The 51,186-nt window shown below is 60.3% G+C and carries 53 protein-coding genes and 1 pseudogene; 24 read left to right on the plus strand and 30 right to left on the minus strand.

Annotated features, from left to right (window positions below; all coding sequences use genetic code 11):
- The 5 genes from VJV58_RS00140 to VJV58_RS00160 all read right to left on the minus strand — a co-directional run.
- On the minus strand, positions 1 to 560 hold a 560-nt coding region (locus VJV58_RS00140), incomplete at its 3' end, for an ABC transporter ATP-binding protein (protein WP_324135276.1).
- Positions 560 to 1,282 carry an ABC transporter ATP-binding protein gene (locus tag VJV58_RS00145; RefSeq protein ID WP_324135277.1) on the minus strand — a complete coding sequence of 241 codons (723 nt, stop codon included), beginning with the start codon at positions 1,280 to 1,282 and terminating at the stop codon, positions 560 to 562. The genes VJV58_RS00145 and VJV58_RS00140, both read right to left, overlap by 1 nt.
- Complete coding sequence (locus tag VJV58_RS00150) at positions 1,279 to 2,280, minus strand: branched-chain amino acid ABC transporter permease (RefSeq protein ID WP_324135278.1); 1,002 nt, start codon at positions 2,278 to 2,280, stop codon at positions 1,279 to 1,281. The genes VJV58_RS00145 and VJV58_RS00150 overlap by 4 nt, the downstream gene beginning before the upstream one ends.
- A complete protein-coding gene (locus VJV58_RS00155; protein ID WP_324135279.1) occupies positions 2,277 to 3,143 on the minus strand; it encodes a branched-chain amino acid ABC transporter permease in 867 nt (288 codons plus the stop codon). The genes VJV58_RS00150 and VJV58_RS00155 overlap by 4 nt, the downstream gene beginning before the upstream one ends.
- A gap of 91 nt (positions 3,144 to 3,234) precedes the next feature.
- Complete coding sequence (locus VJV58_RS00160) at positions 3,235 to 4,473, minus strand: ABC transporter substrate-binding protein (protein ID WP_324135280.1); 1,239 nt, start codon at positions 4,471 to 4,473, stop codon at positions 3,235 to 3,237.
- A 319-nt stretch (positions 4,474 to 4,792) separates the two neighbouring features.
- Between VJV58_RS00160 and VJV58_RS00165 the strand changes: the two genes are divergently transcribed.
- Entirely contained in the window at positions 4,793 to 6,379 is a 1,587-nt protein-coding gene (locus VJV58_RS00165) for an FAD-dependent oxidoreductase (protein WP_324135281.1), read from the plus strand.
- A 155-nt stretch (positions 6,380 to 6,534) separates the two neighbouring features.
- Here VJV58_RS00165 and VJV58_RS00170 read toward each other — a convergent pair whose 3' ends face one another.
- Positions 6,535 to 6,750, minus strand: a complete 216-nt coding sequence (locus VJV58_RS00170) for a hypothetical protein (protein ID WP_324135282.1) — start codon at positions 6,748 to 6,750, stop codon at positions 6,535 to 6,537.
- Between the two features lie 248 nt (positions 6,751 to 6,998).
- Positions 6,999 to 7,724 (minus strand): DUF72 domain-containing protein, encoded by a 726-nt coding sequence (locus tag VJV58_RS00175; RefSeq protein WP_324135283.1) that lies wholly within the window; start codon positions 7,722 to 7,724, stop codon positions 6,999 to 7,001.
- A gap of 174 nt (positions 7,725 to 7,898) precedes the next feature.
- Here VJV58_RS00175 and VJV58_RS00180 point away from each other — a divergent pair, with 174 nt between their 5' ends.
- Positions 7,899 to 8,690, plus strand: a complete 792-nt coding sequence (locus tag VJV58_RS00180; protein ID WP_324135284.1) for an SDR family NAD(P)-dependent oxidoreductase — start codon at positions 7,899 to 7,901, stop codon at positions 8,688 to 8,690.
- Between the two features lie 61 nt (positions 8,691 to 8,751).
- Here the strand turns inward: VJV58_RS00180 and VJV58_RS00185 are convergent, their stop codons facing one another.
- The 13 genes and pseudogenes from VJV58_RS00185 to VJV58_RS00245 form a co-directional block, all read right to left on the minus strand.
- A complete protein-coding gene (locus VJV58_RS00185) occupies positions 8,752 to 9,075 on the minus strand; it encodes a cytochrome C oxidase subunit IV family protein (protein ID WP_324135285.1) in 324 nt (107 codons plus the stop codon).
- Positions 9,072 to 9,716, minus strand: a complete 645-nt coding sequence (locus tag VJV58_RS00190) for a cytochrome c oxidase subunit 3 (RefSeq protein WP_324135286.1) — start codon at positions 9,714 to 9,716, stop codon at positions 9,072 to 9,074. Before VJV58_RS00190 ends, VJV58_RS00185 begins: the two co-directional genes overlap by 4 nt.
- Entirely contained in the window at positions 9,713 to 11,386 is a 1,674-nt protein-coding gene (locus VJV58_RS00195; protein ID WP_324135287.1) for a cytochrome c oxidase subunit I, read from the minus strand. Before VJV58_RS00195 ends, VJV58_RS00190 begins: the two co-directional genes overlap by 4 nt.
- Positions 11,379 to 12,341, minus strand: a complete 963-nt coding sequence (gene coxB, locus VJV58_RS00200; RefSeq protein ID WP_324135288.1) for a cytochrome c oxidase subunit II — start codon at positions 12,339 to 12,341, stop codon at positions 11,379 to 11,381. Before coxB ends, VJV58_RS00195 begins: the two co-directional genes overlap by 8 nt.
- The gene (locus VJV58_RS00205; protein ID WP_324135289.1) at positions 12,338 to 13,111 is read right to left on the minus strand and encodes an SCO family protein; all 774 of its coding nucleotides are present in this window, start codon (positions 13,109 to 13,111) and stop codon (positions 12,338 to 12,340) included. The genes coxB and VJV58_RS00205 overlap by 4 nt, the downstream gene beginning before the upstream one ends.
- Positions 13,108 to 13,518: a hypothetical protein gene (locus VJV58_RS00210; RefSeq protein WP_324135290.1), complete on the minus strand. Its 411-nt coding sequence runs from the start codon at positions 13,516 to 13,518 to the stop codon at positions 13,108 to 13,110. The genes VJV58_RS00205 and VJV58_RS00210 overlap by 4 nt, the downstream gene beginning before the upstream one ends.
- A complete protein-coding gene (locus VJV58_RS00215) occupies positions 13,508 to 14,581 on the minus strand; it encodes a hypothetical protein (protein ID WP_324135291.1) in 1,074 nt (357 codons plus the stop codon). The genes VJV58_RS00210 and VJV58_RS00215 overlap by 11 nt, the downstream gene beginning before the upstream one ends.
- Entirely contained in the window at positions 14,578 to 15,102 is a 525-nt protein-coding gene (locus VJV58_RS00220; protein WP_324135292.1) for a cytochrome c, read from the minus strand. The genes VJV58_RS00215 and VJV58_RS00220 overlap by 4 nt, the downstream gene beginning before the upstream one ends.
- Positions 15,099 to 15,626: a DUF3341 domain-containing protein gene (locus VJV58_RS00225; RefSeq protein WP_324135293.1), complete on the minus strand. Its 528-nt coding sequence runs from the start codon at positions 15,624 to 15,626 to the stop codon at positions 15,099 to 15,101. Before VJV58_RS00225 ends, VJV58_RS00220 begins: the two co-directional genes overlap by 4 nt.
- Positions 15,623 to 16,990 (minus strand): NrfD/PsrC family molybdoenzyme membrane anchor subunit, encoded by a 1,368-nt coding sequence (gene nrfD / locus VJV58_RS00230; protein ID WP_324135294.1) that lies wholly within the window; start codon positions 16,988 to 16,990, stop codon positions 15,623 to 15,625. Before nrfD ends, VJV58_RS00225 begins: the two co-directional genes overlap by 4 nt.
- Positions 16,987 to 19,851 (minus strand): 4Fe-4S dicluster domain-containing protein, encoded by a 2,865-nt coding sequence (locus VJV58_RS00235; RefSeq protein WP_324135295.1) that lies wholly within the window; start codon positions 19,849 to 19,851, stop codon positions 16,987 to 16,989. The genes nrfD and VJV58_RS00235 overlap by 4 nt, the downstream gene beginning before the upstream one ends.
- On the minus strand, positions 19,839 to 20,492 hold the full coding sequence (locus VJV58_RS00240; protein ID WP_324135296.1) for a cytochrome c3 family protein: 654 nt from the start codon (positions 20,490 to 20,492) through the stop codon (positions 19,839 to 19,841). The genes VJV58_RS00235 and VJV58_RS00240 overlap by 13 nt, the downstream gene beginning before the upstream one ends.
- A 154-nt stretch (positions 20,493 to 20,646) precedes the next feature.
- A pseudogene (locus VJV58_RS00245) lies at positions 20,647 to 21,078 on the minus strand (formate dehydrogenase); the annotation flags it as partial.
- A 491-nt stretch (positions 21,079 to 21,569) separates the two neighbouring features.
- Between VJV58_RS00245 and VJV58_RS00250 the strand changes: the two are divergent.
- Together VJV58_RS00250 and VJV58_RS00255 are read left to right on the plus strand one after the other, a co-directional pair.
- Complete coding sequence (locus VJV58_RS00250) at positions 21,570 to 22,385, plus strand: MBL fold metallo-hydrolase (protein ID WP_349254726.1); 816 nt, start codon at positions 21,570 to 21,572, stop codon at positions 22,383 to 22,385.
- 94 nt (positions 22,386 to 22,479) lie between these two features.
- Positions 22,480 to 22,677: a hypothetical protein gene (locus tag VJV58_RS00255; RefSeq protein ID WP_324135298.1), complete on the plus strand. Its 198-nt coding sequence runs from the start codon at positions 22,480 to 22,482 to the stop codon at positions 22,675 to 22,677.
- 7 nt (positions 22,678 to 22,684) lie between these two features.
- On the opposite strand, the gene VJV58_RS00260 is transcribed toward VJV58_RS00255, so the two are convergent.
- Positions 22,685 to 22,903 carry a hypothetical protein gene (locus tag VJV58_RS00260; protein ID WP_324135299.1) on the minus strand — a complete coding sequence of 73 codons (219 nt, stop codon included), beginning with the start codon at positions 22,901 to 22,903 and terminating at the stop codon, positions 22,685 to 22,687.
- Between the two features lie 218 nt (positions 22,904 to 23,121).
- Between VJV58_RS00260 and VJV58_RS00265 the strand changes: the two genes are divergently transcribed.
- From VJV58_RS00265 to VJV58_RS00290, 6 genes are all read left to right on the plus strand, one after another.
- The gene (locus VJV58_RS00265; RefSeq protein ID WP_324135300.1) at positions 23,122 to 25,242 is read left to right on the plus strand and encodes a hybrid sensor histidine kinase/response regulator; all 2,121 of its coding nucleotides are present in this window, start codon (positions 23,122 to 23,124) and stop codon (positions 25,240 to 25,242) included.
- A gap of 392 nt (positions 25,243 to 25,634) precedes the next feature.
- The gene (ccmI, locus tag VJV58_RS00270) at positions 25,635 to 26,849 is read left to right on the plus strand and encodes a c-type cytochrome biogenesis protein CcmI (protein ID WP_324135301.1); all 1,215 of its coding nucleotides are present in this window, start codon (positions 25,635 to 25,637) and stop codon (positions 26,847 to 26,849) included.
- Positions 26,849 to 27,322, plus strand: coding sequence for a cytochrome c maturation protein CcmE (gene ccmE, locus VJV58_RS00275; protein WP_324135302.1), 474 nt, complete (start codon positions 26,849 to 26,851; stop codon positions 27,320 to 27,322). Before ccmI ends, ccmE begins: the two co-directional genes overlap by 1 nt.
- A gap of 16 nt (positions 27,323 to 27,338) precedes the next feature.
- Positions 27,339 to 29,321: a heme lyase CcmF/NrfE family subunit gene (locus tag VJV58_RS00280; protein ID WP_324135303.1), complete on the plus strand. Its 1,983-nt coding sequence runs from the start codon at positions 27,339 to 27,341 to the stop codon at positions 29,319 to 29,321.
- Positions 29,322 to 29,364: 43 nt separating this feature from the next.
- Positions 29,365 to 29,874: a cytochrome c-type biogenesis protein gene (locus VJV58_RS00285; protein WP_324135304.1), complete on the plus strand. Its 510-nt coding sequence runs from the start codon at positions 29,365 to 29,367 to the stop codon at positions 29,872 to 29,874.
- A 60-nt stretch (positions 29,875 to 29,934) separates the two neighbouring features.
- Positions 29,935 to 31,083, plus strand: a complete 1,149-nt coding sequence (locus tag VJV58_RS00290) for a DUF3095 domain-containing protein (RefSeq protein WP_324135326.1) — start codon at positions 29,935 to 29,937, stop codon at positions 31,081 to 31,083.
- 56 nt (positions 31,084 to 31,139) lie between these two features.
- Here VJV58_RS00290 and VJV58_RS00295 read toward each other — a convergent pair whose 3' ends face one another.
- Entirely contained in the window at positions 31,140 to 32,513 is a 1,374-nt protein-coding gene (locus tag VJV58_RS00295; RefSeq protein ID WP_324135305.1) for an MATE family efflux transporter, read from the minus strand.
- Between the two features lie 100 nt (positions 32,514 to 32,613).
- A complete protein-coding gene (locus tag VJV58_RS00300; protein WP_324135306.1) occupies positions 32,614 to 33,141 on the minus strand; it encodes a GNAT family N-acetyltransferase in 528 nt (175 codons plus the stop codon).
- Positions 33,142 to 33,282: 141 nt separating this feature from the next.
- Between VJV58_RS00300 and VJV58_RS00305 the strand changes: the two genes are divergently transcribed.
- The 9 genes from VJV58_RS00305 to VJV58_RS00345 all read left to right on the plus strand — a co-directional run bounded on the left by VJV58_RS00305 (position 33,283) and on the right by VJV58_RS00345 (position 39,709).
- The gene (locus VJV58_RS00305; protein ID WP_324135307.1) at positions 33,283 to 33,879 is read left to right on the plus strand and encodes a superoxide dismutase; all 597 of its coding nucleotides are present in this window, start codon (positions 33,283 to 33,285) and stop codon (positions 33,877 to 33,879) included.
- Positions 33,880 to 34,009: 130 nt separating this feature from the next.
- Entirely contained in the window at positions 34,010 to 34,384 is a 375-nt protein-coding gene (gene crcB / locus VJV58_RS00310) for a fluoride efflux transporter CrcB (protein ID WP_324135308.1), read from the plus strand.
- Positions 34,385 to 34,449: 65 nt separating this feature from the next.
- Positions 34,450 to 34,650, plus strand: coding sequence for a hypothetical protein (locus VJV58_RS00315; protein ID WP_324135309.1), 201 nt, complete (start codon positions 34,450 to 34,452; stop codon positions 34,648 to 34,650).
- Positions 34,651 to 34,652: 2 nt separating this feature from the next.
- Complete coding sequence (locus VJV58_RS00320; RefSeq protein WP_324135310.1) at positions 34,653 to 35,411, plus strand: ABC transporter ATP-binding protein; 759 nt, start codon at positions 34,653 to 34,655, stop codon at positions 35,409 to 35,411.
- A gap of 4 nt (positions 35,412 to 35,415) precedes the next feature.
- Complete coding sequence (locus VJV58_RS00325) at positions 35,416 to 36,300, plus strand: metal ABC transporter permease (RefSeq protein WP_324135311.1); 885 nt, start codon at positions 35,416 to 35,418, stop codon at positions 36,298 to 36,300.
- Between the two features lie 12 nt (positions 36,301 to 36,312).
- Complete coding sequence (locus VJV58_RS00330) at positions 36,313 to 37,185, plus strand: metal ABC transporter substrate-binding protein (RefSeq protein WP_324135312.1); 873 nt, start codon at positions 36,313 to 36,315, stop codon at positions 37,183 to 37,185.
- A gap of 54 nt (positions 37,186 to 37,239) precedes the next feature.
- On the plus strand, positions 37,240 to 38,286 hold the full coding sequence (locus VJV58_RS00335) for a GTP-binding protein (RefSeq protein ID WP_324135313.1): 1,047 nt from the start codon (positions 37,240 to 37,242) through the stop codon (positions 38,284 to 38,286).
- Positions 38,286 to 39,305, plus strand: a complete 1,020-nt coding sequence (locus VJV58_RS00340) for a WD40 repeat domain-containing protein (protein WP_324135327.1) — start codon at positions 38,286 to 38,288, stop codon at positions 39,303 to 39,305. Before VJV58_RS00335 ends, VJV58_RS00340 begins: the two co-directional genes overlap by 1 nt.
- Before the next feature lie 74 nt (positions 39,306 to 39,379).
- Entirely contained in the window at positions 39,380 to 39,709 is a 330-nt protein-coding gene (locus tag VJV58_RS00345; protein ID WP_324135314.1) for a hypothetical protein, read from the plus strand.
- A gap of 38 nt (positions 39,710 to 39,747) precedes the next feature.
- On the opposite strand, the gene VJV58_RS00350 is transcribed toward VJV58_RS00345, so the two are convergent.
- From VJV58_RS00350 to VJV58_RS00370, 5 genes are all read right to left on the minus strand, one after another.
- A complete protein-coding gene (locus VJV58_RS00350; RefSeq protein WP_324135315.1) occupies positions 39,748 to 41,181 on the minus strand; it encodes a homospermidine synthase in 1,434 nt (477 codons plus the stop codon).
- Positions 41,182 to 41,219: 38 nt separating this feature from the next.
- Positions 41,220 to 41,606: a RidA family protein gene (locus tag VJV58_RS00355; protein WP_324135316.1), complete on the minus strand. Its 387-nt coding sequence runs from the start codon at positions 41,604 to 41,606 to the stop codon at positions 41,220 to 41,222.
- 152 nt (positions 41,607 to 41,758) lie between these two features.
- Positions 41,759 to 42,361, minus strand: a complete 603-nt coding sequence (locus VJV58_RS00360) for an N-acetyltransferase (RefSeq protein ID WP_324135317.1) — start codon at positions 42,359 to 42,361, stop codon at positions 41,759 to 41,761.
- A 115-nt stretch (positions 42,362 to 42,476) separates the two neighbouring features.
- Entirely contained in the window at positions 42,477 to 43,619 is a 1,143-nt protein-coding gene (locus tag VJV58_RS00365) for a type III PLP-dependent enzyme (protein ID WP_324135318.1), read from the minus strand.
- 657 nt (positions 43,620 to 44,276) lie between these two features.
- Entirely contained in the window at positions 44,277 to 44,537 is a 261-nt protein-coding gene (locus VJV58_RS00370) for a hypothetical protein (protein ID WP_324135319.1), read from the minus strand.
- A gap of 126 nt (positions 44,538 to 44,663) precedes the next feature.
- Here VJV58_RS00370 and VJV58_RS00375 point away from each other — a divergent pair, with 126 nt between their 5' ends.
- From VJV58_RS00375 to VJV58_RS00385, 3 genes are all read left to right on the plus strand, one after another.
- Positions 44,664 to 46,754, plus strand: coding sequence for a M3 family metallopeptidase (locus VJV58_RS00375; RefSeq protein ID WP_324135320.1), 2,091 nt, complete (start codon positions 44,664 to 44,666; stop codon positions 46,752 to 46,754).
- A 64-nt stretch (positions 46,755 to 46,818) separates the two neighbouring features.
- On the plus strand, positions 46,819 to 47,403 hold the full coding sequence (locus VJV58_RS00380; RefSeq protein WP_324135328.1) for a DUF1007 family protein: 585 nt from the start codon (positions 46,819 to 46,821) through the stop codon (positions 47,401 to 47,403).
- Positions 47,394 to 48,458: a nickel/cobalt transporter gene (locus tag VJV58_RS00385; RefSeq protein ID WP_324135321.1), complete on the plus strand. Its 1,065-nt coding sequence runs from the start codon at positions 47,394 to 47,396 to the stop codon at positions 48,456 to 48,458. Before VJV58_RS00380 ends, VJV58_RS00385 begins: the two co-directional genes overlap by 10 nt.
- 27 nt (positions 48,459 to 48,485) lie before the next feature.
- On the opposite strand, the gene VJV58_RS00390 is transcribed toward VJV58_RS00385, so the two are convergent.
- Entirely contained in the window at positions 48,486 to 48,884 is a 399-nt protein-coding gene (locus VJV58_RS00390; protein ID WP_324135322.1) for an MAPEG family protein, read from the minus strand.
- Between the two features lie 104 nt (positions 48,885 to 48,988).
- Here VJV58_RS00390 and hemH point away from each other — a divergent pair, with 104 nt between their 5' ends.
- Entirely contained in the window at positions 48,989 to 50,026 is a 1,038-nt protein-coding gene (gene hemH / locus VJV58_RS00395) for a ferrochelatase (protein WP_324135323.1), read from the plus strand.
- Positions 50,027 to 50,073: 47 nt separating this feature from the next.
- Here hemH and VJV58_RS00400 read toward each other — a convergent pair whose 3' ends face one another.
- Complete coding sequence (locus VJV58_RS00400; protein ID WP_414641361.1) at positions 50,074 to 50,412, minus strand: winged helix-turn-helix transcriptional regulator; 339 nt, start codon at positions 50,410 to 50,412, stop codon at positions 50,074 to 50,076.
- 73 nt (positions 50,413 to 50,485) lie between these two features.
- Between VJV58_RS00400 and VJV58_RS00405 the strand changes: the two genes are divergently transcribed.
- A complete protein-coding gene (locus tag VJV58_RS00405) occupies positions 50,486 to 51,037 on the plus strand; it encodes a carboxymuconolactone decarboxylase family protein (RefSeq protein ID WP_324135325.1) in 552 nt (183 codons plus the stop codon).
- Positions 51,038 to 51,186 lie beyond the last annotated feature (149 nt).

Genomic DNA, 51,186 nt, shown 5'->3' on the forward strand with positions numbered 1-51,186 from the left:
CAGGTCATTCCGGCGGTGTTGAGATCGCGAATGACCTTGAGCACGTCGTGCACAACGGTCGGCGCGAGTCCAAGCGACGGCTCGTCGAACATGATGAGTTCCGGCTCGCCCATCAGGCAGCGTGCAATGGCAAGCATCTGCTGCTCACCTCCGGAAAGCGTTCCGGCGGCTTGGCTTAGTCGCTCCGATAGTTTCGGGAACATGGCGAGAACCCGCTGGCGATTACGGTTGCGGCTCTGTTGGGCCCGCGGGAGCATGGCACCAAGGTCCAGATTTTCCGCCACTGTGAGAGACGGAAAGATTTGCCGACCCTCTGCGACCTGGCCAATGCCGAGGTTGCATACGCGATGGCTGGACAGGCCGGCAATATCAATCCCTCGGAACATGATCCGACCCGTGCTTGGCCGAAGCATTCCCGCGATCGTCCGGATCAGCGAGGTCTTCCCCGCGCCATTCGCACCCACGATCGCCACGATCGCGCCCTGTTCGACCGTGAGCGATACGTTCTCAAGGGCCTGGGCATCGCCGTAGAATACGCTGAGGCTTTCGATCTTGAGCACTAAAGCGCCTCCGCACCGAGATAGGATTCAATCACGGCTGGATTGCGGAGCACATTGTCCGGTGTTCCCTCAGCAATTGCAGCCCCGTGGTGCAGGACCAATATTCGCGATGCCAGCGCGGCTACTGCCCTCATGACATGTTCGATCAGCAGGATGGTGAGGCCCGCACGATTGAGGTCGCGCAGAATGGCAACAATGCGATCGGTCTCGGTCGGCCGCAGGCCCGCCATGACCTCATCAAGCAGCAGAAGTTTCGGCCGACCCGCCAGAGCACGCGCGACTTCCAGGCGCTTGCGGTCCGGAAGCGTGAGGCTTGACGCGATTTGCGCGCGCTTGCTGAGCAGGTCGAGCTGCGACATGACTTCGTGCGCGATGCTGCGGGCGCCTTCCAGCGAGTTCGTCTGCATGAGCGCGCCGACCACGACATTGTCCTCGACCGAAAGCGACGGAAACGGCCTTACCAATTGAAAGGTCCGGCCGATGCCACGTTGTGCGATCTGGTCCGAGCGCAATCCGTGGATCTTCTCGCCCGCGAATGTGATCGAGCCGCCGTCGGGCGCCATCGCTCCGGCGATCATATTGAACAACGTCGTTTTGCCGGCGCCGTTCGGCCCAATTACCGCGAACATCTCGCCGGGCTGAACATCGAAACTGACGCGGCTGACGGCGGTAAGTCCGCGAAAGCGCTTGCTGACGTCGGTGACTGACAGCAGGCCTGTCATTTGCGCGGCCTATCGAGACGCAGATGGCGAGCCAACCAGGGCCAAACACCATTGGGCTGGAGGGAAATAATCACCATCAGTGTCAAGCCGTAGAAGATTGCCTTTACGCCTGGTGCGTTCAGGCCGAGGCTCTGCATGATTCCGGTCAGGCCTTCTCCGAGAGGCGTGAGAATAATCGCACCGACTATCGGCCCGAAAATCGTGCCCAACCCGCCGATGATGGGAGCGAGAATAAGTTCGATCGAGCGGCCGATGTCGAACACCTGCGAGGGGAACAGGTTGCGGTAGTAAAATCCGTAAAAGACCCCGCCGACAGCCGTCATGCTGGAGGAGATCAGCATCGCCAGCATCCGGGCGCGGAACACGTCGATACCCACCGCTTGGGCCGCTTGCGGATCCTCGCGCACCGCGAGCCAGCGGTAGCCAAGCGGAGATTGCCGCAGCCGGGCCACCAATATCGTGGCTGCGATCGCCAGGCCCAGCGACAGATAGTAATACAGCAACGGTCCGCCGCCGAGATTCCACCACTTGCCAGCGGCATCGCCATTCACCGGCAGGAATAGTCCCCCGGCGGCGCCTGTAACCTGCAGATGGTCGAAACCGATACGTGTGAACTCGGCAAAAGCGATCGTGAGCAACGCGAAGTACACGCCCTCGATGGCGAACCGCCACCCGAGCCAGCCGATAAATAGGCCTGCCGCCGCGGCAATCGGGATCGCAATGAACACGCCGATCCAAGGGCCGATTCCGAACAGCACCCAAAGCGCCGTCGCCGTATAGGCGCCAAGCCCGAGATAGAGTGCATGGCCGAGGGATAATTGCCCGGCAAATCCCATCAGCAGATTCCAGGCGTGACCAAGATAGGTGAAGTAGAAAACCAGTATCAGGACCGATAGCAGATAGCGGTCGGCTACAATCGGGGCTGCCGCGAATATCAATAGCAGCAACAGGCTAAGTGCCTTTCCGCGCAAAGGCGTCTGAAACCAGATTGTATTCACAAGCGACGTCCCATCAGCCCCTGCGGACGTAACACCAGCACGATGATCAGCAGCGCAAAGGAGAACATGCTCTTCATCGACGGCTGAATGTAGAATCCTGCCAGCGCCTCCGAGATACCAATCAGGACACCACCGATCAGCGCTCCTACCATCGATCCGAGCCCCCCGATGATGACGATCGTGAACGCAAGCAGCGTATAGGCCTGAGCCAGTCCTGGCGCTGCGTCGGCAATGGTTGCCATGAGAGTACCGGCCGCTCCAACGCAGGCGAGCCCCAGTCCAAATGTCACGGCATAGAGCCGCTTGACATCGAGCCCGACGACGGCTGCTCCCGTCAAATTATCGGCACATGCGCGAATGGCAGTCCCGGTGCGGGTATATCGGAAGAACAGGAACAGCGCCGCCGCCACCGTGATTGCCGCGACCGCCGCAAAGACCCTGATCTTGTCGAGAAACATCGGCCCGACTGCGTAGCTATCGAAGCTGTAGGGCAGGTTAATGGGCCGGGCATCCGGGCCGAATATCAGCAGCAGCCCGTTGACGAGAACCGTTGCCAGGCCGACCAGCAAAATAAACTGCTCGTGCTCGGCGCGGCCGATAAAAGGATTGATCAGGGTCCGTTGCAGCACATAGCCGATGCCGAAAAATGCCGCAGCGATGGGCAGCAACACCAGGAGCGGATCGACATGCAGCGTCTCAAACAATACGAAGGCTGCGTACATCCCGACCACGGTGAACTCGCCATGCGCGAAGTTGACGACGCGCATCACGCCGAAGATTACGGACAGGCCGAGTGCCATAAGTCCATAGACGAGCCCGGTGAGCAGTCCTTGAACGATGACATTCAAGGTTATCGACGCCATTAGAACTCCAGCCCGCGCCGCCGCGATTAATTTGAGGAGGAGACATCACGCTTGGGCGCGATGTCTCCCGACCATGCCATCATTGTCAGGATCAGGTCCGGCCCTGCCACGGCGGCTCCGGCAGCACCGGCGTCATGGTTGCCACATCTGCGGGTAGCACAACCGTCGGCGTCTGAGCGCGGTTCTGGACGCAGCTGGAGGGAATGTCGACGTTTTGTCCCTTTTCGTCGAATTTGACTGGCGGGCCGATCATCGCGTGATCGGTGAGATTGGTGGCCTTTAGCGCCTTCATAAGCTCCGGTCCGGTTGCCGTGCCTGCGCGTTTGAACGCATCCGCCGCGATCAGCAGGGCCTCGAAAGTGAAGCCGACATTGAAGCACTCTACCGCAAAACGATAGTTCGGTTGCTGCTTTTTGAACGCACCTTCCAGCGCCTGAGTGATCTTTGATTTTGGATTGGCCCATGGAATGGCGTCGATGTGGTAGTCGGCCAGTGGGCCGAGCGCTTTGTAAAATTCCTCGTCGTAAAGGCCGGGTGCGCCGGGCGAAATAATGCCCATGGGCTGGAATTTCTGACGAACGATATCGCGCACCAGCTTGATGGCGTCGGCGGCGCGCGTCACCACCAGCAGCAAATCCGGATTGAGGCCGCGAATCCGCGTCACCTCGACCGAGAGATCCTGCGCCTTGGGATCGTAGGCGATCGATTCAAGAAGTTGGAACGGAAGCCCCGCCGTCGGGAATACCTTGTCCATTCCTTGCCGTTGCGCCATTCCGAAGTTGTCATTGGCGTGCAGGAACACCGCTGTCTTCGGCGCGATCTTGGTTGCGTCGATGAGGGCCTTGATCTGCTTCAGGCCGTTGTTAACGAGCATTCCCCCCGTCGGAAAATTGCGGACCAGGAATTTGTAGCCTTGCTCCGTCAACTGAGGCGCGGCGCCGATGTTGACGATCAGCGGCACCTGACGCTGTTCGCAGACCTGTGCAATGGCCAGCGTACCAGCCGAGTCGAAGGCGCCGACCACGCATTGCGCCCCCTCGTTTATCGCTCGTTCCGTTTGCGTCCGCGCGACATCCGGATTGGACTCCATATCGATATGCACGAGTTCGACCTTGTGGCCCATATCGGCCAGCACGGATGACGACACCAGCGCACCGCGGTGACAACTCTGTCCGGCCTGGGCGAGGTATCCCGACTGCGGCAGCACTACCGCAATCTTCAATGATTGCGATTGCGCCCGTAAGATCGAGGGCGCCGCGATGAAGGCGGCACCAGCAGCGGTGCCCGCAAGAAGGCCGCGGCGGGTGAGTTTGCGAAAATCGCTCGGCATGAAAAATCCTCCTTGGCTTGCCGGCCGTTTTAGCCGGCCGTGGCGTGCTTTGTTTTATGGATAACCGATCTGGATGTTGGCCTCAGTCTGAATTGCGCCGTTATTCGTTTATTATCGCGTTGACCTCGGATCGCCACAAGAGATTACGGACCAGATCGGATAATTCTTTAGCTGGAAGACCCTTTGAGCCCTCATAGACTTACTTATCCTGCGGTGCGCCGATCAGCAATGCGAGCAACAAGCCGACTTGTGTACTCCCGATCGCCAGTTCAATGTGCAGCTGGATTATGGCGTCGGGCTTCCAATTCAGCTTTAGACCATGAGTGTCTCTTTGGGTCCTGAGAGCGACGTTCTCATCATCGGCGCGGGCCCGACGGGGTTGGTTCTGGCGCTGTGGTTGGCAAAGCTGGGCGTGCGCGTCCGAATTATCGACAAGACGGAGGGGCCGGGCACGACTTCGCGCGCGCTTGCCGTGCAGGCACGCACGCTCGAGTTGTACAGCCAGATCGGTCTCGCGGATGCAGTTGTTGCTCAGGGACGGCGAGTTATCGCGGCGAATCTTTGGGTCGCAGGCAAAAAGGTGGCGCGGGGCGTGTTCGGCGACATGGGTGCGGGCCTTAGCCCGTTTCCGTTCGCCTTGATCTATCCACAGGACGAGCACGAGCGTTTGTTGGTCGCTCGCCTTTCGCAAGCCGGAGTTGAGATCGAGCGCCGGACCGAGCTGCTGAAGTTTGAGAATTCCACCGATCGTGTGCGCGCATCTTTAAAACGCTCCGATGGAGAGCTGGAGACCTGCGAAGCGGCCTATATTGCTGGCTGCGATGGCGCGCATTCCGCCGTGCGCGAAGGATTGGGGATCGGCTTTCCCGGTGGGACCTATGCTCATCTCTTTTATGTGGCGGATGTCGAGGCAAGCGGAGCGGCAACGGACGGCGATCTGCACGTAGGCCTGGACGCAACCGATTTTCTCGCGGTCTTTCCGTTGCGGGGCGAAGGCCGCGTGCGCCTCGTCGGAACGGTGCGTGATCAAGCCGAAGATGTGGACGAGAAGCTGTCTTGGGATGATGTGAGCCAGCGTGTGATCGAATGGATGCACATCGCGGTCACGCGTGTGAGCTGGTTCTCGACCTACCGTGTGCACCATCGGGTCGCCAACCATTTCCGGAAGGGAAGGGCGTTCCTGCTGGGCGATGCCGCCCACATCCATAGTCCCGTCGGTGGGCAGGGCATGAACACCGGCATTGGCGACGCGGTGAACTTGGCCTGGAAACTCGCTGCCGTCCTGCACGGACGCGCGAAGCTCTCGATGCTCGACAGCTATGAGCCGGAGCGGATCGCTTTTGCGCGGCGGTTGGTCGCCACGACGGATCAGGCCTTCACGGGCGTCACGAGCTCGGGCCCAATCGCGAGGTTGCTGCGGCTGCATGTCGTCCCGGCATTGATCCCCACGCTGTTCTCACTCAAGGTGGTGCGACGGTTCATGTTCCGCACGGTCTCGCAGTCGGTGGTGAATTACCGCGGCAGCAGCTTAAGCGAGGGGACGGCAGGCACTGTTCAAGGTGGCGATCGTCTCCCTTGGGTCAAAACCGTGAGGAGCGGTTTAGACGCGGACAATTTCGCGCCGCTCAGATCGCTGGACTGGCAAGTCCATGTGTATGGCGAGGCAAGCTCCGAAATCCGGGCGGCGTGCGAGGCCAGAAAAATATCACTGCACGTATTTCCATGGCAGGCCGAGACGGCTCACGTGGGCCTGCGGCGCAATGCGGTTTATCTGGTTCGACCTGACGGCTATATCGCGCTGGCGGATGCACAAGGCAGCGCCGCGGCTATCGAATCCTATTTCGACACGCGCAACCTTACCTCGATGAGGATTCCGGCCCCGGCGACCGTGCGCCAAGTCGAGTAGTAAGACGGCGCGCACTACCCAACCGAGCCCGCAAAAATAGCCGCGTGCGCGGCTCGCAACCAGGCGCCGGGAGATTCCGCCGTGCTTGCACCGACGGCATCTCTCGACGCTCAGCGACCGTCCAATTACTCAAATTCCACAGCGCTGTTTCGCCGTTATTGTTGCTTCGTTCCCGGACCCGCGTTGCCCTGACTTGAGGGATTGGCCGCAGACCCTTTGTTCGATTTCATATTTGCGCCGGTGGTCGTCTTGGACGAACTCATGGACGAGTGATGCTTCATATGTTTATGCGATTTCGCCTCTGCCGCGAGGGGAGAGCTGGCCAGCCCGGCAATAGCTAACGCGCCAATCGCCAATTTAAGCTTCATCATGATCCTCAACTCCTTGGTGAACTCTGGGGATTGGAAAACCTTTGTTCCGGTCAGGAGTTCCCGGACCGAGTTTGCATCTTTGATCTTTAGTTGCGGCTGGCCTCTGGTTGAGAGACCAAGCGCGGCTGTGCTCGAAAGGAAGTCTTTGAAAAGTGCAATGATAACAGGGGCCCGGACACTGACAGTGGGCCAGGGCGCAAAGTCCCAGCTTTGAAAAGGGCATCGCAAGCGATTGCGAGCGGTGGCATCTAGTCCAGTAGCTGCCGCAATTTCAGGGCGTCTGCCGGCGCGGCGCTTTTCTGATCGTTATCGAAGTAAACAAAGACGTCGCAGCCCTGCTTCTTCCAGGACCTGATGCGCTTGGCCCAGCCGGCTAACGTCTCCGGCCGATAATGCCCTTTGTAGCGTCCCTGAGGTCCGTGTCCCCTTACATAGACAAAATTTGCCGTACGCCTCCAGGGCGCCGGCGCGTCGTGGTGATCGGAGATGCAAAGCGCGATGTTTTGGTCCGATAGCTGCCGCAGAATGGCCGGCGCATACCAACTCGGGTGGCGAAATTCGAAACTGTAGCGGCGCTTCTTCGATAGCAGTTTGAAAAACGAGGTCAGTCGGTCGGCATTGGCCTCGAAATTTGGCGGCAATTGAAACAGGATCGGACCTGCCTTCGGCCCTAACAGCGATAATCGATCTTCCAGCAGCTCGAGGCTGTTCACCGATTTCTCCGAGAGCCGCTTCCAGTGCGTGATGAATTTGGATGCTTTCCAGGCGAAGATAAAATTCTTACCGGTTTGCTCGCGCCAGGCTTTCACCGCATCCGGTGTTGGCGTGCGATAGAACACGCCATTGAGTTCGGTGGTTGGGAGCTGGCTGGAATAATACTGGAGTTGGTTCTTCAGCGGCAGACCTTTGGGAAAAAACGGCCCGCGCCAGGACTGATAGTGCCAGCCCGACGTACCGATCAGAACTCGCGCCATGGCCGTGTCATGTTTTCGAACTCAGCCCTCTCGCATTCAGCACAAAGTTGTCGCGGGGTAAGAAGCTCTGGGACCGGTGAGTGGTTCCATCCAGCGTAGGAGCAGGGTCCGGAACGCATCACACAGGCGACCGTTAGCAGCCAAATCGCTGTCGCAAGAATCAAGGAGACTGCTATGTCAGCCAACAGACAATTTGCGATTGTCACCGGCGCTTCTACCGGGATTGGTTTGGAACTGGCGAAATGCTGCGCGCGTGAGAACTTTGATCTGTTGATCGCGGCCGATGAGCCGGACATCGAAACGGCAGCAACGGAAATGCGGGCGATGGGTGCAGCGGTCGAAACTGTACAAGCCGATCTCTCGACCATTGAAGGCGTCGACACGTTGTATGAAGCCTCAAAGCGGATCGGCCGCCCGGTCGATGCATTGCTGGCCAATGCTGGTCGAGGTCTCGGACATGCGTTCCTCGATCAAGATTTCAATCAGGCACGACGGGTGATCGATACCAACATCACCGGAACGGTATATTTGATTCACAAGGTCGGAAACGATATGCGCCGCCGAAACGCGGGTCGCATCCTGATCACCGGCTCAATCGCGGGATTTACGCCGGGAAGTTTCCAAGCAGTTTATAACGGCAGCAAAGCTTTCCTGGACTCCTTCTCGTTCGCCATTCGTGAAGAGTTGCGCGACACAAACCTTACAGTGACTTGTCTGATGCCCGGCGCCACCGAAACCAAATTTTTTGAACGTGCAGGCATGATGGATACCGCGATCGGTACCTCTAAAAAGGACGACGCGGCCGAAGTCGCAAAGACCGGTTTTGACGCGATGATGCGCGGTGATGGTGATGTTGTCACCGGACTGAAAAACAAGATTCAGTCGAGTGTCGCAAGCGTCCTGCCGGCGGGTGTGCTGGCAAGGCAGCATCGTCAACACGCCGAACCTGGCTCGGCAAAGTCCTGAGCGCAGCGGCAGCTCCCAGCCGCGGTATGCCATGGAAGTTGGCGGAAGCAACGGCGTCTCATTAGCCGCCAACTCTTGCCAACACATCGGCCAGTGTCAGCGCAAACAGGGTGGCCACAAAAATCACCCCCGCCAGCGCTGCGAGCTTGATCAATGCCTTCGAACCCGCAAGCTCCATGAAAAGCAAGACGACGAGACTGGCTTTGATGCAGGCGATCACAATGCCCACGGTCGGCGTGAAGAGGCCCATTGGCACATAAGCAAGAGTGAGACTTAGAAAAAGCAGGCACAACAGGGCCGCCCAGATCACGCCGTTGCGACGCCACAGCGTCCAGGCGGTCGTCGGACGCTCGATGCTCGCACTCGCGCCGTTCTGGTTGGTCATGAGACTCGCCCCGGCAGATAGATCAGGGGATAAAGGAAAATCCAGATGATATCGACGAGGTGCCAGTACAACGCGGTGACCTCGATCTCCGGATTTTCGTCGAGTTGCAGCTTCTTCAGGTGCCCGAGCAGCGCCAGCCGGCCCACCAACGTGATGCCGATCGTTAGGTGAATGGCGTGCACTCCCGTGACCAGCCAGTACAAGCCATAGAACAATTGAGCACCCGGCTCGTGCAGTGAGAATTGCGCGCCCGGCCAGAGGTGCTTGTCGAGATCCTCCTTGTACTCAAATCCCTTCACCACCAGGAAAGCGAGGCCGAGAGCCGCGGTTAATGTCAGGCAAGCCACCACCAGCCGTCGAAGGTGCTGGCCGGCCGCTGCCGCCTGGGATGCAACCGCCATCGTGAGACTGCTCGTGAGAAGAATCGCGGTGTTGGTCGTGCCATACCAGATGTTGGTTTCTCGCCCCGCTGCCGCAAAGGCGTCCATATGTTCGATCCGGCACACCGTATAAGTCAGGATCAGCGCGCCGAAGAAAAGCATCTCGCTCGCCAGAAACACCCAGATGCCGAACTTGCCCGCTCCGCGCTGGCGCTCGAAATGCTCCCAGGGCTCTCTGAGCAGGCCGGTTACTTCGCTCATCGGACTTCTCCCGCGTTCTGGAGTTCGGGAGCGCCGGTGCCCGCCGATTGCCCTTCGGCGTGATAGTCATATGGTCCGCGATCGACGCGAGGCTGGCGGTCGAAGTTCTTTGGCGGCGGCGGGGATGATGTTGTCCATTCCAGTCCCGTCGCGTTCCAAGGATTGTTGCCGGCGCGAGCGCCGTAGAAAAGCGAATATGCCAAATAGCCGAGCGGCAGGAGGTATGCTGCCGCCAGCACCGCCGCACCGGCCGATGACATCACGTTGTAGACCTGAAACTCCGGTGGGTAGGTGTGATAACGGCGAGGCATGCCGAGGTAGCCGGCAACGAATTGCGGAAAAAACGTGAAGTTGAATCCGAAATACATCAGGAGGGCGGCAAACTTCGCCCACCATTCGGAATACAACTTGCCGGTGATCTTCGGCCACCAGAAGTGCAAGCCGCCGAAGAATGCCGATACCGATCCTCCGACCATGATGTAATGGAAATGCGCTACTACGAAATAAGTGTCGGTGACGTGGATGTCGACAGGGATCGACGCCAGGAACAGCCCAGACAGCCCGCCGGTCGTGAATAATCCGACGAAACCGAGCGCGTAAAGCATCGGTGCTTCGAAAGTGATCTGACCTCGGTAGAGCGAGGCCGTCCAGTTGAAAACCTTGATCGCCGAAGGCACGGCGATGATAAAGGACAGGAACGAAAAGATCAGGCTGGCGTAGGGGGACTGACCGGAGACAAACATGTGATGTCCCCACACGAAGAATCCGATCCCGGCAATCGCAATCATCGCATAGACCATGAAGTCGTAGCCGAATATCCGCCGACGCGCGAAGCAGGGAATAATTTCGGAAACCACGCCCATCGCGGGTAACACCATGATGTAGACGGCGGGATGCGAGTAGAACCAGAACAGGTGCTGGAACAGAATCGGATCGCCGCCATGGGCAGGATCGAAGATCGGCAGACCGAGCCAGCGCTCAGCCATCACCAGCATCAGTGAGATCGCCAACACCGGGGTTGCCAGCACCATCACGATCGACGTCGCGTATATTGCCCACACAAACAGAGGAAGCCGGAACCAGGTCATGCCCGGCGCGCGCAGCATGTGCGTGGTGGCGATGAAGTTCACGCCGGTAGCGATGCTTGCGAACCCCGCAATGAAAACCCCCGCCGCGGCGGCAAACACATGGCTGTTCGAAAACATCGTCGAATAGGGCGTATAGAACGTCCAGCCGGTATCAACGCCTCCGGCAAGGAGCGCATAGACTGTGAAAGCGCCTCCCGCGATAGTCAGGTACCAGCTTGTCAAATTGAGGCGCGGAAATGCCACGTCAGGCGCGCCGATCATCAGCGGCAGAAGAAAGTTGCCGAGTGTGTTCGGGATCGACGGCACCAGGAAGAACCACACCATCACGATGCCGTGGAACGAGAATAGCTTATTATAGGTATCCGAAGTGAACAGGCCCCCATCCGGCACGAACAGTTCAAGCCGTACTGCCGTGATGGCTGCGCCTCCCAAAAAGAAGAATATCGTAATGGTGACGGCGTACAGGATTGCGATTCGTTTGTGATCTGTCGTGGTCAGCCACGAGATGACCGAGGTGCCGTGCTGGAGGTAGTCAGGACGGGACGGCAGCGGCAGGTCGCCGGCCAGCAAAGCATCAGTCATTTTGCTGCTCCGTTACCGCTCCCGCCTTTTCCGATCCCAGCGAGCGCACGTACGCCGTCAGACTCTGGATTTCCCCATCATCGAGTAAACCGGCAAAGCTCGGCATGATTGGTTCGTAACCGGCGACGATGTCGCGCTTCGGCTGCAAGATTGAGTCCCGGATGTACTGGTCATCGGCTTTGACCTGACGGCCGTCCGAGAGCTGGACGGTTCGTCCATAGAGTCCGGTGAGTTTCGGCGCGTGCACGCTCGAGCTTTCGGCGTGACACCCCGAGCAGCCTTGGGCCACAAACAGCTTGGCGCCAACGTGTGCGAGGTCGTCGCCCTCCGGCTGTTTGGTCAGCCAATTGGCATAGTCTTCTTGCCGCATCACCACGATGCGGCCACGCATGGCCGAATGATTGGTGCCGCAATATTCAGCGCACAGCAGCGGGAATACGCCTGTTCTGGTGGCCTGAAACCAAATCGAGGTGTCTTGCCCCGGCAGTACATCTTGCTTGACGCGGAAAGCCGGAACGAAGAAGGAGTGAATGGCGTCCTGAGACGTCATCACCAGCCGGACCGGCTGATCGACGGGAACGTGCAGCGCATTTATCTCGCGCGCGCCATTGGAGTGTTGGGTCTTCCACATCCATTGCTTGGCGAGGACGTGCACTTCCAGCGCGTTCGCCGGCGCCGCGATACCCTTGATGTCGGCAGAAGACGCCCACCAGAATAAAAATCCGAACAGGAACAGGGTTGCCGAGGTCCAGCCGATCTCGAATTCACGGTTGACGATCTCGGGGAGCGGCCCACGCTTCGCATTGGATCCGCGCCGGTAACGGGCCGCAAAGATAATAAGAAGCGCGAACACCAGCAGCATGGTCGATCCGGACAGGATCAGCAGTCCGTAGAAAATTTGGTCTACCCGAACCGCATGCGTGGTGGCCTCGGGCAGGCTGAAGATCGCGTTCATACCGAAGCTCCGCGTCTTCGGTTCCGCCACAGCATCAAACCGATTGCCCCCGTGAGGATCATCACCGTCGATCCCCCGGCAATTCGGAGCAGCATCGCGATCTGTCGCGTGTAGATGCCATGGACCGCGTCGAAGCCGTAGCAGAGCAAGCTGATCCGGCCCGCGAGGCCGCCAATCTTGCCGTCACTCGCTTCGATCAATGCCAGTCGCAGATCGTTCGATTGCAAGGCGAGGCTCGACAGGGCGCGCGATACTCTCCCGTCGCCCGTCAGCGTGACGAAAGCCGCTGGATGCGCGATTGCGGCGTTCCCCTTGTCGCGTTGGAAGTGATAGCCAATTCCGGCTAACAGTGTGCGGATCGCTTCGCCGTTGCCGCTGAGCACGGATACACCGGGGCCGCCGACTTGGCCTGTCGCAAAACGCCCTGCGTCCTCGAGGCTATCGCGCGAATCGATCCCGAACACCACGACGCTATAGTCGCGACCGGCCTTAAGCCCGGTCTGGCGCAAGGCATTCGCTGTGATCGATAGCGCCGGTCCGCAGATCTGGGAACAGGTGAAATCGGCCGGCAGAAGCAATGTGGGACGTCCGCCAATTGCATGGCCAAGCGTCACGTCGCGGCCGTCAAGATCCTTCAAAACGAGGGACATCGGCACGCGCGCCCCGGGCGGCGGCGACAGCGCGACTTCTCCGATCTGCGCTTCAGTCAGTCCAGCGCAGGCCGCCGCCGGCCAAAGCGCAAGCACCAGAATGAACAGCGCGCGTTTCACGGGCGAACTCCCTCCGGCTTGGCAGGGTCCGACGGGGTCGTCGAGGGCTCGAGCGCGTCATAGGCGTGATCGCCCTTTGCCGCGACGATCCGCATGGCCTCGTCAATCGGAATTCGCGCGAGACCTTTGGAGCGATCGATCCACGCATAGCCCGACAGCCCGGTGCGCTGCTCGAACTCGACCCGCGCGAGGTCCTCCTTCGGGCTGGTCTGAAGCGCCGGCTTTGGAAAATCGTGTTGGGTCGGCTGCCTGAGGGCGGTTGGCGCGCCGACTTTGAGATAGAAAAAGAGAGCAATCATCGCCACTGCGACCAGGCTCAAGAACCCCGCCACTGAGAGAATTACGGTTCCGGTCGCCACGTCAGGCGGCTGCGGAATCGCCCGGCTACCCATTTCCTCATTCGGCATGGCTTGCCTCCAGGACGCGCTGCAGTGCCGATCCAATCAGAAGCGAGGCGAGCACCAGAATCGCGAGCACCGCGCAAGCGACCGCGACGATGGCGCCTTGAGCCTCGAACGCCGGCACGAGCAGCCAGGCGATATGCAGCGTCGTGCCGAACAGGATGAGCGATCCTGCTATCCGCAGTCCGCGCTGACTGTCGCGGATCGACTTGATCAGCAGCATGCTGAATGGCAAAACAGCGCCGAACAGGATCGCGACAATGAGAACGGCGACCCAACCGGAATCCGCTCGCTTGATAAACCAAGCTGATTTGTCCGGCAGATCGCCGTACCAGGCGACGATGAACGTCATCAGCTCGAGATAGACGACACCGAGCAGGGTTGCGATCAACAGCCCTCCCAGATCTCCCGCCACTTTGCCGTCGATCGTTGGCCCGCTGATAAGGACCGCAAACGCCAATGCGGCGAGCAGTTGCTGAACCGCGATCATCGCGGCGAACGCGGTCGCCACGTAGTGCGGTTCGAGCGAGAGATACCAGTCGACCGCGACGAGGCTGATCGTCAAACCGAAAAAAGCCAATCCCAGTCCAGCCAACAGTTGGGTACCGGGACCCGCGGCGAAGATGACCGCCAGCAACGACCAGCCAGCGAGCGCCATCGAGGCGCGGATCACAAACGCAACTTCGTTGAGATACCACCGCCCGACATCGGTGGGGATGGTCGACGGATCAGCCGCCCACGGATAGACATCTCGAAGCCCGAGCAGCACGGGCAGCAATGCAAGCGCAACCAGTGGTGTCAGCATCGCGGCGGGACGCAGCACCGGTGCCACGGCTTGTCCCCATTCTCCGCCCGTCAACCGATGAATCAGCAGCAGGGTCATGCTGCCGATCGGAATGCAGCTCCAGACGGCAAATGCAGCCAACCAGCCGCGCAGCAGGAGCCTGATCGGCATCAACAATCCCAAAACCGGCAACAGTGCTTCCGCTAGGATGAGTACCGCCAAACCAATCAGCAGCGGCGGATGCGCTATTCTCGTCGCTGCGAGCCTTGCGACCGCGGTTCTCATGGCAGCTTGCCCCCCAACTCGGGAACGTCGGCGACTTTGGCGTTCTGCGACTCCTGCAACGCGCGGATGTAAGCCACGATCGCCCAGCGATCGCGCGGCTCTACGCGCGCCGCATACGAGTACATGATCCCGTAGCCGTTGGTGATGACGTCGAAGAAGTGCTGTGCTGGTGCAGCCCGCAGCCGCGGGATGTGATAGGAGGGCGGTGCCGGGAAACCGCGGTGCACGATCATGCCGTCTCCCTTTCCGGACAGCCCGTGACAGGGAGAGCAAAAGATATCGTACCGCTCACGGCCGCGCACCAGCAGCTGCGGATCGGCTCGCGGAGGTTTGGTGGACTCGATCGCGCGAGCCAGATCGCCTTGCGCCACAACACCGACCGGCAAGGGCTGCGCTTCGGTGCCGTCCCCAAACAGGGCGGCGGCCGAATAGGTGCTATAGCGATTTTGCTTCGTCATCGAGTGGTCGCATCCGCCCAGCACCAGAGCGGCCGCAAGAAAAAGCGGAATGCGGTTCGTCATGGCTGGCGAACCTCCGTTACGACCACGGCGCCCGAGCGCTCCAAGACCTCGCGCAGGTGGCGTGCCGCATGGTCGTTTTGTTCGGCCGACGCCAGAAGAAAAAAGCGATCCTGCGTCGCCCGCTCGAAGCCGGGAACTTCGAACAGCGAATGATGCAGGCGCGGCAAGCCACACGACCACAGGAAGGCAATGGCGCCGCAAAGGGCCGCGGCGAACACGCCGACCTCGAAGGGGACCAGCAGGAACACTTGCCATGAGTTGAGCGGGCGTCCGCCAGCGTTCAGCGGATAATCGATGACGGCGCTATACCATTGCAAGCCGAAGGCGAGCGCGGCAACGATCAGGCCACCGACCAGCATGGCAAAACGAATGCCAGAAGGAGCGACTGCAAGTTGCTCGTCAAGCCCGTGGACCGGGTAGGGCGTGAATGCATCGAGCGGCAGGTGCCGAGCTTCCTTCACCCGCCTCAGCGCCTGCCGAAGCGTTTCAGGATCGCGAAATTCCGCGACAAGAGGGCCGCTCATGCTGCGCGTTCCTGATGTGCAAGCTCACGCATATCGAACATCGATACCGCGGGCACCAGCCGAACAAAAACCAGGAATAGAAATGCAAAAAAGCCGAGCGGCGCGATCAGGAATGACCAGTCCCAGAAAGTGAAGTGGAATGACCGCCATAGCGTCGGCATGTAATCGTGCGACAGCGTATTCCAGATGATCAGGATCCGCTCCAGCCACATCCCGATGTTGATTGCGATCGCAATCGCGAACAGCGCCGGCAGCGATCGCCGCACGCGTGGGAACCACAGCGTCTGCGGAAGCACGACATTGCAGGCTAGCAAGGCCCAGAACAGCGGCGCATAGGTACCCGTGAATTCGAAAGCGACGAGGCTGCGATCGCTTTGCTTTCCGCCGTACCATCCCATGAACCATTCGGTTGCGTAGGAGTAGCCCATGACGATCGAGGCCATCAGCAGGATTCTGCCCATCACCTCAAAATGCTTGCGGGTGATGATTGCCTGCAAATTGAGGCCCCAGCGAAAGCCGAGAGCGAGTACGATCACCATTGCAAAGCCGGAGTACATCGCGCCCACAACGAAATAGGGTGGGAAGATGCTTTCCTGCCATCCCGGCATCAAGCTCGCGGCGAAGTCGAGCCCGACGATCGAGTGCACCGAACAGACCAGGGGAACGCCGAGCGCGGCCATCGTGGTGTGCCAAGTCTTCAGCCTTCGCCAATGCACAGCCGAACCGCGCCATCCCAGCGCAAACGCGCCATACAGGAATTGACCAGCGCGCGTGGTCGTTCGATCCCGCATGGTCGCCAAATCCGGGATCAAACTGACGTACCAGAACAGAATCGAAAACAGCAGATAACTCACGATTGCCCAGAAATCCCAAACCAGCGCGCTGCGCCATTGCGGCCAAAGCGCCATCGTGTTTGGGTAGGGCGCGAGCCAGTAGACATAAAGCGGCCTACCAACATGCACGATCGGCATGATTCCGGCGATGGTGACAGCGAACAGCGTCATCGCTTCGGCAAAGCGATTGATAGATCCGCGCCACTTCTGCCTGGTCAGTAGCAGCATCGCCGAGATCAGCGTGCCGGCGTTGCCAATGCCGATCCACCAGACGTAGTTCGCAATGGCAACGCCCCACACCACGGTGGAGTTGACGCCCCAGATTCCAATGCCCTTGTAGAACAGCCAACCGATCGATCCTGCGAACCACAACACAAACAACAGGCTTACAAGCATGCATATCCACCACGCTGCTCCGGCGCGTGCAAACAATGGTTCGGCTACCGCTTGCGTGATCTCGAGGTCACTCGCACGCGATGCTGCGATCCAGCGATGGCGCGACGGCGAGGCTTGCTCGAGTACCACCGTCATGTCCCGTCCTCACGGAAGCTCGGCGCGGGATTGCGAACATCCGCCAAATAGGTGGTACGCGGGCGGGTGCCGAGATGGCCGAGCAGTTCGTAGTGATGGGGCTCGCGTTTCAGCCGGCCGACCGCAGAATCTTTCTGCTGAAGATCGCCAAACGTGATCGCGTTAGTGGGGCAGGCGCTCTGGCACGCCGTCTTGACTTCATCGAGCCCGATCGGGCGGCCCTCGCGCTCCGCGGCGCGGCGAGCAGCGCTGATGCGTTGAACGCAATAGGTGCACTTCTCCATGACGCCGCGCGCGCGTACCGTTACCTCGGGATTTTTTTGCCCGCGATAGGATTCAAGGCCGAGATTGGCGTATTCCTCGCCGTTGCTGTATCCGAAGAAGTTGAAGCGACGCACTTTGTACGGGCAGTTCGCTTCGCAGAAGCGAGTGCCGATGCATCGGTTGTAGACCTGCACGTTGAGGCCTTCGCCATCGTGCACGGAGGCCGCAACCGGACAGACAGGCTCACATGGCGCGTGCTCGCAATGCATGCAGGGCACCGGCTGGAAACCGAGTTTCGGGTCAGTGGACGAGCCATGGTCGTACACGTCCACCCGGAGCCAATGCATGTCGCGTCCGCGTGCCACCTCCTCCGGACCGACGACCGGCACGTTGTTTTCCGCCTGACAAGCGACCACGCAGCCGTTGCAGCCAATGCATGCGGACGCGTCGATCACCATGGCCCAGGAGTGACCGCCCTCCGGGCGGGCGCGCTCCGGCATCAGGCTGGGTTTCGGTCCGCCCGTCGAACCGTTTTGCAGCGCCCCGAGTTGCGCCAACTTATGCAGAGGATACAGGTCGCCCATGTGGTCTGCGTTGCGAACGACATTCTGGGTGGTCAGGATCTCTTCGCGTTTGGCAGTTTTGGCTATCGCCACTTCGGGAATGATCCAGAGAGCCTGGGTCGTGCGGAGCGCGTAGGCATTGACGCCGACGCCGTTTCCGATTGCGCCTGCCTTGCTACGGCCGAAACCGAGCGTCAGGCTCAAGACACCATCGGCCACGCCGGGCTCGACGACGACCGGGGCTTCGATCATTCGGTTAGCCGCAGAAATTGCAAGGACGTCTCCAGAGGAGACAGCTAGACGTGAGGCTTGCTGCGGATTGAGCGCTAGCGCATTGCCCCATACCTGCTTCGTCAGCGGTTTTGGACATTCCTGCAGCCACGCGTTGTTGGCAAATCTGCCGTCCCACACGCAAGGATCAGGACGCAGAACGAGTGTAAGTTCGCTGCCGGACGTCGCCGCCGGCGAAAGTTGCGGCAGCTTGGGTGCTCCAACGGATGCCGCCACGCCGGCGCTGCCGCCAATCACCCCATCGTGCAAAGCACGCGTCCACCATTCCTCGAATTCGCCGGGCGCCTGTGACCGCCACGTTTCGCGGACGAGGTCGTAAGGCGACGCATCTGGTCGCCCGATCAGTAGCGCGAGCAACTCGTGTTCGGTCCAGCTCCGGAAAAGCGGCCGGATCAACGGCTGCACCAGACTTGCCGTGCCATCGCTCGATCGCAAGTCCGACCATGCTTCAAGTTCGTGCGTCTGCGGAACATGCCATTGTGAAAGCGCGGCGGTCTCGTCGGCATAGTGTCCGAGGTGCAGCCGGAACGCAGCCTTTGCCGAACGGCTGGCATAATCCAGATCAGCAGGCGCGTCGTAGCGAGGGTTCATGCCGACCACCACCAACTGATCGACCGTGCCGGCATCCAGGGCGCGCGCGAGATCGGAAAGGGTGCCGGGCAGCCGCCCACCTGCGGTCTTGCTGATTTCGAGCAGCTCGATGGGCGCCTGCAATCGAGCGTTGATCCAGTGCACTAGCGCGTGCGCCTCGGCGGACAGCGCGCCTCCTGCCAGCACAATGCCGCGGCCATGGTTGGCTGAGAGATCGGCCGCCGCTTGCTTTGCGAGCCGCATCGCGTTGTCCGGCAATTCCGGCTGGCGGACGCCTGCGCCCATCGCATGAGCAATCGCAATGGCGAACTCGGGGATCAGCCGAGGATGGAGGGCGATCCGATGATCTGCCTTGGCGCCGGTGAGTGTCGGCGCAGCCTCGACGCTGTAGATGCGTGAGAACTGGTCAGCATAAATTTTGCGTAGGGACGCAAAGCCATGCGCGTTACGCAACTGGTCGGGACCATGGCCGAGCGGGTCCGCGTCGAGATTGACGAGGATACGAGCCTGTTCGAGCCTTGGAACGATGCTCAGAGGCCTTCCGAAGGCGAGCTCTGCGCCGGCTTGCTCGGTGTTCGCCTCCACGGGTTCATAGGCATGCCATGTGGCGGTCGGAAACGTTTGCAGCAGATCGTCGATCTGTCGCAACAGCGTCGGTGAGTTTACGCGGCCGGTCAGCAGCCGAAAGCCTTCGCCTTTACGCTGCAACATCCGTTGATGCTGTGCCTGGACGGCTTGGCGCAAAGCGTCAGGCGAGGCGATAGCGCCGTCGTGTAGGATGGTGCGCGAACGGTCTGGATCATAAAGCGACAAAACCGCTGCTTCGGCAAAGACGTCCGTCGCGCCAAGACTTGCCGGATGCCGCGGATTACCCTCGACCTTAATAGGTCGGCCATCGATCGAGGTGACGATGACGCCGCGGCCAAAGCCCGAAAGCGAAAGCGTTGTCGCGAATTTCAGGGCTTCGCCGGGGACGAGGCGTTCGGGCTGACTCACATAAGGGATGATCTCTTCGGTCGGCTTGGTGCAGGCCGCAAGGCTGGTCGTAACTCCGGCAGCGAGCAGTCTTAGCGCCTGACGCCGGTTCAGCCCACCTGGACCTCGCTCGAAAGATCGCGAGCCTTTGACGGGAAGTTCGCTCAGCGGTGACATATCGAGCAATCCGTCAGGTGATCGGTCCGAATGTGATAGGACTCGACGAGTTTGCGTCCCTGCTCTTCGTCGTTGACCAGCGGTTTCGCGCCGGGATCGAACACGGCTTCGCGCGGACCAATCCCCTTGGCCGGATCACGATGGCAATCGAGGCACCATTGCATCGTCAGAGGCGCGGCCTGCCGCGTCAATTTCATCTGATCGATCGGCCCATGGCATGTCGTGCAAGCGACGCCTTTGGCGACATGTATCGAATGATCGAAATAGACGTAATCCGGCAGTTGGTTCACGCGCTGCCAGTGAATGGGTTTGTTTTCGGCGAGACTGGCGCGCACCGGCTCCAGCATCTCGGCATTCGTCCAGATCTGCGAATGGCAAGTCATGCAGGTTTCTGTCGGCGGCAATCCTGCGAACCGCGCCTTTTCGACAGACGTGTGGCAGTACCGGCAATCCAGCCCGAGCCCGCCGACATGGTGTTCGTGACTGAAGGGCACCGGCTGATTGCGGGTCACGTTCTGAACCGTGATGTAAGGCGAGCCGACAATCTGATACGCAAGTCCGACCGCTAACACCGGCACCACTCCGAGACATGCCAGCACCAGCTTGGCAACGGTGTTGGCTCCGGGACGGAAGATCTGCATGCATCCGTCTTCTGAAAAGCGTCAATCCTCAGAGCGCGTATTCCGGGGATTACGCGCGGATCCTGACCTGGACCGATTTTGCGGCGGGCGTTTTCGATTGTTCATCGTGGTGCGACAGGGCGATCAACGGATTCATTTCAGGGTAATATGACGATCCGATTGCGGAGAAGGCTTCTTCCCATTCGCAACGCACGTAATGATCGCTCGTGGGATCATAACGCAACGGTTGGGTCAGGCGGCCCTGCTGCTCCAGATCATAGTCGCTCCAGTTGCGCAGCTCGCTTACGTGGTTGGCGAAAAAATTCGGAGTGCAACGGCGCGTCGTCAACTCCCAAAGCGTGGCCTTGGCGCCGTTTTCGCAAAACTCAAAGGCGTGATAATCGGCCGGCTTCGCCCACGAGCAGGAGACGCACATGAAACCTTTCCGCTTGTTCTGGCGTCTCAGCGTCTCGAGGGCTGCGGGTGTATCCCATTCCTTTCCGAAAATTCTTGCGATCGCCTTGAGCGATCCCCAACCGCCGGACGGTCCGTCATATTCAGCTGTCTTTTGCGCTTTGCGATCAACTGTGGCGTCGGTCTCGGACATGCTTTTTCCCGCAATGCACCGCCAGCCGGTTTGCGGACTGCTAACGGGAGACGGACATCGGGGTTCCATTTGCGAAGAAAATTAGCAATGCATCGGCTCGGGCTGGAAAGGCGATGATCTGTTCGTCCGCCCCGGATTCATTCGTCGCACATGGTATGTGAATGTGCGCAGCGCATGGGCAGATATCACCGACTTTCACCCGCTCGGAGCTTCCACGTCCTTTTCGTCGGGATCGGGCATTACTCCACTTCCCGGCGTTTTCTCCGAATCCGTGAGTTCCGGCTTGGCATGGGCACCGGCCGGCGGCAGCTTCGTGTCAGGCTTTGGCCGGCGCTTTGGTTTGGGGTTTTTCGGGTCATTGCGCATGTGGCTCAACACCGCCATTTGAACCGGGTTCCTCGGCTCAACGCGGCACTCGGGTCAAACGATTTCGCGATCCGTTTCGCTTCGGCTGTGTTTAGCCAACGACCGCCGCTTTGAAAGAGTGTTCAATGCCCATCCATATCTGCGCTACGTGCGGCACCTCGTTTCCGGATACATCCTCACCGCCCCGCGCTTGTCCGATCTGCGAGGACGAGCGTCAGTACGTGCCGGCTGCAGGACAGCTTTGGACCACTCCGGAAAAGCTAGCCAGCAGCCACGTCAATGGGTGGAGGCAATTGGAAACAGACCTGTTCGAGATTCACACTCATCCACGGTTCGCGATCGGCCAGCGCGCACTTCTGTTGCGGACCCCCCGGAAGAATATCCTTTGGGACTGCATTACCTTGCTCGACGATGCGACCGTGGCATTGATTCTGGAACTTGGTGGCCTTCATGGAATCGCGATTTCGCACCCCCATTATTATACGTGCATGCAGGATTGGGCGCGCCGCTTTGATTGTCCGGTCTATCTTCATGCCGCCGATTCACAATGGATCATGCGTCCAGATCCGTCGCTGCAACTTTGGCAGGGCGAGACGCTGGAGATCGCGCAGAGTGTTACCTTGCTCAGGCTTGGAGGCCACTTTCCTGGTGGCGCCGTGCTTCACTGGGCCAACGGCGCGGATGGGCGCGGTGCAATCTTGAGTGGCGACATCGTACAGGTAGCGCCGGATGTCAGCTGGGTGTCGTTTCTTTGGAGCTACCCAAACATGATGCCGCTTTCAGCGAATACCGTGCGTCGCATCGCCGACACACTGGCATCCCGGAAGTTCGATCGAGTTTACGGTGCATTTCCAGGGCGCCAGGTCATGAGCAATGCCGCATCCGCGGTTGAAAAGTCGGCCGAACGCTACATTGAGCTTCTTAGCCAGGATAAAGCCTGACGCTTCCATCGGCTTCGTTTGAGTTGCGAAGGACGCGGAACCACCCACGACATCGCGGGTTGGTTGTTTCATCGCCGAGACGGACGATTTGGAGATGTACAAATACGTTCGCACGATATTTTTGACCTTGGTTGCCGTCGTCGTGGTTGCGGCGGCATTTGCGATCTACGGCGAAAACGCCGGTCCGCAATTGGTAAGCAATGATCAACCGGCGGCTGGGTCTTCCGGCATGGCACGCCCGCACCCGCCGCTCGATCGCGCTCCCGGGGAGCCTTTGAAGACGCCATTGTGAGTGTGACTTACCGCGATCTTGAGGGCCGCAACCCGAATTCACTGCACAAACGATTGGTAGCCGCGACGATGTCCGGTCGATCGATGACCTCGAGCAATTCAGTGATCGCCTGCTCCGCATCGTAGGGACCACGTTCGATGTGCTCGGACAGCAGGGATTGAGCATCGCGCATGGCGCGGACGATCAGTTCTTCGTCGGTTATGCCGACCAGTCCCGCGATTTTCATTCTGGACCTCCGCAACCGCTTCGTATGTGAGACGCACCGCTCTCAATCGAGACGGGGCTCGAATGGTTCCACTCGCCCCTACCGAGGCGCGGACGTCGGCTGCCGTACGGCGGACCGTCCCGCGGCAAGCACCGGAGAGCGCCCAACGATGATACGGCGGGACTCGCGTCCTTGCTTTTTTTCGCTACAGTTGTGGCCTTGGCATGGGGCGTACGGGCATGCTGACTGCCCAGCGGCAATCGATCAGGCTGTTGCAAAGCGTTCTGGTGGCCGCAGTTGCGGTTCCGGCGCTGCTCTTTTGCTTCGCCGCCTGGCAGAGCTACAAGAACAACGAAATCGTGGCGGAGGACCAGATCGAACGGTCGCGTGATATACTGAACGAGCACGCGTTGAAGGTCTTCGAGGCGGTCGAGCGCAGCATAGCCGAAATCAACGAAATCATCCGCGACATGTCGGATGTCGAGATTTCCGCAAACCAGGAAAAGTTGCACCATCGCCTGGAGCGGATGGTCAACAGTTCGACCGAGGTTAAATCGTTCTGGATTTTTGACCGTGTTGGCCGTGCGCTGGTCAACAGTCTCACCTATCCTGCGCCCAGCGTCGATTTTTCTGACCGCGACTACTTTAAAGCCCATGTTGAGCACGATGTCGGCACGTTCATCGGGACGGTGTTGCGGCCTCGGGCGCCGTACAGCGGTGCTCCGTTCTTTGGCATCAGCCGGCGCAGAATAAGCGCCGATGGAAGCTTCACCGGAATCATTCAGGTGTCGGTGCTGCCGGAATATTTCGAGGGATTTTATGCGAAGATCGGCAGGCCGGGCAGCTATTTCTCTCTCATCCGAGCTGACGGACTGATTCTCGCGCGATATCCGGCCTTGGACGGAGAGGTGCGGCTACCGCCGCATGGAGGGCTGATGAAGGCGTTCGGCGCCCATCCCCTCGAGGGGGCACTCACGGTCACTTCCCTGATCGATGGCGTGAGGCGTCGTGTCAGCTACCTCAAGCTGCCGGAACTTCCGGTGTACGTCTTATCGGGCCTTGAAACAGCGGCCATCCGCGGTGAATGGTTGTCACAAATGGGCCGGCACCTGATCTTCGGGATCCCTGCTACCGGCGCACTCATCATCGTTGTCGCGCTCGCGCTTCGCCGCACCAGAACACTTTATGAAGAAGCGAAGCGTCGACAGATGGCGGAGGGGGCGCTGAAGCAGGCGCAACGGCTGGAAGCGCTGGGCCAACTGACCGGTGGCGTTGCGCACGATTTCAATAACCTCCTGATGGTCGTGGGAGGATCGGCGCAAAAGATCAAGCGCACAAACAAGGATCCGAAGCAGTTGGCGCCGTTGCAAATGATCGAGTCCGCCGTTCAAAAAGGCGAACGCCTGACTCGCAAATTGTTGGCGTTCTCTCGCCGGCAAAGCTTGTCGCCCGAAGTAGTTGATCTCCCCGAATCCGTGATGAAGCTTCGCGGCGTGCTGGAGCAATCTATCCAGGCTGACATCGCCCTCGAGATACGCGCCCCTTCTAAGGAAATCGCGGTAGAGGTCGATCCCGATGAACTCGAAATTGCACTGTTGAACCTTACCATGAACGCAAAGGACGCCATGCCCGATGGGGGTCGGATCACGATCACGATCGGCACGCGCGCGTTCGCGGCAAAGGCAGGGCGCGGCGACTCGGCTGACGAGACGGCCTTCATCGAGTTTTCCGACAATGGCATCGGCATACCCGATAGCATTCGCGAGAGGATCTTCGAGCCGTTCTTCACGACGAAACCCGTTGACAAAGGAACGGGCCTGGGATTGAGCCAGGTCTACGGGTTTGTTCAGCAATCAAATGGCAGCATAAGCGCCTCCAACACACCGGGAGGCGGCGCGACATTCACGATACTGCTGCCGATCAGCCCAGTCCCAGCCGCGCCGAGATCTGCGCCCCTGGTTGAGAGCGCTTCCAAGACCTTTGGCAGCGCCACGGTGTTGCTGGTTGAGGACCATCCCGACGTCTCAGCCGTCGCAGCCGACTACCTCGAACAATATGGCTGCAAAGTCCTGTTGGCCAATTCGGGCGAAGCGGCAATCGAAGCCTTGAACAAGAGACGCGATATCAACGTTGTTCTGTCCGACATCGTTATGCCCGGCATGAGCGGGCTGGAACTGGGTCGGCTCGTACGCGAATATCATCCTGAAATTGGCGTCATCCTCGCGTCCGGCTACAGTGATAAGGCCACCGTGGCCACCGAAGAGGGCTTTACGATTATTCGCAAGCCATATTCGCCTGATGCTCTCCAGAGGGCGATCGCCGCCATGCTCGGCGAGAGAAAGCTCGGAACCGCCTCGTAACGCGATGTTCGGCGACGGGATGCCACGCAAACCGATCACCTGCTGACGGGACTCAACGGCGATGGCATGCAGAACAGTGATATCGAGGCGGTGCTGCGCGTCAGTCCCTAAGCGTTCTCAGCGAGTAAGCTGACCGGCTTCTGGTTGCGTACTAACCCATATTGAACCGGCCGCATTCCAGCCGCGGACGGATCGACAGTTTAGTCGCAAAGGCTTGGTAAATCCGGCATTATCCTTATGTAGCAGGTCTCGAGGGCGCGCGTTTTGCCGGCGTAGCGTCGTAGTTTTACCAAAGTCTGATATATGCCAAGGTTGAGTGGCTACCTCTTTGGCGTTCGGACGCCTGTCGGTGCACACAAGGCGGCTCGGCCGGCACCCAGCAAAGTGACTTGATGATCCTCTGGCTTATTTTCGGCGTGATGACGCTTGCGGCGGTGTTCGCCGTATGCTGGCCGCTCGCAAGCCGTCGAAAGTACGTCAGTACCGGAACCGATATCGAGGTCTATCGCGATCAGCTGGACGAGATCGGTCGCGACGAAGCCGCGGGCCTGATCGGCAGCGTGGAGGCCGAGGCAGCGCGGGTCGAGGTGTCGCGCCGTCTGATTGCCGCGGCGGAAACCGCGAAATCCGAAAGCGCCGCACCAACACCGGGTGGCGCCGGAAGCTATCGTTGGGCAACGCTCATGGCTGCGGTCCTGGTGCTCCCGCTGGGCGCAAGCATTATCTATCTATCCCTCGGATCGCCTAACTTCGTTCCGGTTACGATGAGCACGGCGAGGGACGCTTCAGCGCTTCCTGCCGGTATCGAAAAAACCGTTGCGGAAGTCGAGGCCTATCTTAAGAACAATCCCGCGAACGGGCGTGGCTGGGAGGTGCTGGCGCCTGTGTACCTTCGTCTTGGACGCTTCGACGACGCCGTCGAGGCGCGTCGCAAAGCGCTTGAGCTATTAGGCCCGACCGCCGCGCGGCTCGGCGATCTTGGCGAGGCAATCGTGATGGCTTCGAACGGCGCGGTAACCCCTGAGGCAAAGAGTCTGTTCGAGCGGGCCGGAGCCACCGACCCTGACGACGTGATGGCAGAATACTATCTTGGGCTGAGCGCCAAACAGGAGGGTCGCCGGGACGAAGCGTTGAAGCGGTGGACGGCGCTGGTCTCCAAAGCGCGCGAGGGCGCTCCCTGGCTGCCGCTTGTGAAGAATGCGCTGGCGCGGATCGATGAGAAAGCCCCGACATTCGTCCTGCCACCCTCAAGCGCCGGGATCGCTCCACCTGCTTCAGACGTCGCCGGCCCCGCCGGAGCGAAGGCGCCGTCCTTGACGATAGCGCCGCCGGGACCGAATGCCAGCCAGGTTGCCGCGGCATCGCAGATGTCGCCGACTGAGCGCAACGAGATGATCGAAGGTATGGTGAGCCGTCTCGCCCAACGCATGGCTGAGAACGGCTCCGATGTCGACGGATGGCTTCGCCTGATCAGGGCGTATTCGGTGCTCGGCGAGCGCGACAAGGCGCTGGGCGCCGCCGCCAGCGCCCGCGCCGCTCTTGCCGGCAACAGTGATAATCTCCGGCGAATCGGCGAGCTGGCCAAAGAGCTTGGACTGGAAGGTTGATGACGCGGAAGCAGCGGCGATTGATTCTGATCGGCTCAAGTCTCGGCGTGCTCGCGATCGCGGTTGCCCTGGTGCTTGGTTCTCTGCGCGAGTCGATCGTGTTTTTCAACTCGCCGACCGACATCGCCGAAACCAAGACAGCTCCCGGCAAACGCGTTCGTCTCGGCGGCCTGGTGAAGACGGGCAGCCTGGAGCGCGGCGACAATTTGCAGATTCACTTCAAGGTGACCGACGGGAACAAGGACATTCCCGTCGACTACCGTGGTATCGTCCCGGACCTATTTCGCGAGGGCCAGGGCGTCGTTGCCGAGGGTCATATCGAGCCGGGCGGCACATTTATCGCCGACACCGTATTGGCCAAGCATGATGAAAATTACATGCCGCGCGAAGTCGTCGAAACCCTGAAGAAACAGGGGCACTGGCAGGAGACGGCCGCGCCCAATCGAGCGCGGCTCCTGCAAAGCGCTAAGTAACGGAGTATCAGCGCCCATGATCCCCGAACTCGGCCACTACGCGCTTGTGCTGGCGCTAGCTCTGGCGCTCATCCAGTCCTGGTCGCCTGCCATGGGCGCGCGCAAGGGTGATCTGGTGCTCATGAAGCTCGCGGATTCGACGGCGTTGGCGCAATTTGCCTTCGTCGCAGTAGCGTTTGCAGCGCTGACCTACTGCTATGTGACTTCGGATTTCTCGGTCGCGAATGTGTACGAGAATTCACACTCTCAAATGCCGCTGATCTACAAATTCACCAGCGTCTGGGGCAACCATGAAGGCTCCATGCTGCTGTGGGTATTGATCCTGGCGTTGTTCGGAGCTCTCGTTGCATGCTTCGGCGTCAACCTGCCGGCAACCCTCAAGGCAAATGTGTTGGCGGTGCAGTCCTGGGTCGCTTCGGCGTTCTATCTTTTTATCCTTTTGACCTCGAATCCGTTCCGTCGGCTTGCCGAGCTGCCGGTCGAGGGACGCGATCTCAATCCGATCCTGCAGGATTTCGGTCTCGCGGTGCACCCGCCGATGCTCTATCTCGGCTATGTCGGTTTCTCGATGGCCTTCTCGTTTGCTGTCGCGGCGCTGATCGAAGGCCGCATTGACGCAGCATGGGCGCGTTGGGTGCGGCCATGGACACTGCTCGCGTGGATTTGTCTGACGCTCGGAATCGCGATGGGCTCGTACTGGGCCTATTACGAACTCGGCTGGGGCGGTTGGTGGTTCTGGGACCCCGTCGAGAACGCTTCACTGATGCCCTGGCTCGCCGGTACCGCGCTGTTGCATTCAGCCGTGGTGATGGAGAAGCGAAATTCGCTCAGGGTGTGGACCATCCTGCTTGCGATACTCACCTTCTCGCTTTCCCTGATCGGCACCTTCCTGGTTCGGTCGGGAGTGCTGACCTCGGTCCATACCTTTTCGAACGATCCCGCGCGCGGCCTGTTCATCCTGGTAATCCTGATGGTGTTCATCGGCGGCAGCCTTGCGCTGTTTGCCTGGCGTGCGCCGCTGCTCAAGCAGGGTGGCCTGTTCGCACCGATCTCGCGGGAGAGCGCACTGGTATTCAACAACCTGTTTCTTGCAACTGCTTGCGCGACGGTGTTTGTCGGCACGTTATACCCGCTGGTGCTCGAGGCACTCACAGGCGACAAGATTTCGGTCGGCCCGCCTTTCTTCAATCTCACTTTTGGACCGCTGTTCGTGCCGTTACTGGTGGCGGTGCCGTTTGGACCGTTGATGGCATGGAAACGCGGCGATCTTTATGGAGTAGCCCAACGCTTGCTCGCGGCATGCGCGGTTGCGATGGTTGGCCTTGCCACGACCTTCGCGTTCGAAGGCACTGAAGCCGTATTGGCCCCGTTCGGGATTGGTCTGGCTTTTTTCGTGATGGCTGGTGCCATCACCGATATCGTTGAACGCATCGACCTGCGCAGCTTTTCAATTGAAACCATCGGCAGGCGTGCAGCCGGACTGCCGCGCTCGGCGTGGGGAACGACGGTGGCGCATTTTGCGCTTGGCATGACCCTGCTCGGAATTGTTTGCGGGACGACCTGGAGCAGCGAGCGCATCGTCGCGCTCAAGCCAGCGCAGACGGTTTCTCTCAGCAGTTATGATTTGAGTTTCGATGGCATGGTGACCAAGGATGGCTCAAACTACCGCGAGACCGCCGCGCACTTCACGGTTCGAACAGGGGGCACTGTGATCGGCGTGATGGAGCCGTCAAAACGGGTCTTTCCATCCCGTGATGGCATGTCGACCACCGAGGCCGCGTTGCTGACACGAGGAGTGAGTCAGCTTTACTTGTCGCTCGGAGACAGTAATGCCGACGGCTCGATCGCGCTGCGACTCTATTACAAACCCTTTGTGCTGCTGATCTGGCTCGGAGCTGTGGTAATGGCGCTCGGCGGCGCTCTGTCATTATCCGACCGCAGGCTGCGGATCGGCGCCCCCAGGCCGGCGGCCCGGGTGATGCCGCAGCCCGCGGAATGATTCCACCTACGGCGACCGAGTGGGCTGCGTTTAAGGATATCGAATGGTCTGGTGCGTTCGGTTGGTTGTAGTGGTGCTGGTGCTTGTTGGCGCAAATCCGCTGCATGCCGTTCAGGTCGACGAGATTCTCCCGGATCCGGTGCTGGAGGCGCGTGCCCGAGAGATTTCTCACGAGCTGCGTTGCATGGTGTGCCAGAATCAATCCATCGACGACTCAGAGGCGCCACTGGCGCGCGATCTGCGTCTGCTGGTGCGCGAGAGGCTTAAGTCTGGTGACAGCGACAACCAGGTGCTCGATTACATGGTGGCGCGCTATGGTGAGTTCGTGCTGCTGAAGCCGAGGCTGAGCTGGCACACGGCGATCTTATGGGGAGCGCCGCTGGCGATCTTGCTTGCCGGGCTTTTTGCGATCGGCTTTTCGGTTCTGCGCCGCCCGGCGGGATCGCCGCTGGCCGAGCCCGCAGCGCTCAGCGAGGCCGAACGGCAGAAGCTGAGCGCGATCGCGCCCCCGGATGCCGGTAATGAGCAGCGGTTCACTGCTCGCGAAACGTAATTTCACCTCGACCGTATCTGGTTGATTATTCCAGAACCCGATTGTGCCGCGCCCATGAGCATGTCCGACGGTAGCGATATCTTCTATGGCAGGATCCCCGTCTTTCGCGGCTTCGCCAGACTGATGGACCCAAGCCTCTATTCGCCACTACCCGATGATTGGAGCATCGGCATCGCCGATATCGTGGAATCGACAAAGGCAATCGCGCAAGCGCGGTACAAGGCCGTCAACATGGCCGGCGCCGCTGTGATTGCCGCGGTGACAAACGCGCTGGATGGGCGCGAGTTTCCCTTCGTCTTCGGCGGCGACGGCGCGAGCTTTGCGATTTCTCCGGCCGATTATGAGCGCGCGCGGGACGCTCTCGCCGCGACCGCTGCCTGGGTTCGGGACGATCTCGATCTGGTGATGCGGGTGGCAATGGTTCCGGTTGCCGCGGTGCGCGCCCAGGGCCTCGACTTGCGCGTGGCCCGGTTCGGTCCCTCACCGAATTTATCCTACGCGATGTTTGCCGGCGGCGGTCTCGGCTGGGCCGAAGCGGCAATGAAACGTGGCGAGTTCGCCGTCGAGGCCGCGCCGTCGAGTACGCAGCCCGACTTGACCGGGTTATCGTGCCGGTTCGAGGAAATTCCCTCGGTCCGCGGCCTCATCCTTTCGGTGCTGATCGTGCCCGCGCGCGATGCAGATCCGGATTTGTTTCGCAAACTGATCGAAGATGTCGTCGCGCTGGTCGAGCGCAGTCCGGATGCGGGGCGGCCGGTGCCAACGGGTGGACCGCCGCTGCGCTGGCCTCCGGCGGGTGTCGAATTCGAAGCGCGTGCGCAACGCGGCGGGCCGCTGTTGAAGCGACGCATCGCGGTGCTGGCGCACACGTTGTTCGCCTATCTGATTATGCGATACGGCATCCGCGTCGGTGGCTTCGTGCCGAAGACCTACATCCAGCAGGTGGTCGAGAATTCCGACTTCCGCAAATACGATGATGGATTGCGCATGGTCCTCGATTGCACGCACGATCTGGAGCGTAAGCTGACACAGCGACTGGCGGAGGCCACTTCAGCGGGGGTGGCGCGCTATGGCCTGCACCGGCAGGACGCGGCGATGATGACGTGCTTCACGCCCTCGGCGCTACGGAGCGATCATGTGCACTTCATCGATGGTGCGCGAGGCGGTTACGCTTCCGCCGCGACTGCATTGAAACGAGCCGTAGCCTGATCTGACCGGACCGAGCGCTACTGCGGCACAATGCTCGCGCGAATTCGCTGTGCCGCTCATTTGCCCCATCGCGTTAAGCCGATCGATGCAGCCGTACTTAAGCCGAATACCGTCATGGAGCAGCCGACCAGGGCAAACAGTGTCCACGCCGGTGCACTGATCGAGGCCAACCACCAGCCGCCGATCCCAACTGTGAGAAGCCTTAGAGTCGAGGCAAGTACGGGGCCGCCGACCTTTGCGGCGCCTTGCGAAGCAAAATAAAGGCAAGTGCCGATGCCGAAAAAGAGGAACGTTGGCCCGGCCCAGGCAAAATACGAACTGGCGGCGCTCGTCACCCCGGGATCACCGGTAAACAGCGATATCCAAAGCGCGGGCTTGATCGCGACGATCAGTCCAACCAAGCCAACTGTCAGTCCGGACAGCCCGGCCGCGGTCCATGCCACCTGGCGCGCCCGCGTCACCAGTCCGGCGCCGATTGCCATCCCGACCATCGGCACTGAGGCCACGCCGATCGCAAATGAAATCGGAATCAGCAAGAATTCAAGCCGCGCGCCAATGCCGTAGCCGGCCAGCATTTCGGTGCCGAAGCTGGCGAGGATTTTTGTGAAGATCAGGATCGTCATCACGCTCTGCAGCGGAGACAGGCATGCGATCGCGCCGACCTTCAGGATGTCGAGCAACATGCCACGTCGAACACGGAACTTCGAAATATCAAGCGTGAGCCGGCTGCGACCGCTGATGAGATACCATGACAGGAATATCGCGCCGAGCGCGAACGCCGTCAGTTGGCCTGCGGCGACGCCGCGCATTCCAAACTGCGGAAGACCAAGAAGGCCAAGACCGAGCGTGCCACCGACGATGATCTGAACCAGAGCGACACCGACCAGCGTTATCGACGGCAGCCTCATGTCGCCGGTACCTCGGAGCACCGATGCGAGCGTGTTTACCAGCCAAATGGCAATGGCCCCGGAGAAAAGTACCTGCGAATAGTCGCAGGCTTGTTCAAGTACGCCGCCGCGCCCACCCAGCAATCTAAAGAAATCCCGCCCTAGCAGCAGCATGATCGCTGTAAAGAAGAACCCTCCGCACGTGCCAATCACCGCCGCATGCAGCGCCAGGACCCCCGCTCGCTCGCGGTCTCCGGCGCCCAACGCCCGGCTGATTGCCGACGAAACGCCACCACCCATGGCGCCCGCTGACATCATTTGCGTGAGCATGACGAACGGAAAAACCAGCGCGATGCCTGCCAGCGGCTCCGTTCCGAGCCGCCCGATATAGGAGGTCTCGGCCACGGCAACCAGCGTGGAGCCGAACATCGCAACCATGTTGGGAAGCGCCAGCCCCAATAGGGTTGGCAGGATGGGCGAGCTCACCAGGCTTTGTACGGGAGCGCTGACGGGAGCGGCGTCCAACGGAGCGTCAATCGTCATGCATCACCGCCGTTTCAGCCCAATGCGGACTGGTTATTAGATTATGAGCGACATACTATGAGAAGGACGGTGCAAAAGCCAGCCCTCCGCGGCGCAGAGGTCACCAGGGCAGCCCGCATAGGTCGATCGTGCCCTGCCGGGGCGCCCGCCTGAGTTCGTAAACGTAGGGCGCTATCGCCTCGAAGCGAATTCGGCCTTGCGGTTGCTCGGCATAGATTTCGCCGTCAAACGGCTTCCAACCCCGACCCATGTAGAAGGGCGCGTGGTGCGGTTCACAGAAAAGCAACGCGGAGTCGGTGGAGCCTTCATGCTTTAAGGTTTGAATGGCCGCATTGAGCGCAACGCTCGCATATCCATGACGGCGGTAGCTTTCGCGGGTCAGAACGCCGCCGATTCCGCCTGCGCGCATTCTGCGTCCATTCCATGTCACCTCGCGCCGGTAGATGCCGACATGGCACACAGCTTCACCAGCTTCAGTCTGAACCAGGACACGCAGGTCCGCGTGGGCAAAGACGATGTCCGCCCACGGCAGTGTTCGTATGATTTCGGGCGGCCAGACCTCGTTGAAAAGGGGTTCTGCGAGCGGCCAGGACTCGTTTCCGTTCAAAACCTCGATTTCGATGCTCATTGCTCTCCTGGCCTGTTGGGAGCGCCTAGGCCTTGCGTTGCCGGAGGCGCTGTTCTGCCAAATAGCGGTATTTCGGCCCAGCGGAACCTTCTATAAGAGGTTCCGTTAAGTCTCGTCTTCCCTCAGTGCGGACATCACCCCATGACCTTTACGCTCCCCAACCTGCCTTACGCCTATGACGCCCTTGCACCCCATATGTCCAAGGAAACGCTGGAATTTCACCACGACAAGCATCATCAGGCTTACGTGACCAACGGAAATAACGCGATCAAGGGGACCGAATTCGAGGGCAAATCCCTCGAGGAGATCGTCAAGTCTTCGTTCGGCAAGAATGCTGCCGTCTTCAACAATGCCGGCCAGCACTACAATCACATGCATTTCTGGAATTGGATGAAGCCCAACGGCGGCGGCAACAAATTGCCGGGCCGCCTGCAAAAGAAAATCGATGACGATCTTGGCGGGCTAGAGAAATTCAAGACTGATTTCGCAGCCGCGGGTGCGTCGCAATTCGGCTCGGGCTGGGCTTGGCTCACGATGAAGAACGGCAAGCTCGAGGTAACCAAAACGGCGAACGGCGAAAATCCGCTGGTCCATGGCGGTACGCCTGTTCTTGGCGTCGATGTCTGGGAGCACTCCTACTACATCGATTACCGCAATCGCCGCCCCGATTACCTGAAAGCATTCGTCGATCATCTGGTGAATTGGGAGTATGTCGAGCAGCTGTTCTCAAAGCTCTGACACTCTTCACTCGTTGATATGAGGGCGGCAGCATCGGTTGCCGCCCTCAATCGTTGCCTGTTTTGCTTGTTGCGAGCGTTACTCGGTTACGGCAAAACCACTCGGCTGGCGTTGGGGGAAGCAGCTTCGGATGAACTATCTTCTGATCTTTATCGGTGGGGGGCTTGGTTCGTCGCTGCGCCATACCGTTAACGTCGCCACCGCGCGCGCTTTCGGGACGGCGTTTCCGTATCACACCTTCATCATCAATATCACCGGGTCGACCATCATGGGGTTGGTCGCGGGTTATCTCGCCTTCAAGGGCGGACCGTCGCAGCATTGGCGCCTTTTTTTGATGACCGGCGTTCTAGGCGGGTACACTACCTTTTCCGCGTTCTCCCTTGACGCCGCGCTGCTCTATGAGCGCGGGCAGATCGCGCTCACGCTGCTCTACGTGCTGGGTTCGGTGGTTCTTTCGATTGCGGGCCTGTTCGCCGGTCTGGCGCTGGTTCGTCATTTGACGTGAACCGGCACCAGTACGTCGCGATCCGCGTTCTGGACAGTGGTAATGTTATAATATAACATTGTTCCATGACCGGTCCCGCCGCTCCGTACCACAGCGCCAGCCATGAACACGGCCACGTGCATTCCCACAGCCATGGTCCGGCTTCGCCCCATCCGGCACAGGCCGCGCCGTGGTCGATCCTGCGCATGACTGTGGTCTCCCGTTTCGGCGCGGCAATGGCGGTCAGTGCCTGTCTCTGGGCCGTCGTCTGGCTGGCGATGCGATGAAGATGACCGCGCCCCTGCGATTCCGCGACGTAACGCTGGGCTATGATCGCCACCCGGCGGTGCACCATCTGTCAGGCGAAATCTCCTCCGGTGCGCTGCTTGCGGTTGTCGGTCCTAACGGGGCGGGCAAGTCCACGCTGCTTCGCGGCATCGCCGGCATTCTCAAACCGCTGGCCGGCTCGATCGAAACCGGCGGTCTCGACCTCCGGGATATCGCGTACTTACCGCAGACCGTCGATATCGATCGTAGTTTTCCGATCTCGGTGTACGATTTCGTTGGCACCGGACTCTGGCGCAGCGTCGGCTTATTCGGAGGCATGGGTAAGGGCGTGCGCAACAGGATCGCGCAGGCGCTCACCGCAGTTGGACTGAACGGTTTTGAAAACCGCGCGATCGGTACGCTCTCGGGCGGGCAGATGCAGCGAATGCTGTTCGCTCGGGTGTTGTTGCAGGATGCGCGGCTGATCGTGCTCGACGAGCCCTTCAACGCGATCGACGCCAAAACCTCGGCCGACCTTGTCGCCTTGCTGCGGCGCTGGCATGCCGAAAAGCGCACGGTGATGGCGGCGCTGCACGACATGGATCTGGTGCGCGCCAATTTCCCCGAAACGCTGCTGCTGGCGCGAGGACCGGTTGCCTGGGGCTTGACCTCCGACGTTCTGAACGCGGAGAACCTCGCGCAAGCGCGGCGGATGTGTGAAGCTTTTGACGACTCTGCCGCCGCCTGCGCCGTGGATGAACTACCGTCGCAGGCGGCCTGACCCGATGAATGCCATTGCGACGATTTATGCCGCGCTGGTTGCGCCCTTCACCGAATTTGAATTCATGCGCCGGGCGCTCGCCGCTGTTACTGCGCTCGCGCTTGGCGGCGCGCCAATCGGCGTGTTTCTGATGCTGCGGCGGATGAGCCTCGTCGGCGACGCAATGGCGCATGCGATCCTGCCGGGCGCGGCCATCGGCTTCCTGCTGTCAGGTCTCAATTTGTTTGCGATGACAACCGGCGGATTGATCGCGGGGTTTACCGTGGCCATTCTCGCCGGCGTCGTCGCGCGTTCGACCGGGCTAAAGGAAGACGCTTCGCTCGCGACCTTCTACCTGGTTTCGCTGGCGCTCGGCGTCACCATCGTTTCGATCAAAGGGACCAACATCGATTTGCTGCATGTGCTGTTTGGCAACATCCTCGCTATGGACGATGCCACCCTACTCGTGATCGCTGCGAACGCAACCATCACGTTGATCGTGCTGGCTGTGATCTACCGGCCGCTGGTGATCGAGAGCGTGGATCCCGTATTCCTGCGGACGGTGAGCCGCGCCGGCGCGCCGTCGCATCTGGCGTTCCTGGCCCTGGTGGTTATCAATTTGGTCAATGGTTTCCAGGCGCTCGGCACCTTGTTGGCGGTTGGGCTGATGATCCTGCCCGCCGGCATCGCACGATTCTGGTCACGCGATCTAACTGCCATGATCTGCATTGCAGTCGCGAGCGCTTTTGTGTCGGGTTACGCGGGTTTGGTGCTCTCGTTCCAGACCAAGGTCCCTTCGGGTCCGGCTATCATTCTGGTGAGCGCAGCGCTCTATGTCGCCTCCGTGTTGTTCGGCACTGTGGGCGGCCTGATCAGGCAGATGTTTCCTGGCCGACACCTCGAAGCCTAGCGGGGGAACGCAATGCGGCGTTTTCGGCTCGGGCTCATTTTTCTTGTCCTCGCGATTGCCTTGCCCGCGCGCGCGCAGGATCGTCTCAATGTCATCGCCAGCTTTTCAATTCTTGGCAATTTCGTGCAAAACGTCGGCGGCGATCGCCTAAGCGTGAGCACGCTCGTTGGCCCCGATGGCGATGTGCACGTCTATGCGCCGACGCCCTCGGACGCCAGAAAGATTGCCGACTCGAAACTGCTGGTAATCAACGGTCTGGGGCTGGAGGGTTGGTTGGCACGACTGCTGCATGCGTCCGGCAGCAAGGCTCCGATCGTCACGGCAACCGAAGGCATCGCGCCGCTCAAGGTCGGCTCCGATGCGGATCCGCACGCCTGGCAGTCGGTGCCGAACGCCAAGATCTACGTGGCGAACATTCGTGACGCACTGGTGGCGGCTGATCCCGCCGACGCCGGCGTATTTCGCAGCCGGGCGGAGATCTATCTGGCGAAGCTCGATGCGCTCGATCGCGAGGTGCGCGACGCGATCGCGCGAATTCCATCAAACCGGCGCAAGGTGATCTCGACCCACGATGCCTTTGGCTATTTTGCATCTGCCTACGGCATCGAATTCATCGCACCGATCGGCGTGTCCACGGAATCCGAGGCCAGCGCCCGCGATATCGCGGGGATCATCACCCAGATCAAAACCGAAAAAATTCCGGCCGTATTCCTGGAAAACATCAGCGATCCGCGGCTGATCCGACGGATATCGGCCGAGACCGGAGCCAGAGTTGGCGGGACGCTATATTCGGACAGCTTGACCGGCGAAAAGGGCGATGCCCCCACTTACATTGACATGGTCAGGCACAATATAAAGGCCCTGACGAGCGCGCTGGCCGAGTAGGCGGGGGCCACCCCGCTGCCGTGTGCGCCTCAAGTCCCGCTTTTCGGAGTTGAAATGCCAGAATCGACGTCTCAAAAAATTCCCGTGACGGTGCTGACCGGCTATCTCGGCGCGGGCAAGACCACGCTTCTCAATCGGATTTTGTCGGAAAATCACGGCAAGAAATACGCCGTGATCGTCAACGAATTTGGCGAAATCGGCATCGATAACGATCTGATCATCGGGGCTGATGAAGAAGTGTTTGAGATGAATAACGGGTGCGTCTGCTGCACCGTGCGCGGCGATCTCGTGCGCATCCTCGATGGTCTGATGAAGCGCAAGGGCAAGTTCGACGCCATCATCGTCGAGACCACTGGCTTGGCGGATCCAGCGCCGGTAGCACAGACCTTCTTCGTGGATGAGGACGTGCAAAAGAATGCGCGGCTCGATGCGGTGGTGACGGTCGCCGACGCCAAATGGCTGAGCGATCGTCTGAAGGACGCGCCGGAAGCCAAGAACCAGATCGCGTTCGCCGACGTCATCGTGCTCAATAAGACCGATCTCGTCTCCAAGGCTGAACTGGCTGAGGTGGAGGCGCGGATTCGCGCGATCAATCCTTATGCCAAGCTGCATCGCACCGAGCGCTGCAAGGTGGCTCTGTCCGATGTGCTGGAGCGCGGCGCGTTCGATCTCGACCGTATCCTCGAACTCGAGCCCGAGTTTCTCGATGCGGGCGATGGCCATGATCATCACGGCCACGAGCATCACGAGCATGATCACGACCACGATCACGGCCATCATGGCCTGAAGCACTATCATGATGAGGAAATGCAGTCGCTGTCGCTGCGCTCGGATAAGCCGCTCGACCCGACCAAATTCATGCCCTGGCTTCAGAACTTGGTCGCAAGCGAAGGGCAGAAAATCTTGCGTTCGAAAGGTATCCTGGCTTTCAGCGACGACGATGATCGTTATGTATTTCAGGGCGTGCACATGATGCTCGAAGGCGATCACCAGCGCGCCTGGAAAGAGGGTGAGCAGCGCGAGAGTCGACTCGTCTTCATCGGTCGCGAGTTGCCCGAACAGACGATACGCGACGGTTTTGAGAGCTGTATCACCTCGTGATGAAAGATTTTCAGGCCGGCGAGAATACAGGCTCTATCGTTTCAGTCACGGATAAGGTGCGCCCGGTCAATATTGGCGCGCCCGTGAGCTCAGTGCAGTTTCTCGGAGATAAGGCTGCGTTCGTCGGCGCCGAGGAGAACGTCTATCTGGTGAACGCGCAAGGTGACGTCTCGCGAGTGGCTGTTCATAGTGGCGGGATTTTGTGCGCGATAACGGATGGTACGCGCCTCGTCATGGGCGGGGACGACGGCAAGCTCGTGAGCCTCGATGGAAGCGGCGAGGTTAAACTGCTTGCGACCGATGCGAAGCGACGCTGGATCGACAACGTCGCGCTACATGCGGACGGCGCGGTGGCGTGGTCGGCTGGCAAAACGGCTTTTGTTCGCAGCGGCAAGAACGAGGAGAAATCGTTTGATGCGCCATCGACGGTCGGAGGGTTGGCGTTCGCGCCCAAGGGCCTGCGGCTCGCGGTAGCGCATTATAACGCGGTGACCCTCTGGTTTCCCAACATGACCGCAAAGCCCGAAGTCCTGGAATGGGCGGGCTCGCACCTGGCCGTGACCTTCAGTCCCGACAACAAGTTTCTGGTGACCGCGATGCACGAGCCGGCGCTGCACGGCTGGCGGCTCGCAGATGGCAGGCACATGCGCATGACCGGCTATCCGGGACGGGTCCGATCGATGTCATGGAGTGCAGGAGGTAAAGCGCTGGCCACCTCGGGTGCGGATACCGTGATCATGTGGCCGTTCGCCAGCAAGGATGGGCCGATGGGCAAGGAGCCCGCGATGCTGGCGCCCCTGCAGGCTCGGGTCTCGACAGTGGCGTGTCATCCGAAGCAGGACATCGTCGCTGCCGGCTATAGCGACGGCACGGTCCTGCTGGTGCGCCTGGCTGATGGCGCCGAGATCCTCGTGCACAGGAACGGCAGCGCCGCTGTCGTGGGGTTGGCCTGGAACCCCAAGGGCACGCTGCTCGCGTTCGCTACCGATGACGGCGAGGCTGGGCTGCTCGAGCTTTAAGCGCGCTCGCGTGTTCCGTCCGGAACAATGCGTTCCGGCCTCCGTTGTTACTGCTGCTAACCAGCGGTGACGTAATGCTCCTTGAAGATAGCAGACGTGCCTACACAAGGGATTTTTTGCTGGCGGCCGTCATGGTCGTTGTCGGCTTGTTGATGTGCGGGTTGGCGTTGGTCCAACTATCGAGCCGCGATCACGTGATGGCGCAGGCAACCCAGCCGCTGCAATCCTCGCCGCCGCCCAGTCAGGACAACGCGCCGGCAGAATCCAAACCCGGCGGCCAGCGTCCGACCACGCCGGCGCCCGAACCCGCCAGACCAGATCCACAGGCGCAAAAGGAAGGCGCGAAAGCCGCGCTGCCGCCTGCTCCTGCCGAAAAGATGGCGCCGCCGATCCAGCAAAAATAACATTCACTGTTTCAGCGTTGTGGAACGTCCGCCTTACTTTATCGCACCAGCACGTTCCTGAATTGCCAAGGATCTGACGTGTCGATGTCTTCCGGAAAAAGACCGGGACGATCGGTGAGCGGCGTCCAGTTGGTGTAGTAGCCTTTCACCGGCCCCAGATAGGGCCGCTGAATTTCCAGGCAGCGCCGGAAGTCCATCTCGTCGGCCTCCACGATTCCGACGGTTGGATTTTCCAGCGCCCAGACCATGCCGGCGAGAACCGCGGACGAGACCTGCATGCCCGTCGCGTTCTGATATGGCGCGATTGCCCGCGTTTCCTCGATCGAGAGCTGAGAGCCGTACCAATAGGCATTCCTGGCGTGTCCATAGAGGAGCACGCCCAGTTCATCGATGCCGTCCTCGATCTCATTCTCATCGAGGATGTGCCACTTCGGTTGCATCTTCCCGGTGGCGCCGAACATCTCGTGCAACGACAGCACCGCATCATTGGCGGGGTGGTAGGCGTAGTGACAGGTTGGCCGGTAGATCACATTGGCGCCGTCTCGCACGGTGAAATAATCCGATATCGAGATTGACTCGTTGTGCGTTACCAGGAAACCATATTGCGGTCCCGGCGTCGGACACCATGAGCGAACGCGCGTGTTGGCTCCGGGTTGCAGCAGATAAATCGCCGCCTCGCAGCCGTAATCGTGTACGCGGCCATTGTCGGGCATCCAGTTCTCGTGCGTGCCCCAGCCGAGTTCGGCCGGTTGCATGCCCTCGGATACGAACCCCTCCACTGACCAGGTGTTGACGAACACCTTCATCAGTTTCGGCTTCTTGGAGCGCTGGGTGTCGCGTTCCGCAATATGGATGCCCTTGATGCCGAGCTTGTGGGCGAGTTGGCCCCAGCCCTCCCGACTTTTCGGCTCGTTGAATGGCGTGTTGGTGTCGCGCGCGATGTCGAGCAGCGCCTGCTTGACGAACCACGACACCATGCCCGGGTTCGCGCCACAGGTGGAGACGGCGGTGGTGCCGCCCGGACTCTTGTGCTTGGCCGCGAGCAGGCTCTCGCGTAACGCGTAGTTGGAACGCTTCTCAGGACCAATGTTCTTGTCGAAGTAGAAGCCGAGCCACGGCTCGACGACGGTGTCGATGTAGAGCGCGCCGATCTCGCGGCACATCGTCATGATGTCCACCGAGGAGGTGTCGACCGAAAGATTGACGCAAAAGCCCTGGCCGCCGCCGGACGTCAACAGCGGCACCAGCACCTCGCGATAATTGTCCCGCGTGATCGCTTGCTTGATAAAACGCACGCCGTGCGCTTTGGCGATTTCACCATCTTCATGTGGATCGATAATGACGAAGCGCGACTTGTCATAACCGAAATGTCGCTCGATCAACGGCAGGGTGCCTTTGCCGATCGAACCGAAGCCGATCATCACGATGGGGCCGGAAATTTTCGCATGGATTTGCGCGGCGGGCGGGCTCATAAAGTTCGTCTCCGGAGAAATAGGCTTGGCGTGAACGATCAGGTTCGGCGCTTGGCGGTGACTTCGATTTCGATCTTCATCTCGGGCTTCAGGAGGCCAGCGACGATAAGAATGGTCGAGGCGGGCCTGATATCACCGAGCGTCTCGCCGCAAACCCCGAATACGGCATCGGCATCCGCTGCGTCGGTGATGTAATAGGTCGCCCGGACGACGTCGGTGATGGCGAACCCGCCTTCGCTCAGTACGGTGTCGATGGTTTTGAAGCAGTTTCGCGTCTGGTTGACCACATCGACCGGCATGACCATGGTGGAATAATCGTAGCCGGTGGTGCCGGCAACGAAGGCGAAATCGCCATCGATGACGGCGCGGCTGTAGCCGGCCGCCTTCTCAAAAGGCGAGCCGGTAGAAATCAGTCGACGGGACATCATGAGACCTCTAGGTGAGACCGGCCTCGCATCTGGCCTTGGCGCCCGCTTCGCCAAACCGCGAGCGGCTCGACAACAGACTTATGCGCCGGGTTAATAGACCAGAGCGCGGATGGAAGCAAAACGGGTCCGCCTTGCTGCGCTTGGCGAGATCAGGCGACTTGCGGCGCCAATTTGCCCGCGCGAACGGTCGCTCGCGGTTTGCCTCGGGGCGTCGGCTTTCCAGCGGGCAGGATCATTCCCCAGGCTCCGTCGAGTACGCCCTCGCGCAACTCCAGCGCAAGCAGGCGGTCGCGCTCGAATGGGCCGGGTAACGTCAGCTCGGCGGCTTTGCATGGCGAGAAACCGAACCGGCCATAATAGGGGGCGTCACCGAGCAGGATCACCGCGCCATGCCCGCGCGCTCTGGCAGCCTCCAGCGCGTGACGCACCAGGGCAGCTCCGATGCCCAACCCGCGGCATGCGGGATCGACCGCCAAAGGTCCCAGCAACAGCGCCGGCACACCGCCGGCATTGACGTGCCACAGCCGCATGGTCCCGATCAGTCGACGGCTGCTTAGGGCCGAAAACGAGAGCCCTTCAGCCGGCATGCGCCCGTCACGCAGCCTTTGGCAGGTTCGCTGGTGGCGGTTGCTGCCAAAACAAGTATCGAGCAGCGCCTCGCGCGCGGCGATGTCGCGGGGCCGCTCCTCGCGGATCGCTAACGGAGTTGGCTCAGAGCGAAGGGTTAGGGAAGTTTTCCGTGAGGTCGTCATGGCGCATGAGTCCTCGTTCGCATGCCAACAACCCGCGATGCGTCGTTGCAAATTGAGATGGGGGGAAGGGAGCCGGCGAACCGGCTCCCGATGACCTTTGCTTCTGAGGCTCCACTCAGATGTGGTACGTCCGCAGCGGCGGGAAGCCATTGAAGGCCACCGACGAGTAGGTCGAGGTATATGCCCCGGTGCCTTCGATCAGCACCTTGTCACCGATCTCCAGCGTCACCGGCAGCGGGTAGGGCAGCTTCTCGTACAGCACGTCGGCGGAATCGCAGGTCGGACCCGCGAGTACGCATGGCGTCATTTCCGCGCCATCGTGCGCTGTGCGGATCGCGTACCGGATCGACTCGTCCATCGTCTCGGCGAGACCGCCGAACTTCCCGATGTCGAGATAGACCCAGCGCACATCGTCCTCGTCGCTCTTTTTCGAAATCAGAACGACTTCGGTCTCGATGATCCCGGCATTGCCGACCATGCCGCGGCCCGGCTCGATGATGGTCTCCGGGATCTGGTTGCCGAAATGCTTGCGCAGCGCGCGAAAGATCGACCGGCCGTACTGCACGACCGGCGGCACGTCCTTCAGGTACTTGGTCGGGAATCCGCCGCCCATGTTGACCATCGACAGGTTGATGCCGCGCTCGGCGCAGTCGCGGAACACGGTCGAGGCCATCGCCAAGGCACGGTCCCACGCCTTCACCTTCCGCTGCTGCGAACCGACATGGAACGAGATGCCCCAGGGCTCGAGGCCCTGCCGCTTGGCAAGCTCGAGCACCTCGACCGCCATTTCGGGATCGCAGCCGAATTTGCGCGACAGCGGCCATTCCGCACCGGCGCAGTCGTAGAGGATGCGGCAGAACACCTTCGCACCTGGAGCCGCGCGGGCGATCTTCTCCACCTCGGCCGTGCAATCGACCGCGAACAGCCGAATACCGAGCGCGAAGGCGCGCGCGATATCGCGCTCCTTCTTGATCGTGTTGCCATACGAGACCCGGTCCGGCGATGCGCCGGCCGCCAACGCCATCTCGATCTCGGCGACCGATGCGCAGTCGAAGCACGAGCCCATCGAGGCAAGCAGCGACAGCACTTCCGGAGCCGGGTTGGCTTTCACCGCGTAGAACACACGACTGTCCGGCAGCGCCTTCGAAAAGGTCTGGTAATTGTCGCGCACGACTTCGAGGTCGACGACGAGGCACGGCTCGACGTCGTGGCCCTCGCTGCGGCGGTTGCGCAGGAATTCCTGAATGCGTTCGGTCATTGCACCCTCCAAACGGCCCCAGCGACGGGGACACGTTCAAAAATGACGTCGGATATGAGTGCTCCGGCCAAGTCGTGCGATGGAGGCGCAACGAAGCCGAAAACTCAAACCGAACTGTGCTGCCGTGGATTGGTTGGGAGGGATCCCGCCCGCACACCTGGCAATGAAGGACAAGCCTCTTCGGTAATCGCGCCGGCTGGTGGAGAGCCGGCAGAGACCAAAAAAGCCCGATCCGTCGTTGCTTTAAGTCGCGTCCCCCGTTGAGAACGAGGTGCACCGGTTCGCCTCCGGCTGCCAGTCACGGTTGCAAGGAAGGAAAAGACCTTCAATGGCATCTCTTGAGAGAGATGCTGGCCCCTTAATCCGTGGCGGATTAAACGACCCTCGGTTCTTCATCCCTTGGCGGCTGTCCGGCCTCTTGTCCGGATACCTACCGACTGACACACGACCACAGGCACGTGCGAAATTGGGCAAGAGTGCAGATAGGCGCTTTGAGTCTGCTGCGCAAGATTTTTTTTAGTCTGTTGGGAGATTTCCCTAACAGATGATTGTCAGAGCCGTGCTCGGCGCGCGCTTGCGTGTTGAAAGTGAACAGACGTTAAGCTTCCAAGCGCACCAACAACAAACAGCAACGCCGCTTTGTTGATCGATGACAACTTACAAGCGGCGCGTAAACGGCTCGACGCGCTGAGCTCCGCGGATGAATGCCACCATGACGAATACGCCGGCCGCGAACAGTACCGCCTGCAGGATGTGGGCGCCGGTGTCTTCGAGTCCAAACAGAATCGCGAGTGCCCAGCCGCCGGCGAACGCAGCGCCAAACACTTCGGCGCCAATCAGGATCGCGGCGCTCGCGATCGTAATGACAGTGGACCAGACGATCTGGCGGCCGCTGGCCTGAGAGGATTGTATGTTCATGAAGCGGGTCCCGTTTAGGCCGGCAATCTCTATGAAAAGCCCCGGCCTATCAAGCGCAAAAGGCCCAAAAAAGCCGCACCGCGTGATATAGGCTGCGCTCGGAGCAGAACGAGAACGGGGATCGGGATGTCGGGAATCCAGCAAGTGCCGGTCGTCGCGCAAGCTCAGGCCAACCCGTTGCTGAGGGCATGGCAGACGCCATTCGAAACACCGCCGTTCGCGGAGATCGCGCCGGAACATTTCCTCCCGGCGTTCGAGCAGGCTTTCGCAGATCATGCGGCGGAGATCGCGGCGATCGAGCATGACCCGGCGACGCCGGACTTCGCCAATACCATCACGGCGCTGGAACGCTCGGGCAAGCTTCTCAGCAAAGTTTCCGCCGTGTTTTACGACCTCGTCTCGGCGCACTCCAACCCAGCGCTGCTCGAGATCGACAAGGAGGTGTCGTTGCGCATGGCCCGGCACTGGAACCCGATTATGATGAATGCAGTGCTGTTCGGCCGAATAGCAATGCTCCATGATAATCGCGCCAGCCTGCGCCTGAGCAGCGAGCAACTGCGGTTGCTGGAGCGCAGCTATACCCGCTTCCACCGTGCCGGCGCTGGGCTCGATGAGGCAGCCAAGAAGCGCATGGCCGAAATCAATGAACGGCTGGCGCAACTCGGAACCACCTTCAGCCATCATCTACTTGGGGACGAGCAGGACTGGTTCATGGAACTGGGCGAGGGCGATCGCGACGGCCTTCCCGAGAGTTTTGTTGCGGCTGCCGAGGCTGCCGCCGAGGATCGCGGAATGCAAGGCAAGGCAATCGTGACGTTGTCGCGTTCGTCCGTGGAGCCTTTCCTGAAGTGCTCCGCGCGCCGTGACCTGCGCGAAAAGGTCTACAAGGCTTTCATTGCGCGCGGCGATAACGGCAACGCCAATGACAACAACGCCATCATCGTGGAGATTCTCAAGCTGCGGGAGGAGAGCGCAAAGCTGCTTGGTTTTCCGACCTTCGCCGCCTATCGGCTGGAGGATTCGATGGCGAAAACGCCGCAAGCGGTTCGCGGCTTGCTGGAGCGGGTCTGGAAGCCGGCCCGTGCCCGGGCGCTCGCCGATCGCGACGCCTTGCAGGCGCAGGTGGCGGAGGAAGGCGGCAACTTCTCGCTCGCGCCATGGGACTGGCGCTACTATGCCGAAAAACTGCGGCAGCGACGCGCCAATTTCGATGACGCCGCGATCAAGCCTTATCTGGCGCTCGACAACATGATCGAAGCCGCCTTCGACTGCGCGACGCGCCTGTTTGGCATCACCTTTTCAGAACGCAAGGATATCTCGGTCTGGCATCCCGACGTGCGGGTTTGGGAGGTGAAAGACCGCGAGGGGCGTCACAAGGCGTTGTTCTACGGCGACTACTTTGCCCGGCCCTCGAAGCGCTCGGGAGCGTGGATGACCTCATTGCGAGATCAGCAAAAACTCGATGGCTCCATCGCTCCGCTGGTCGTCAATGTCTGCAACTTCTCAAAGGGCGCCGAAGGGCAGCCCTCGCTGTTGTCGCCGGATGACGCCCGGACGCTGTTCCACGAATTCGGCCACGGCCTGCACGGGATGCTCTCGGACGTTACCTACCCCTCGCTTTCCGGCACCAGTGTGTTCACGGATTTTGTCGAATTGCCTTCGCAGCTTTACGAGCATTGGCAGGAGCAGCCGCAGGTGCTGCAGCAATTCGCTCGGCATTACCAAACCGGGGAGCCGCTGCCTGAGGATCTATTGCAGCGTTTCATGGCCGCGCGAAAATTCAATCAAGGCTTTGCGACCGTGGAATTCGTTTCTTCGGCGCTGATCGACCTCGAATTCCATACCCAGCCGACCTCGGCAGTTGCGGACGTGCGGGCCTTCGAGCGTCAGGAATTGGAACGGATCGGCATGCCTGCCGAGATTTCGCTGCGTCATCGGCCACAGCAATTTGGCCATATCTTTTCCGGTGACCACTATGCGGCCGGCTACTACAGCTACATGTGGTCCGAGGTAATGGACGCCGATGCGTTCGGCGCGTTCGAGGAAGCGGGCGACATCTTTGATCCTGCGGTAGCCAAACGCCTGCACGATTACATTTATGCGTCGGGCGGCTCGCGCGACCCGGAAAATGCCTATGTCGCATTCCGGGGCCGGGAGCCTGAGCCTGATGCGCTGTTGCGCCGCCGGGGCCTGATGGAAACATCCGAGGCTGCTTGAAGTGAAAAAGACATTTCATCGGCTCATTGGTTTGCTGCTGATAGCCACCTCGATCGCGTTTGGGATGAGCCCGGCGCAAGCCCATCCGCACGTCTGGATCACTGCCGTCAGCGAGCTGATCTATGCCCCCGACGGCTCGATATCTGGGGTGCGTCATGCATGGACGTTCGATGATATGTTCTCGACTTACGCCTTGCAGGGCATCGAGACCAAGACCAAGGGCGTCTACAGCCGCGACGAACTCGGGCCATTGGCGCAGACCAATGTCGATTCGCTGAAGGAGTTCGGCTTCTTCACCTTTGCGAAAGCCGACGGCAAAAAGGAAAAATTCCTGGAGCCGGTCGATTATTTTCTTGAATACAAGGATGCCGCGCTGACGCTGCATTTCACGCTGCCGCTCAAGACGCCCGTCAAGCCGAAGCAGCTCGCGCTGGAAGTGTTTGATCCGTCGTATTTCATCGATTTCACGTTTGCCGAAAAGGATCCGGTAAGGCTGAACGGAGCGCCGGCCGGGTGCCAGATGCAATTCCAGCGACCGAAAGACGGCACGGCCAATGCCCAAAAGCTGGGCGAGCAGACGTTCCTAACTGGAGACAATTCGAATTATGGCGCGATGTTCGCCAACAAGATCACGGTGCAATGCCCGTGACCGCACCATCGCGCACGAGTTTTGTGTGCAGCATGGCGGCCTGTGCCGGAGCGCTGGCCGTTGCTGCAATTATTGACGGGTCCCTGGGCGAGCTTATGGCCCAGAACCCGTTCGGGGCGCCGCGGCCGAGCGGCGGCGAGCCGCAGTTGGGCGGCATTGTCGGCTGGCTGCTCGCCAAGCAATCCGAGTTTTACCGCGAGATATCTGCAACTATTCGCGCCGCGAAATCTGACGGCAGCGCGGTCTGGAGCCTTTACGCGATTTCGTTTGCATACGGGATTTTTCATGCCGCCGGCCCCGGCCACGGCAAGGCGGTGATCTCGTCTTATCTGGTTGCCAATCAGGAAACGGCGCGCCGCGGTATTGTCTTGTCTTTCGCCTCGGCGCTGATGCAGTCGCTGGTGGCGGTGGTGATCGTTACGATTTGCGCCGGGCTGCTCCATGCCACCGCGGCGACAATGTGTGGAACGGAAAAGGCGGTGGAGATCGCAAGCTACGCGCTGATCGCGGCGTTTGGCGCCCGGCTGGTCTGGACCAAGGGCGGCGCGTTCATTGGTGCGCTCCAATCGGCGCAGCCAAGGCCCGCACTGGTGGGGATCGTGCATCATCATGGTCACGGCCACACGCATCATCATCACGATCGGCATGACGCCCATGTGCACGACGAGCACTGTGGCCATTCTCACGGTCCTGATCCAGTCGAGCTCGCCGGTCCCGGCGGATGGCGCCGCGGATTGAGCGCGATCTTCACCGTCGGCATCAGGCCTTGCTCGGGCGCGATCCTGGTTCTGGTATTCGCTCTCTCGCAAGGCCTGTTCTGGGCCGGGGTGACCGCTACCTTCGTGATGGGACTGGGCACCGCGATTACGGTTGCGACCATTGCGGTCATGGCAGTGTCGGCAAAGGATCTGGCGCGAAGGCTGAGTGCCGGGCGCGAAGGCGGCGGTGCGCTCGTCATGCGCGGCGTGGAATTCGCTGCCGCCGGCCTGGTGCTGCTGTTGGGGGCCGGGCTGCTGTTCGGCTATATTGCGGCCGAGCGCGTGACCTGCCTCTAGCATGGGGGGCCCAGCATGATCCGGGCTTCACGCCAACCAAGCGCTCCTGATCAACGGCATGAAGAAAATGGCGACGTTGAGCGCAAAGCCGAGTGTCCACAGGATCGAGCGCAGCGTCGGACGATTGCCGACGTAGGTGAAAACATAAGCAACTCTCACGATCAGGAATAACACCGCCAGTTCATCGATCAGCCTTTGTGGGCCAAGGTGAAATTGAGCCAACAACACGGCAACTGCGAAGAAGGGGAACGCCTCGATGCCGTTTTGATGCGCGGCCAGTGCGCGCGAGCGAATTGGATCGGCATAGAATGCAGGGTCACGCGGTCTGGAGTTATCGAATTGTCGAAACGCGATCCACTTCGGGGCCGCGATGGTCAGCAAATAGAGCGTCAGCGTTCCGAAAATGCACCATTCGGCGATCGTCATGATCTATCCCCAACGCGCGGCAATGTTTCTCGATGTCTTTGCAACAATAGCGAAACCGCCATTATCTTGACAAGAATGGCCCAACGCGCGAAGCCACGCTCGCTATGACGGCGGTTCTTCCGATCGAGACAGCCAAGGCTGCGAGCGGGCTCAAGTCCGAGCGCATCGGCGTGCTCCTGGTCAACCTTGGCACTCCCGACAGCGCGGACGCCAAAGGCGTGCGCGTTTACCTGAAGGAATTTCTATCGGATCCCCGCGTGATCGAGGACCAGGGACTGTTGTGGAAGTTGGCGCTGAATGGCGTCATTCTGCGGGTTCGCCCCGGCCGCAAGGCCCGCGACTACCGAAAGATATGGAACACCGAGAAGAACGAGTCACCACTCAAGACCATTACGCGTTCACAGTGCGACAAGCTCTCCGCGGCCATATCAGACGGCAAACGCGTGGTGGTGGATTGGGCGATGCGCTACGGCAATCCGTCAATCCAATCACGCATTGATGCCCTGATGGCTCAAGGCTGCGAGCGGCTGCTGGTCGTGCCGCTCTATCCTCAATATTCGGCCGCGACGTCGGCCAGCGTGTGCGACGAAGTTTTCCGCGTGCTCGCCGGGATGCGCGCGCAACCGACCTTGAGGGTGACGCCGCCCTATTACCAGGATCCGGATTATATCGACGCGCTGGCGGTCTCGATCAATACACACCTTGCCACGTTGCCGTTTGAGCCGGAGCTAATCGTGGCATCATTCCACGGCATGCCGCAGAAGTACGTCGACAACGGCGATCCATACCAGATTCAATGTGTCGCGACCACCGATGAACTCCGCAAGCGCATGGGACTCGATGCCTCGAGGCTGTTGCTGACGTTTCAGTCACGGTTCGGTTACGATGAGTGGCTGCAACCGTACACCGACAAGACTATGGAAACGCTTGGCAAGCAGGGGGTGCGTCGGATTGCCGTGGTTACTCCGGGTTTCTCAGCCGACTGTCTGGAGACGCTGGAAGAAATCGCCCAGGAGAACGCCGAAATCTTCAGGCACAATGGTGGCGAGCAGTTTGCTTTTATCCCATGCCTGAACGACAGCGAGCCAGGGATGGATGTTATCCGCCAGCTCGTTTTGCGCGAGCTTCAGGGCTGGATCTGACGCCCGCCTCTTATCATTGGCTCTGAGGTGCAGGGGGAGGCTCTGAACTAGTCCTTCCGCTGCTTCCTCCAGCGCTCCGCAAAACGATGCAGCGGCAGAAACGTTTCCAGCAACTCCCTGCCGATCGCGGTGAGGCCATATCCGCTCGAGCGAATGAGTTCGACAAAGCCCGCCTGCCGCAGCTCCGATAACCGCGCCTGCAGCACGGTCGGCGAAGCTCCATCACACGCGTCGCGTAACGCACGCGAGGTCAGCGGCCCCTCGCGCAATTGCCACAGGATACGCAAACTCCAGCGCCGCCCCAACAAATCGAGCAGCACCATGATAGGGCGGCCGGATTTTGAACCGCGCACGCTGCGTTTTTTCATGGCTGGACCACGTTCCATCATCGAAGTCTCCCTTGTCTCGCTACAAATAACGTAGCATAGTGCTATTGTTAATGTAGCACGGGAGCAGACCATGTCACGCATCGCGCCGCTCGAGCCGCCATATGATCCGGAAATCCAGTCTCAGTTCGACCGGATCATGCGGGGCGCGCCGCCGCTGATGCTATTTCGAGTAATCGCCGGTAATGTCCGAGCGTGGGAAAAATTCCGCGCAGCCGGCCTGCTGGACCGCGGCCCGCTTTCGCTGCGCGAGCGCGAGATCGTCATCGATCGAACCTGCGCGCTGACCGGATGCGAATACGAATGGGGCGTCCATGTCGCGACGTTCGCGGAGGCGGCGCATCTCACGGGCGAGCAGGTCCGCGCCACGGTGCTAGGGAGTGCTGATGCATCGTGCTGGTCGAAGAGCGAACAAGTCCTGATCGCCGCCGTCGATGCGCTGCATGCCCGCGCGACGTTGAGCGAGGCGGAATTCAAGGCCATGTCGGCGCATTATGACGATGCGAAGATCTTTGAAATTATCCTGCTCTGCGGATTTTATCGCACCGTCTCATATCTCGCGAATGGGCTTGCTCTGCGGCTGGAGGAGGGAGCGGCGCGTTTTCCTGCGATGCCCCGCACTTAGCCGAACCGCCTCGTGGCAACGCGATCGAACACGGAAGAATGGAAATAGGACGGCTGGGAGGAACGCTACGCCACCCCGGCGCGCAGCACGTCATGGACGTGAACGATACCAACCGGCCTCTTGCCCTCGGCGACAATCAGCACGGTCAC

It is taken from the genome of Bradyrhizobium sp., from assembly GCF_035273305.1.
Lineage (GTDB): Bacteria > Pseudomonadota > Alphaproteobacteria > Rhizobiales > Xanthobacteraceae > Bradyrhizobium.

Coding starts and splice junctions, on each gene's coding strand:
- VJV58_RS00145 (WP_324135277.1), bottom strand. CDS start 1,282: ATGACAGGCCTGCTGTCAGTCACCGACGTCAGCAAGCGCTTTCGCGGA.
- VJV58_RS00155 (WP_324135279.1), bottom strand. CDS start 3,143: ATGGCGTCGATAACCTTGAATGTCATCGTTCAAGGACTGCTCACCGGG.
- VJV58_RS00160 (WP_324135280.1), bottom strand. CDS start 4,473: ATGCCGAGCGATTTTCGCAAACTCACCCGCCGCGGCCTTCTTGCGGGC.
- VJV58_RS00165 (WP_324135281.1), top strand. CDS start 4,793: ATGAGTGTCTCTTTGGGTCCTGAGAGCGACGTTCTCATCATCGGCGCG.
- VJV58_RS00170 (WP_324135282.1), bottom strand. CDS start 6,750: ATGATGAAGCTTAAATTGGCGATTGGCGCGTTAGCTATTGCCGGGCTG.
- VJV58_RS00175 (WP_324135283.1), bottom strand. CDS start 7,724: ATGGCGCGAGTTCTGATCGGTACGTCGGGCTGGCACTATCAGTCCTGG.
- VJV58_RS00180 (WP_324135284.1), top strand. CDS start 7,899: ATGTCAGCCAACAGACAATTTGCGATTGTCACCGGCGCTTCTACCGGG.
- VJV58_RS00185 (WP_324135285.1), bottom strand. CDS start 9,075: ATGACCAACCAGAACGGCGCGAGTGCGAGCATCGAGCGTCCGACGACC.
- VJV58_RS00190 (WP_324135286.1), bottom strand. CDS start 9,716: ATGAGCGAAGTAACCGGCCTGCTCAGAGAGCCCTGGGAGCATTTCGAG.
- VJV58_RS00195 (WP_324135287.1), bottom strand. CDS start 11,386: ATGACTGATGCTTTGCTGGCCGGCGACCTGCCGCTGCCGTCCCGTCCT.
- coxB (WP_324135288.1), bottom strand. CDS start 12,341: ATGAACGCGATCTTCAGCCTGCCCGAGGCCACCACGCATGCGGTTCGG.
- VJV58_RS00210 (WP_324135290.1), bottom strand. CDS start 13,518: ATGCCGAATGAGGAAATGGGTAGCCGGGCGATTCCGCAGCCGCCTGAC.
- VJV58_RS00215 (WP_324135291.1), bottom strand. CDS start 14,581: ATGAGAACCGCGGTCGCAAGGCTCGCAGCGACGAGAATAGCGCATCCG.
- VJV58_RS00220 (WP_324135292.1), bottom strand. CDS start 15,102: ATGACGAACCGCATTCCGCTTTTTCTTGCGGCCGCTCTGGTGCTGGGC.
- VJV58_RS00225 (WP_324135293.1), bottom strand. CDS start 15,626: ATGAGCGGCCCTCTTGTCGCGGAATTTCGCGATCCTGAAACGCTTCGG.
- nrfD (WP_324135294.1), bottom strand. CDS start 16,990: ATGACGGTGGTACTCGAGCAAGCCTCGCCGTCGCGCCATCGCTGGATC.
- VJV58_RS00235 (WP_324135295.1), bottom strand. CDS start 19,851: ATGTCACCGCTGAGCGAACTTCCCGTCAAAGGCTCGCGATCTTTCGAG.
- VJV58_RS00240 (WP_324135296.1), bottom strand. CDS start 20,492: ATGCAGATCTTCCGTCCCGGAGCCAACACCGTTGCCAAGCTGGTGCTG.
- VJV58_RS00250 (WP_349254726.1), top strand. CDS start 21,570: ATGCCCATCCATATCTGCGCTACGTGCGGCACCTCGTTTCCGGATACA.
- VJV58_RS00255 (WP_324135298.1), top strand. CDS start 22,480: ATGTACAAATACGTTCGCACGATATTTTTGACCTTGGTTGCCGTCGTC.
- VJV58_RS00260 (WP_324135299.1), bottom strand. CDS start 22,903: ATGAAAATCGCGGGACTGGTCGGCATAACCGACGAAGAACTGATCGTC.
- VJV58_RS00265 (WP_324135300.1), top strand. CDS start 23,122: ATGCTGACTGCCCAGCGGCAATCGATCAGGCTGTTGCAAAGCGTTCTG.
- ccmI (WP_324135301.1), top strand. CDS start 25,635: ATGATCCTCTGGCTTATTTTCGGCGTGATGACGCTTGCGGCGGTGTTC.
- ccmE (WP_324135302.1), top strand. CDS start 26,849: ATGACGCGGAAGCAGCGGCGATTGATTCTGATCGGCTCAAGTCTCGGC.
- VJV58_RS00280 (WP_324135303.1), top strand. CDS start 27,339: ATGATCCCCGAACTCGGCCACTACGCGCTTGTGCTGGCGCTAGCTCTG.
- VJV58_RS00285 (WP_324135304.1), top strand. CDS start 29,365: ATGGTCTGGTGCGTTCGGTTGGTTGTAGTGGTGCTGGTGCTTGTTGGC.
- VJV58_RS00290 (WP_324135326.1), top strand. CDS start 29,935: ATGTCCGACGGTAGCGATATCTTCTATGGCAGGATCCCCGTCTTTCGC.
- VJV58_RS00295 (WP_324135305.1), bottom strand. CDS start 32,513: ATGACGATTGACGCTCCGTTGGACGCCGCTCCCGTCAGCGCTCCCGTA.
- VJV58_RS00300 (WP_324135306.1), bottom strand. CDS start 33,141: ATGAGCATCGAAATCGAGGTTTTGAACGGAAACGAGTCCTGGCCGCTC.
- VJV58_RS00305 (WP_324135307.1), top strand. CDS start 33,283: ATGACCTTTACGCTCCCCAACCTGCCTTACGCCTATGACGCCCTTGCA.
- crcB (WP_324135308.1), top strand. CDS start 34,010: ATGAACTATCTTCTGATCTTTATCGGTGGGGGGCTTGGTTCGTCGCTG.
- VJV58_RS00315 (WP_324135309.1), top strand. CDS start 34,450: ATGACCGGTCCCGCCGCTCCGTACCACAGCGCCAGCCATGAACACGGC.
- VJV58_RS00320 (WP_324135310.1), top strand. CDS start 34,653: ATGACCGCGCCCCTGCGATTCCGCGACGTAACGCTGGGCTATGATCGC.
- VJV58_RS00325 (WP_324135311.1), top strand. CDS start 35,416: ATGAATGCCATTGCGACGATTTATGCCGCGCTGGTTGCGCCCTTCACC.
- VJV58_RS00330 (WP_324135312.1), top strand. CDS start 36,313: ATGCGGCGTTTTCGGCTCGGGCTCATTTTTCTTGTCCTCGCGATTGCC.
- VJV58_RS00335 (WP_324135313.1), top strand. CDS start 37,240: ATGCCAGAATCGACGTCTCAAAAAATTCCCGTGACGGTGCTGACCGGC.
- VJV58_RS00340 (WP_324135327.1), top strand. CDS start 38,286: ATGAAAGATTTTCAGGCCGGCGAGAATACAGGCTCTATCGTTTCAGTC.
- VJV58_RS00345 (WP_324135314.1), top strand. CDS start 39,380: ATGCTCCTTGAAGATAGCAGACGTGCCTACACAAGGGATTTTTTGCTG.
- VJV58_RS00350 (WP_324135315.1), bottom strand. CDS start 41,181: ATGAGCCCGCCCGCCGCGCAAATCCATGCGAAAATTTCCGGCCCCATC.
- VJV58_RS00355 (WP_324135316.1), bottom strand. CDS start 41,606: ATGTCCCGTCGACTGATTTCTACCGGCTCGCCTTTTGAGAAGGCGGCC.
- VJV58_RS00360 (WP_324135317.1), bottom strand. CDS start 42,361: ATGACGACCTCACGGAAAACTTCCCTAACCCTTCGCTCTGAGCCAACT.
- VJV58_RS00365 (WP_324135318.1), bottom strand. CDS start 43,619: ATGACCGAACGCATTCAGGAATTCCTGCGCAACCGCCGCAGCGAGGGC.
- VJV58_RS00370 (WP_324135319.1), bottom strand. CDS start 44,537: ATGAACATACAATCCTCTCAGGCCAGCGGCCGCCAGATCGTCTGGTCC.
- VJV58_RS00375 (WP_324135320.1), top strand. CDS start 44,664: ATGTCGGGAATCCAGCAAGTGCCGGTCGTCGCGCAAGCTCAGGCCAAC.
- VJV58_RS00380 (WP_324135328.1), top strand. CDS start 46,819: ATGAGCCCGGCGCAAGCCCATCCGCACGTCTGGATCACTGCCGTCAGC.
- VJV58_RS00385 (WP_324135321.1), top strand. CDS start 47,394: ATGCCCGTGACCGCACCATCGCGCACGAGTTTTGTGTGCAGCATGGCG.
- VJV58_RS00390 (WP_324135322.1), bottom strand. CDS start 48,884: ATGACGATCGCCGAATGGTGCATTTTCGGAACGCTGACGCTCTATTTG.
- hemH (WP_324135323.1), top strand. CDS start 48,989: ATGACGGCGGTTCTTCCGATCGAGACAGCCAAGGCTGCGAGCGGGCTC.
- VJV58_RS00400 (WP_414641361.1), bottom strand. CDS start 50,412: ATGGAACGTGGTCCAGCCATGAAAAAACGCAGCGTGCGCGGTTCAAAA.
- VJV58_RS00405 (WP_324135325.1), top strand. CDS start 50,486: ATGTCACGCATCGCGCCGCTCGAGCCGCCATATGATCCGGAAATCCAG.